Origin of the sequence: Enterococcus sp. DIV1337a (genome assembly GCF_051712285.1) — a bacterium.
GTDB classification, from domain to species: domain Bacteria; phylum Bacillota; class Bacilli; order Lactobacillales; family Enterococcaceae; genus Enterococcus; species Enterococcus faecalis.
The window spans coordinates 1-53,581 of sequence record NZ_JBIOOP010000003.1; the positions used below are offsets into that span (position 1 = coordinate 1).

Annotated in this window: 58 protein-coding genes and 3 pseudogenes; 49 read left to right on the top strand and 12 right to left on the bottom strand. The window is 35.1% G+C overall.

Annotated features, from left to right (window positions below):
• From IGL49_RS12595 to IGL49_RS12605, 3 genes are all read left to right on the top strand, one after another.
• A complete protein-coding gene (locus IGL49_RS12595) occupies positions 1 to 1,002 on the top strand; it encodes a replication initiator protein A (protein WP_011255108.1) in 1,002 nt (333 codons plus the stop codon).
• 158 nt (positions 1,003 to 1,160) lie between these two features.
• Positions 1,161 to 2,798, top strand: a complete 1,638-nt coding sequence (gene traC / locus IGL49_RS12600; RefSeq protein WP_002395064.1) for a peptide pheromone-binding protein TraC — start codon at positions 1,161 to 1,163, stop codon at positions 2,796 to 2,798.
• A 10-nt stretch (positions 2,799 to 2,808) separates the two neighbouring features.
• A complete protein-coding gene (locus IGL49_RS12605) occupies positions 2,809 to 3,963 on the top strand; it encodes a TraB/GumN family protein (protein WP_002366016.1) in 1,155 nt (384 codons plus the stop codon).
• A 32-nt stretch (positions 3,964 to 3,995) separates the two neighbouring features.
• Here IGL49_RS12605 and prgX read toward each other — a convergent pair whose 3' ends face one another.
• Positions 3,996 to 4,949, bottom strand: a complete 954-nt coding sequence (gene prgX / locus IGL49_RS12610) for a transcriptional regulator PrgX (protein ID WP_002366018.1) — start codon at positions 4,947 to 4,949, stop codon at positions 3,996 to 3,998.
• A gap of 761 nt (positions 4,950 to 5,710) precedes the next feature.
• Between prgX and IGL49_RS12615 the strand changes: the two genes are divergently transcribed.
• The 25 genes and pseudogenes from IGL49_RS12615 (at position 5,711) to IGL49_RS12735 (ending at position 32,322) form a co-directional block, all read left to right on the top strand.
• Entirely contained in the window at positions 5,711 to 6,091 is a 381-nt protein-coding gene (locus IGL49_RS12615; RefSeq protein WP_002395063.1) for a hypothetical protein, read from the top strand.
• A 50-nt stretch (positions 6,092 to 6,141) separates the two neighbouring features.
• The gene (locus tag IGL49_RS12620) at positions 6,142 to 6,363 is read left to right on the top strand and encodes a hypothetical protein (protein WP_002385566.1); all 222 of its coding nucleotides are present in this window, start codon (positions 6,142 to 6,144) and stop codon (positions 6,361 to 6,363) included.
• Positions 6,364 to 6,664: 301 nt separating this feature from the next.
• Positions 6,665 to 6,970 (top strand): annotated as a pseudogene (locus IGL49_RS12625) (hypothetical protein).
• A 10-nt stretch (positions 6,971 to 6,980) separates the two neighbouring features.
• A complete protein-coding gene (sea1, locus tag IGL49_RS12630; RefSeq protein ID WP_011109619.1) occupies positions 6,981 to 9,656 on the top strand; it encodes a surface exclusion protein SEA1/PrgA in 2,676 nt (891 codons plus the stop codon).
• 192 nt (positions 9,657 to 9,848) lie between these two features.
• Positions 9,849 to 13,766 (top strand): LPXTG-anchored aggregation substance PrgB/Asc10, encoded by a 3,918-nt coding sequence (gene prgB, locus IGL49_RS12635; protein ID WP_002395058.1) that lies wholly within the window; start codon positions 9,849 to 9,851, stop codon positions 13,764 to 13,766.
• 61 nt (positions 13,767 to 13,827) lie between these two features.
• Positions 13,828 to 14,184 (top strand): pheromone response system RNA-binding regulator PrgU, encoded by a 357-nt coding sequence (gene prgU, locus IGL49_RS12640; protein ID WP_002367672.1) that lies wholly within the window; start codon positions 13,828 to 13,830, stop codon positions 14,182 to 14,184.
• Positions 14,185 to 14,211: 27 nt separating this feature from the next.
• Complete coding sequence (prgC, locus tag IGL49_RS12645) at positions 14,212 to 15,069, top strand: pheromone response LPXTG-anchored adhesin PrgC (RefSeq protein ID WP_002367914.1); 858 nt, start codon at positions 14,212 to 14,214, stop codon at positions 15,067 to 15,069.
• Positions 15,070 to 15,110: 41 nt separating this feature from the next.
• A complete protein-coding gene (locus IGL49_RS12650) occupies positions 15,111 to 16,010 on the top strand; it encodes a hypothetical protein (RefSeq protein ID WP_002395057.1) in 900 nt (299 codons plus the stop codon).
• A 19-nt stretch (positions 16,011 to 16,029) separates the two neighbouring features.
• Positions 16,030 to 16,464, top strand: a complete 435-nt coding sequence (locus tag IGL49_RS12655) for a hypothetical protein (RefSeq protein ID WP_002365857.1) — start codon at positions 16,030 to 16,032, stop codon at positions 16,462 to 16,464.
• 46 nt (positions 16,465 to 16,510) lie between these two features.
• Positions 16,511 to 16,738, top strand: a complete 228-nt coding sequence (locus IGL49_RS12660; RefSeq protein WP_002365858.1) for a hypothetical protein — start codon at positions 16,511 to 16,513, stop codon at positions 16,736 to 16,738.
• 13 nt (positions 16,739 to 16,751) lie between these two features.
• Positions 16,752 to 17,048 (top strand): hypothetical protein, encoded by a 297-nt coding sequence (locus tag IGL49_RS12665; RefSeq protein ID WP_002387740.1) that lies wholly within the window; start codon positions 16,752 to 16,754, stop codon positions 17,046 to 17,048.
• 14 nt (positions 17,049 to 17,062) lie between these two features.
• Positions 17,063 to 17,863 (top strand): type IV secretion system protein, encoded by an 801-nt coding sequence (locus IGL49_RS12670; RefSeq protein WP_002393746.1) that lies wholly within the window; start codon positions 17,063 to 17,065, stop codon positions 17,861 to 17,863.
• A gap of 1 nt (position 17,864) precedes the next feature.
• A complete protein-coding gene (locus tag IGL49_RS12675; RefSeq protein WP_002367919.1) occupies positions 17,865 to 18,218 on the top strand; it encodes a PrgI family mobile element protein in 354 nt (117 codons plus the stop codon).
• Positions 18,172 to 20,562 (top strand): VirB4-like conjugal transfer ATPase, CD1110 family, encoded by a 2,391-nt coding sequence (locus IGL49_RS12680; RefSeq protein WP_002386486.1) that lies wholly within the window; start codon positions 18,172 to 18,174, stop codon positions 20,560 to 20,562. The genes IGL49_RS12675 and IGL49_RS12680 overlap by 47 nt, the downstream gene beginning before the upstream one ends.
• A gap of 11 nt (positions 20,563 to 20,573) precedes the next feature.
• Positions 20,574 to 23,189, top strand: coding sequence for a phage tail tip lysozyme (locus IGL49_RS12685; RefSeq protein ID WP_011255113.1), 2,616 nt, complete (start codon positions 20,574 to 20,576; stop codon positions 23,187 to 23,189).
• A gap of 23 nt (positions 23,190 to 23,212) precedes the next feature.
• Positions 23,213 to 23,839 (top strand): hypothetical protein, encoded by a 627-nt coding sequence (locus IGL49_RS12690; protein ID WP_011255114.1) that lies wholly within the window; start codon positions 23,213 to 23,215, stop codon positions 23,837 to 23,839.
• Positions 23,826 to 24,071, top strand: coding sequence for a hypothetical protein (locus tag IGL49_RS12695; protein ID WP_002410289.1), 246 nt, complete (start codon positions 23,826 to 23,828; stop codon positions 24,069 to 24,071). The genes IGL49_RS12690 and IGL49_RS12695 overlap by 14 nt, the downstream gene beginning before the upstream one ends.
• The gene (locus tag IGL49_RS12700) at positions 24,055 to 24,663 is read left to right on the top strand and encodes a hypothetical protein (protein WP_002367924.1); all 609 of its coding nucleotides are present in this window, start codon (positions 24,055 to 24,057) and stop codon (positions 24,661 to 24,663) included. The genes IGL49_RS12695 and IGL49_RS12700 overlap by 17 nt, the downstream gene beginning before the upstream one ends.
• Positions 24,664 to 24,821: 158 nt before the next feature.
• On the top strand, positions 24,822 to 25,307 hold the full coding sequence (locus IGL49_RS12705; RefSeq protein ID WP_002386493.1) for a PcfB family protein: 486 nt from the start codon (positions 24,822 to 24,824) through the stop codon (positions 25,305 to 25,307).
• Positions 25,307 to 27,136 (top strand): VirD4-like conjugal transfer protein, CD1115 family, encoded by a 1,830-nt coding sequence (locus IGL49_RS12710; RefSeq protein WP_010827906.1) that lies wholly within the window; start codon positions 25,307 to 25,309, stop codon positions 27,134 to 27,136. The genes IGL49_RS12705 and IGL49_RS12710 overlap by 1 nt, the downstream gene beginning before the upstream one ends.
• Before the next feature lie 50 nt (positions 27,137 to 27,186).
• Positions 27,187 to 29,346 carry an ArdC-like ssDNA-binding domain-containing protein gene (locus tag IGL49_RS12715; protein WP_010784825.1) on the top strand — a complete coding sequence of 720 codons (2,160 nt, stop codon included), beginning with the start codon at positions 27,187 to 27,189 and terminating at the stop codon, positions 29,344 to 29,346.
• Between the two features lie 32 nt (positions 29,347 to 29,378).
• Positions 29,379 to 29,651 carry an LtrD gene (locus IGL49_RS12720; RefSeq protein WP_002362409.1) on the top strand — a complete coding sequence of 91 codons (273 nt, stop codon included), beginning with the start codon at positions 29,379 to 29,381 and terminating at the stop codon, positions 29,649 to 29,651.
• A 245-nt stretch (positions 29,652 to 29,896) separates the two neighbouring features.
• Entirely contained in the window at positions 29,897 to 30,253 is a 357-nt protein-coding gene (mobC, locus tag IGL49_RS12725; RefSeq protein WP_002393737.1) for a plasmid mobilization relaxosome protein MobC, read from the top strand.
• Positions 30,254 to 31,939 carry a relaxase/mobilization nuclease domain-containing protein gene (locus IGL49_RS12730; RefSeq protein ID WP_002415208.1) on the top strand — a complete coding sequence of 562 codons (1,686 nt, stop codon included), beginning with the start codon at positions 30,254 to 30,256 and terminating at the stop codon, positions 31,937 to 31,939.
• Between the two features lie 32 nt (positions 31,940 to 31,971).
• The gene (locus IGL49_RS12735; RefSeq protein ID WP_010717225.1) at positions 31,972 to 32,322 is read left to right on the top strand and encodes a hypothetical protein; all 351 of its coding nucleotides are present in this window, start codon (positions 31,972 to 31,974) and stop codon (positions 32,320 to 32,322) included.
• A gap of 516 nt (positions 32,323 to 32,838) precedes the next feature.
• On the opposite strand, the gene IGL49_RS12740 is transcribed toward IGL49_RS12735, so the two are convergent.
• The 7 genes from IGL49_RS12740 to IGL49_RS12770 form a co-directional block, all read right to left on the bottom strand.
• The gene (locus tag IGL49_RS12740) at positions 32,839 to 34,176 is read right to left on the bottom strand and encodes a PcfJ domain-containing protein (protein WP_011255115.1); all 1,338 of its coding nucleotides are present in this window, start codon (positions 34,174 to 34,176) and stop codon (positions 32,839 to 32,841) included.
• Positions 34,173 to 34,949 carry a Cas9 inhibitor AcrIIA9 family protein gene (locus tag IGL49_RS12745; protein WP_002401695.1) on the bottom strand — a complete coding sequence of 259 codons (777 nt, stop codon included), beginning with the start codon at positions 34,947 to 34,949 and terminating at the stop codon, positions 34,173 to 34,175. The genes IGL49_RS12740 and IGL49_RS12745 overlap by 4 nt, the downstream gene beginning before the upstream one ends.
• A 142-nt stretch (positions 34,950 to 35,091) precedes the next feature.
• Positions 35,092 to 35,640: a hypothetical protein gene (locus IGL49_RS12750; protein ID WP_002395037.1), complete on the bottom strand. Its 549-nt coding sequence runs from the start codon at positions 35,638 to 35,640 to the stop codon at positions 35,092 to 35,094.
• 23 nt (positions 35,641 to 35,663) lie between these two features.
• The gene (locus tag IGL49_RS12755; protein WP_002393732.1) at positions 35,664 to 35,855 is read right to left on the bottom strand and encodes a DpnD/PcfM family protein; all 192 of its coding nucleotides are present in this window, start codon (positions 35,853 to 35,855) and stop codon (positions 35,664 to 35,666) included.
• On the bottom strand, positions 35,840 to 36,025 hold the full coding sequence (locus IGL49_RS12760) for a hypothetical protein (protein ID WP_002360847.1): 186 nt from the start codon (positions 36,023 to 36,025) through the stop codon (positions 35,840 to 35,842). Before IGL49_RS12760 ends, IGL49_RS12755 begins: the two co-directional genes overlap by 16 nt.
• A gap of 5 nt (positions 36,026 to 36,030) precedes the next feature.
• Positions 36,031 to 36,480 carry a hypothetical protein gene (locus IGL49_RS12765; protein WP_002367705.1) on the bottom strand — a complete coding sequence of 150 codons (450 nt, stop codon included), beginning with the start codon at positions 36,478 to 36,480 and terminating at the stop codon, positions 36,031 to 36,033.
• A gap of 588 nt (positions 36,481 to 37,068) precedes the next feature.
• Entirely contained in the window at positions 37,069 to 37,299 is a 231-nt protein-coding gene (locus IGL49_RS12770; RefSeq protein WP_002360849.1) for a hypothetical protein, read from the bottom strand.
• A 54-nt stretch (positions 37,300 to 37,353) separates the two neighbouring features.
• Here IGL49_RS12770 and IGL49_RS12775 point away from each other — a divergent pair, with 54 nt between their 5' ends.
• The 7 genes from IGL49_RS12775 to IGL49_RS12805 all read left to right on the top strand — a co-directional run bounded on the left by IGL49_RS12775 (position 37,354) and on the right by IGL49_RS12805 (position 41,974).
• A complete protein-coding gene (locus IGL49_RS12775; RefSeq protein ID WP_002395036.1) occupies positions 37,354 to 37,848 on the top strand; it encodes a hypothetical protein in 495 nt (164 codons plus the stop codon).
• 65 nt (positions 37,849 to 37,913) lie between these two features.
• Positions 37,914 to 38,366: a single-stranded DNA-binding protein gene (gene ssb / locus IGL49_RS12780; RefSeq protein ID WP_002393727.1), complete on the top strand. Its 453-nt coding sequence runs from the start codon at positions 37,914 to 37,916 to the stop codon at positions 38,364 to 38,366.
• Positions 38,367 to 38,379: 13 nt separating this feature from the next.
• On the top strand, positions 38,380 to 38,532 hold the full coding sequence (locus tag IGL49_RS12785; RefSeq protein WP_002395035.1) for a hypothetical protein: 153 nt from the start codon (positions 38,380 to 38,382) through the stop codon (positions 38,530 to 38,532).
• An 11-nt stretch (positions 38,533 to 38,543) separates the two neighbouring features.
• Positions 38,544 to 39,122 carry a thermonuclease family protein gene (locus IGL49_RS12790; RefSeq protein WP_002395034.1) on the top strand — a complete coding sequence of 193 codons (579 nt, stop codon included), beginning with the start codon at positions 38,544 to 38,546 and terminating at the stop codon, positions 39,120 to 39,122.
• Positions 39,123 to 39,212: 90 nt separating this feature from the next.
• Complete coding sequence (locus IGL49_RS12795) at positions 39,213 to 39,533, top strand: hypothetical protein (protein ID WP_002395033.1); 321 nt, start codon at positions 39,213 to 39,215, stop codon at positions 39,531 to 39,533.
• Positions 39,534 to 39,755: 222 nt separating this feature from the next.
• Positions 39,756 to 41,216 carry a glucosyltransferase domain-containing protein gene (locus IGL49_RS12800; protein WP_002386510.1) on the top strand — a complete coding sequence of 487 codons (1,461 nt, stop codon included), beginning with the start codon at positions 39,756 to 39,758 and terminating at the stop codon, positions 41,214 to 41,216.
• Between the two features lie 383 nt (positions 41,217 to 41,599).
• Positions 41,600 to 41,974, top strand: a complete 375-nt coding sequence (locus IGL49_RS12805) for a DUF805 domain-containing protein (protein WP_033592571.1) — start codon at positions 41,600 to 41,602, stop codon at positions 41,972 to 41,974.
• A gap of 19 nt (positions 41,975 to 41,993) precedes the next feature.
• On the opposite strand, the gene IGL49_RS12810 is transcribed toward IGL49_RS12805, so the two are convergent.
• Positions 41,994 to 42,332, bottom strand: coding sequence for a hypothetical protein (locus tag IGL49_RS12810; protein ID WP_010711850.1), 339 nt, complete (start codon positions 42,330 to 42,332; stop codon positions 41,994 to 41,996).
• Between the two features lie 303 nt (positions 42,333 to 42,635).
• On the opposite strand from IGL49_RS12810, the gene IGL49_RS12815 reads away from it, so the two are divergent.
• The 12 genes and pseudogenes from IGL49_RS12815 to IGL49_RS12870 all read left to right on the top strand — a co-directional run.
• On the top strand, positions 42,636 to 43,295 hold the full coding sequence (locus tag IGL49_RS12815; protein ID WP_002386513.1) for a hypothetical protein: 660 nt from the start codon (positions 42,636 to 42,638) through the stop codon (positions 43,293 to 43,295).
• An 81-nt stretch (positions 43,296 to 43,376) separates the two neighbouring features.
• On the top strand, positions 43,377 to 43,997 hold the full coding sequence (locus tag IGL49_RS12820; RefSeq protein ID WP_029656234.1) for a recombinase family protein: 621 nt from the start codon (positions 43,377 to 43,379) through the stop codon (positions 43,995 to 43,997).
• Positions 43,987 to 44,301, top strand: coding sequence for a hypothetical protein (locus IGL49_RS12825; protein WP_002395937.1), 315 nt, complete (start codon positions 43,987 to 43,989; stop codon positions 44,299 to 44,301). Before IGL49_RS12820 ends, IGL49_RS12825 begins: the two co-directional genes overlap by 11 nt.
• Positions 44,295 to 44,519 carry an ultraviolet resistance protein UvrA repressor UvrC gene (gene uvrC / locus IGL49_RS12830; protein WP_002395938.1) on the top strand — a complete coding sequence of 75 codons (225 nt, stop codon included), beginning with the start codon at positions 44,295 to 44,297 and terminating at the stop codon, positions 44,517 to 44,519. The genes IGL49_RS12825 and uvrC overlap by 7 nt, the downstream gene beginning before the upstream one ends.
• Before the next feature lie 60 nt (positions 44,520 to 44,579).
• The gene (locus IGL49_RS12835; protein WP_011255119.1) at positions 44,580 to 44,789 is read left to right on the top strand and encodes a hypothetical protein; all 210 of its coding nucleotides are present in this window, start codon (positions 44,580 to 44,582) and stop codon (positions 44,787 to 44,789) included.
• Positions 44,790 to 44,800: 11 nt separating this feature from the next.
• A complete protein-coding gene (locus IGL49_RS12840) occupies positions 44,801 to 44,974 on the top strand; it encodes a hypothetical protein (RefSeq protein WP_002395320.1) in 174 nt (57 codons plus the stop codon).
• 17 nt (positions 44,975 to 44,991) lie between these two features.
• Complete coding sequence (locus tag IGL49_RS12845; protein ID WP_229235047.1) at positions 44,992 to 45,102, top strand: DUF6440 family protein; 111 nt, start codon at positions 44,992 to 44,994, stop codon at positions 45,100 to 45,102.
• 426 nt (positions 45,103 to 45,528) lie between these two features.
• The gene (gene uvrA, locus IGL49_RS12850; RefSeq protein WP_002395321.1) at positions 45,529 to 46,857 is read left to right on the top strand and encodes an ultraviolet resistance protein UvrA; all 1,329 of its coding nucleotides are present in this window, start codon (positions 45,529 to 45,531) and stop codon (positions 46,855 to 46,857) included.
• Positions 46,854 to 47,204: a hypothetical protein gene (locus IGL49_RS12855; protein ID WP_002395322.1), complete on the top strand. Its 351-nt coding sequence runs from the start codon at positions 46,854 to 46,856 to the stop codon at positions 47,202 to 47,204. Before uvrA ends, IGL49_RS12855 begins: the two co-directional genes overlap by 4 nt.
• Positions 47,161 to 47,373: a hypothetical protein gene (locus IGL49_RS12860; RefSeq protein WP_002395323.1), complete on the top strand. Its 213-nt coding sequence runs from the start codon at positions 47,161 to 47,163 to the stop codon at positions 47,371 to 47,373. The genes IGL49_RS12855 and IGL49_RS12860 overlap by 44 nt, the downstream gene beginning before the upstream one ends.
• 90 nt (positions 47,374 to 47,463) lie before the next feature.
• Entirely contained in the window at positions 47,464 to 47,565 is a 102-nt protein-coding gene (locus IGL49_RS12865; RefSeq protein WP_002387930.1) for a type I toxin-antitoxin system Fst family toxin, read from the top strand.
• Positions 47,566 to 47,805: 240 nt separating this feature from the next.
• Positions 47,806 to 47,934: pseudogene (locus tag IGL49_RS12870) on the top strand (type III secretion system protein PrgN); the annotation flags it as partial.
• 61 nt (positions 47,935 to 47,995) lie between these two features.
• Here the strand turns inward: IGL49_RS12870 and IGL49_RS12875 are convergent.
• On the bottom strand, positions 47,996 to 48,601 hold the full coding sequence (locus IGL49_RS12875; protein WP_002321606.1) for a recombinase family protein: 606 nt from the start codon (positions 48,599 to 48,601) through the stop codon (positions 47,996 to 47,998).
• 124 nt (positions 48,602 to 48,725) lie between these two features.
• On the opposite strand from IGL49_RS12875, the gene IGL49_RS12880 reads away from it, so the two are divergent.
• Both IGL49_RS12880 and IGL49_RS12885 read left to right on the top strand, forming a co-directional pair.
• Positions 48,726 to 51,713, top strand: coding sequence for a Tn3 family transposase (locus tag IGL49_RS12880; RefSeq protein ID WP_073340469.1), 2,988 nt, complete (start codon positions 48,726 to 48,728; stop codon positions 51,711 to 51,713).
• Positions 51,714 to 51,877: 164 nt separating this feature from the next.
• A pseudogene (locus IGL49_RS12885) lies at positions 51,878 to 52,051 on the top strand (type III secretion system protein PrgN); the annotation flags it as partial.
• Between the two features lie 101 nt (positions 52,052 to 52,152).
• Here IGL49_RS12885 and prgO read toward each other — a convergent pair.
• Entirely contained in the window at positions 52,153 to 52,428 is a 276-nt protein-coding gene (gene prgO, locus IGL49_RS12890; RefSeq protein ID WP_002369783.1) for a DNA segregation protein PrgO, read from the bottom strand.
• A complete protein-coding gene (locus IGL49_RS12895; protein WP_002366009.1) occupies positions 52,406 to 53,335 on the bottom strand; it encodes a ParA family protein in 930 nt (309 codons plus the stop codon). The genes prgO and IGL49_RS12895 overlap by 23 nt, the downstream gene beginning before the upstream one ends.
• Between the last annotated feature and the right edge of the window lie 246 nt (positions 53,336 to 53,581).

Here is a 53,581-nt window from a genome sequence, read left to right on the forward strand (position 1 = left end):
ATGGAAAATTTTCAATTTTATAAATCTAAAGAGATTTACAGAGAAAAATACTATCAAATGCCAAAAGTATTTTTCACAAATGAAATGTACAAATCTTTATCCAACGACGCAAAAATTGCATACATGCTTTTAAAAGATCGGTTTGATAATTCCGTTAAAAATAATTGGGTAGATAGTGAAGACAATATTTATTTTATCTACACAGTTGCTGAATTAATGACTCTGCTAAATTGCAGAGAAGGAAAAGTATCAAAAATAAAAAAAGAGCTTGAAGCAGTTAATCTTCTTAAACAAAAAAAAGGTAGAGTAAAGAAAATGAATGGAAAAATAGAAACTACACCTAACCTGCTATATCTCGGAAAACCTAACGTTACTTCAGAAGATGTTTTCAAAATCAATGAGGAACAAAACAATGTTAACCCTGTAATTGCGAAAATCGCAAATACAGAAAAAGTCAATGATATCAACGAAAATCCTGTAATTGCGAAAATCGCAAATACAGAAAAAGTCAATGATATCAACGAAAATCCTGTAATTGCGAAAATCGCAGACAATCTATTCTATACTTCTTATTTAGATACATTAGATACATTAGATACTAAAAAAGAAGCCCTGCAACAACAGTTATTGCTCGATCAATTTTCAGAAGTTCAAGAGAACACTTTCCTAAGCAAAGATAGCTTAAAATTTATTGCTGCCTTTTCCGATACTATTAAAGAAGCTCATGAAATGGTTGGAACAATTATACGTGCTAAAACTAAAGTTGAAAAAGAATACAATGTTGTTTTAATTGGGGAAGATTATCAAGAAGAAATAGACAAATGTTTGCGTCGTGTGATGCATAAAATTAAGACAGATTCTACTGTAAAAAGTCCAAAAGGCCTATTCTACAAGTCGTTTTATAATTTATTTGTTGAATGTGCGTTAGAAAAAGAAAATGTAAAAAATAGGGATAATTCTAAAGGTTCTGAAATCACTTTGCATAATTGGCTTGAAAAATAAGTAATTGATTCTTTTGTTTGGATAAATTTCATTCTGTGTTTTGTATCCCTTTTAAAGTTTATTTGATAAAATTGTAAATATAATAGCTATTAATTGGTTATTTTATTTGTATATCGCTAGAATTAGTTAGCAAATTTAACCTACGGAGGTTGATAAAAATGAAGAAGTACAAGAAGTTTTGTTTTTTAGGTATTGGGTTATTACCTTTGGTATTAGCTAGTTGTGGGACAAATACTGCCACAAAAGATTCACAAGATGCAACAGAAAAAAAAGTAGAACAGGTAGCGACTTTGACTGCAGGGACACCTGTCCAAAGTTTAGACCCAGCAACTGCTGTAGATCAAACGAGTATAACTTTATTAGCCAATGTGATGGAGGGGTTGTATCGATTAGATGAAAAAAATCAACCGCAACCAGCCATTGCAGCTGGTCAACCAAAAGTATCGAATAATGGCAAAACTTATACCATTGTGATTAGAGATGGCGCTAAGTGGTCTGATGGTACACAAATAACTGCTAGTGATTTTGTGGCCGCGTGGCAAAGAGTTGTAGATCCTAAAACAGTTTCTCCAAATGTGGAACTGTTTTCTGCTATAAAAAATGCCAAAGAAATTGCTTCAGGAAAACAAGCAAAAGATACTTTAGCAGTGAAAAGTATTGGTGAGAAAACATTAGAAATCGAATTAGTTGAACCAACACCTTATTTTACTGATCTGTTATCCTTAACCGCTTACTATCCAGTACAGCAGAAAGCAATTAAAGAGTATGGGAAAGACTATGGGGTTTCTCAAAAAGCAATTGTAACAAATGGAGCATTTAACTTAACAAACTTAGAGGGAGTAGGAACTTCTGATAAGTGGACGATTTCTAAAAATAAAGAGTACTGGGATCAAAAAGATGTTTCTATGGATAAAATTAATTTTCAAGTCGTCAAAGAAATTAATACAGGAATAAATTTGTATAATGATGGGCAATTAGATGAGGCGCCTTTAGCTGGTGAATATGCAAAACAATACAAGAAAGATAAAGAATATTCAACAACATTAATGGCTAATACAATGTTTTTAGAAATGAACCAAACTGGGGAAAATAAGCTTTTACAAAACAAAAATGTCCGAAAAGCGATTAACTATGCAATTGATCGGGAAAGTCTAGTTAAAAAATTACTAGATAATGGGTCCGTTGCTTCTGTTGGCGTAGTACCAAAAGAAATGGCCTTTAATCCGGTAAATAAAAAAGATTTTGCTAATGAAAAATTAGTTGAATTTAACAAAAAACAAGCAGAAGAGTATTGGGATAAGGCTAAAAAAGAAATTGATTTATCCAAAAATACTTCTTTAGATTTACTTGTAAGTGATGGAGAGTTTGAAAAAAAGGCAGGAGAATTTCTGCAAGGACAGTTGCAAGATAGCTTAGAAGGATTGAAGGTTACTGTGACGCCAATTCCTGCAAATGTCTTTATGGAACGCCTAACAAAAAAGGATTTTACTTTGAGCCTAAGTGGATGGCAAGCTGATTATGCAGACCCTATTAGCTTTTTAGCAAACTTTGAAACAAATAGTCCAATGAATCATGGTGGATATTCAAATAAAAATTATGATGAATTGCTAAAGGATTCTTCTTCTAAACGTTGGCAAGAATTGAAAAAAGCTGAAAAATTGTTGATCAATGATATGGGGGTCGTTCCAATTTTTCAAGTTGGAACAGCAAAATTAGAAAAAAGTAAAATAAAAAATGTTTTAATGCATTCAATAGGAGCAAAATATGACTACAAAAAAATGAGAATAGAGAAGTAATGGAGGGTATATGGAATTAGTTCGTCGCGTTTTTATAAAGGATAAGGAAATTATTTTAGTCGGGACTGCACATATTTCCAGTGAAAGTGCTGAATTAGTTAAAAATATAATCGAAGAAGAAAATCCAGATGTAGTTTGCCTTGAATGGGATCAAAGCCGATATGACAAGTACCTGAACCCTGATGAATGGTCGGATACAGATATTGTTCAAGTAATTAAACAAAAAAGACTAACTGTATTAATTTCTAGCGTTATTTACAAATTAATTCAAAAACATTTGGCTAAGATTAATGATTCTGTAGCTGGTGCTGAATTTTTTGAGGCTGTTAGTAGTGCAGAAAAAGTTGGTGCTAAAATAGCGTTAGTAGACAGAGACTCACAAGTAACTTTTAAACGATTTTGGCGCTTAATACCACTAAGAAAAAAAGCGTTACTTCCTTATGCTTTTGGTAGTGTTTTGGAAGGTGCGGAAGAATCTGAAGAAGAAATGCTAAAATTGTTGAATTCTGAGAATTTTGAGCCTATTTTTGAACAGCTACAAGAAGCATATCCAGAACTGTGGAAAGTTCTGTTAGTAGAACGAGATCAATATTTAGCTCAGAAAATTTCAGATCAGGAAGCTGGTAAAATCGTAGTTGTTATTGGGCAGGCGCATTTACGTGGTGTGGAGAAAAACTTAAAAAGTAATCAACAAATCAATATAAAAGAATTAGAAACTTTACCGCCAAAGCTTTGGTCAACTAAAGTTTTAGAGAGTATCATACCTTTGATTATCATAGGTTTGTTAATTTATTCCTTTTTCTTAGGTGTAGATGTAGGTAAAGACCAAATAATGAGATGGGGTATTTGGAACGGTGGTTTATCAGCACTATTTACTTTATTAGCGTTGGCTCACCCCTTAACAATTGTCACTTCCCTAGTGTTTGCCCCCCTTGCTACCTTGCTACCAATGGTGTCTGTAGGAGTGTTTTCTGCTATTGTAGAGGCTACTTTAAGGAAACCAAAAGTACGTGATTTTCAAACGATGGATGAAGATATAAAATCTTTGAAAAAGATATATAAAAACCGTGTTTTGAGAGTATTTTTAGTGTTCGTGTTAGCTAGTTTGGGAGGAATGATTGGTAATTTTGTTGGTGGCTTGGAAATGTTTAGGCACCTTATATAATAAAAAATAAAAGAGCAGTCATGAAAATATTTTCATGACTGCTCTTTTATTTCAGGAATAGGATTATTTTCTATTGCAACGTAATTTTCATAATACATGGTTACTTCTTTAGGGGGCGTAAATTTTTCTTTTGCAGATATTTTTGTAAGTTCCTCAACTAAAGATCTGTGAATATCTTCTTTTCCAATGATTTTAAAGATGTTGATAATATTTACCGCATTTAAATAAGAATCAATATTTTTGTCAGTTAAAAATTGATATATTTGTTTTAAATAGTTTATTTCTAAGTCGTAATATCCATTTATGCTAATATTTTTAATTGTTTTTAAGTGTTCAAATTGATTAATATAATACTGCGCTTCTTTTAGATTTCTATTCATAATTGATATTGTTAAAGCATTTTTTAGAACAGTCTGAATAGTTAAATCGTAATCTTTACCAAAGGAATCCACGATTGGATACATAGGCTTAATGATACTTGAAACTTCTTCATACGGTAAGACATTTAAAAGATTTGAAACAATTTCATAATCAATTCCAAAAAATGTTGTTCTTTTATCATATAAATGTTTTAAATCTGAAGTAATTGTTTTATTAAAAGTAGGAACTTCAATGTTATAATGATGTGCAATAGAAATATATCCAAGATAAATACTAAAGTACTGAAGACTAGTTAAGCGCTTTGGCTCAATCCTTTGAAAATTTTTGTCAAATAAGTCAGGGTTTGTAAATATTTTTGAAATAAGAAGTTTTTCTTTTCCTGTTTCATTTACGCTTTTTGTATTCATGCCAGCTCTATTTAAAATTTCAAAAAAATTTACACCTAAACGTTCTGAGAACTTGCTTAACTCTTCTACAGAAATCGGTCGAGAGTCAGCTTCAACTTTTATGTAAACAGATTTGGACATTATTCCAGAATATAAATCAATCTGATGGTAATTTAACTCTTGCCTTATTTGTTTCAGGACAGAACCTATCTTAAACATTTTCTTCCTCCTAATATGTAAAGTATCAAAAAGTAGACCTAAAATTCGATAAACTACAAAAATTTGTTAATATTTTAATTTTAGGTATTGAATACGACACTCGAAGATGTGTTTATTAAGCTATATCCCTTTTTTTTAAAAAAAAATACATATTTTAGTTGAAAATATAATACTTAGATGTTAAGATGTTTTTATAGGAGGGGTGTAAATGAAAACCACTCTAAAAAAACTATCAAGATATATAGCTGTTGTAATTGCAATAACCTTAATATTTATCTGATAGAAAAAATCATAGTAACAATTAAACAAATTAAGAACCGACTGCCATAGGACGGCAATCCTAGGGGGCAGTTAAACAATTCATGGTATGACATGAACTCTACTCGGTTCTCGTTTGTTGCAACATTAGTTACAACGTATAGTATAACAATTTTTTATGTAAAATTCTAGACTTTTTTAAACTCCTTTATTTGTCTAGGAAAAGTTTTTACAGTGAATTGTTTTTATTAGTTGTATAAATGTTGGAGCAGCGGGGAATGTATACAGTTCATGTATATGTTCCCCGCTTTTTTTGTTGTCTGTTAACTTGTTGAAAAAATAAAAAAACCAAGTAACAAGCACGCTCATTTTCTAAAAATGACCCGCTTGTGGAATAATTCAATGCTTTCACGCATTGTTTGTACTGGAACTACTCGTAAGAGCCGTGCAAACAACGTGTTGCATGGCTCTTTTTCTACTTGGTTCAGAAAGTAGGTGAATCAATGATTGAACTGAAAGCAACTGATTTGCAACGTATTACGTGTCAATTGACCTTGTTTAATCGACAAAGATTTAAATTATACAACGGCACAACAGAACGCATTGTATATGATTTTTCAGGAAGAAATCTGTTGATCAATCCTGTGAGTTTTGAAACGGAACAAGACATGGAACGTTTATTCAGACAAGTAAAACTGATTTATTTTGATGGAAAAGTGGTCGGTTATCGTGGCTGCTCGGAACTTCCGTTAAAACTTGAATGTAGAACGTTCAAAAAAATGGTTAAACGACAAAAGATGTTACTTAATGCACCATTCAACTATAAGGTTTTTGAAGAAAATGAATTTAGGGAATGGTGTGAAAAAATGAGAAGCTATAAGTAGTGAATTTGTTTTTTTATACTTGGTCTTTTTGTTTGTTAGTTTTAACTAACATGCGCAATTTACCAATAGCTAGGTTAGCTATCGAAAAAGGATGCAGAAAAGCACACGGACACGAAGGTGCAAACTGGCTACACGTCAACTTTTTTGCAAAATTTGGGAGATCCTTAAAAAATGAATACTACAGGACTTATCTAGTCAATCAGCGTGTCTTTAAAGGGCTAGGTAAGGATAAACTACCTAAAGAGTACGGTCAGAACAAAGGCGGTACGTGATTATGGGTGTGACACAGTAACTAAAAAGATTTCGTGCGATGATCTTTTGTTTTAAAGGGAGCCAGATACTTTTTTAGAGTTTGGGGTTGCTACCGCTACAAACCCTGCGATCAGTAAAATCTGTAGAAAAATTGCTAAAAAGCTAGCAAACAAAAGGATCAAGTAAAACGAGGATATTTACCATAAAACCAATAGGAGGAAAGTGAACATGAAGACATAGGAGTGTTTTTCTAAGGGTTCCAAGGATAGTATTTTTTTAATAATGAAGGCTTTGTTACTATTAATTTGAGGTGAGAGGGGTATGACAAAAAAAGAGCAAAGTATTTGGCGTAAAGAGATGTTGGCATTGATGAATGAAGACGCAGACTGGTATAGGAATGAAGATACCGAGCGTTTTAAACGAATACAAGAACTTGCAAAAAAGATAGAAACAGCAAGCACCAGACAATTTTCTTCTCATATTAGCAAGGAAAGATTTGAAGCCTATTAAAGAATGGGCTTACAGTTTAAAGAGATAGCGGAAGAGTTCCATATAACAACTACAGCGTTACAACAATGGCATAAAGACAATGGGTATCCCATTTACAACAAAAATAATCGGAAGTGAGGAAAATAAAATGAAAAAGATTGCAAGTACAGGGTTAAGTATTTTAGTCGCAACAGGGGTAGCAGGTATTGGGGGAAATGAAGTACAGGCAGCAGAACAAGCGCAACCAAAAACACCTGAAAACAGTTCTACAGAACAACCAACAGTGAAAGCTACACAAACAACGGAGCAAGCTATTACTGAAAAACAGCAACAAGTAACAGAGAAACAAGCAATTGTCGATCAAAAACAACAAGTCGCTGACACTGCGAAAAAAGAAAAAGACGCCATTGATCAATCTGTTAAAGACCAACAAGCAGTGGTCGATCAAAACAAAGACGCATTGGATCAAAGTCAACAAGCAGTGACTGACCAACAAGCAGTTGTAGACGAAGCTAAAAAAGTCGTGGATGAAGCAACACCTTCAGCCATTGAAAAAGCTAAAGAGCAAGTGGCTACGGATACACAGGCTGTTGATGAACAACAAAAAGTAGTGGATCAAGCTCAAACAGACGTTAACCAACAACAAGCTGTTGTCGATGAAAAAGCAAAAGAAACGAATGCTGCTAAAGTGCAAAATGAAAAAGATCAACAAGCAGTAACAGCTGCAAAACAAGAACAAGCCAAGCTTGAAGAATTAGCGAAAAATGCGGAAGCGGAAAAAGTAAAGGCAGAAAAAGAACAAGCAGCAAAAGAAGCTGAACTGGCTAACAAACAGAAAGAAGAAGCAAAAGCTAAAGATCAAAAGACGAAGGACGATCAAGCAGTTGCAGACCAACAAACCGTTGTGACAACTAGTCAAGAGAAAGTAACAGACGCAAAAGCAGATACAGCTGCGAAACAGGCAGATTTAACTGCGAAAGAAAATGCTTTGAAAGACAAGCAAGCAGCAACAAAGCAAGCGCAAAATACTTTAGATAACTCAAAAGAAGAGTTGAAAGGGCATAAAGGGATTAACTTGCCACCTAAGTTTAGTGCAGATTACGATACAAAATTAAGTGCTGAAGAAATAGCTACTCTTGAAAAAACGGCACTAGAAATGAACAAGAATTTTCCAACGAGCAAAGAAGATGAAAAAAATAAAGACGTGATGTGGGATATTCAACATTTAAGTGCAGATCAGAAAAAAGAATTAAGTGTATACACAACAGAATTATTAAATGATGTGCGAAAAAAATTGGGTCTTTCTCAATTAAGTGTATCGGACCAATCAATCAAATTTGCTTGGGATATTGCGAAATATTCTGATACCGGAGAATACATGCATGATGTGATAGCCATTAATAAAGCAGCTAAGGAAAATGGCTTTAAAGAATATCCTGGAATGAATTACTATGAAAACCTAGGTGGGGGGTATTACGAAACTGAAAATGGTAAAGTTTCTAAATATACTCTCCAAGAAAGTATCCGCAAAATGCTTGTCAATATGTTGTTTGATGATGGCCGCTTAGGTTATAGCCATTTACATTCTTTATTACAAGACGGAAAAACAGCATTAGGCGTTTCACTATCTGGTGAAAAAAATTCTATTTCTCCTAAGATTCATATTATTTCTTATGGTAAAGAAAAACTGGAGGATAGTAGTCAATACCAAAACGGCGAAGTGGCAAGCATGAAATCTAAAGAAGAATTACAACAAGAGATAGCTAGCAACCAAGAAAAATTAGCTACCGCACAACAAGCAGAATCAGACGCACAACAAGCAAGAAGTGCAAGTCAGCAAGCCTTAAATACAGCCAAAACAACACAAGCAACAGCAGAAAAAGAACTATCTGTTCATAAAGCGACATTGGCTAATCTTCAAGCAGTTGCGACTAAAAGTACGACAAACTATGAAGAAAAAGTACGACAAACTGCAACGGCAGAAAAAAGCCTTCAACAAACAAAAGATCAATTGGCAACAATCAATGAGTTAATTCAGAATCGAGCTGCTGTTTTAGAAAAAGCGAAAACAAACGTTGCGGAAGCACAAGCGATTGAACAAACGTCTGCTAAAGTGCTGAAAGAAAAACAAGAAGCACAAAAAGCAGAAGAAAACACATTGAATAGCTTGAAGGAAGTATTGGATTTAGCAAAAGAAAACTTAAATCAAAAACAAGTAGCGCTTAAAACAAGTACACGTTCATTGTCTCGTTTAGAAAATGCTCAACCAACATACGAAAAAGCATTAAACGAGTTAAACAAAGCAGAAGCGGCAGTGGTTCAAGCACAAGAAGCCTATGAAAATTCTATGAAATCATTGGAGGAACTTAAAGAACAACAAGCCGTTGCTACACTTGCTTATGCACAAGCACAAGAAGACCTTTCTAATGCGAAGTTAGAGCTACAGCAGTACCAAGGTGTATTAAGAGACTTAGAGGCACAACAAGCCGAACAGCGCCGACAAGAAGCGTTGCAAGAGCAAGTAGCAAAAGAGCAACAACGCCTTGAACGAGAAGCAAAACAAAACCAAACGTTAGTAGCAAGTGCTACTTCAGCAGACAAAACACCTGGTCTCCAACAGTTATCTTTTTCTAAACAAAAAGAACAACCAAAAGCACAAGCATTAACACATTCAGAACCTCGTAAGACGAAACAAGTAGCAAAAGCACCAGAATCCTTACCACAAACGGGAGAACAACAAAGTATTTGGTTGACTATTATTGGATTATTGATGGCAGCAGGTACGATCAATTTCAAGAACAAAAAACGTAAAAAAAATAGTTAATAATTGTTTGATATAGCAAAACAAAGATATATATCGTGTTTTATAAGAATATAAAATAACTAAGAGAATCGAAGATACTTTCGGTTCTCTTTTTTTAGTAAGGAGGGAAATGACAATGAAAAAGCAACGAGCGCCTTGTGTTGCGTGAGTTATTTTACAAACAAAAAAATAAAAAATCGAGGAGAATGATACATGAATCAACAGACTGAAGTAAAAAAACGTTTTAAAATGTATAAGGCAAAGAAGCATTGGATCGTAGCTCCTATTCTTTTTCTAGGCGTGTTAGGAGTTGTAGGATTAGCTACTGATAATGTACAAGCAGCGGAATTAGATACGCAACCAGGATCAACGACAGTGCACCCCGATAACCCCGATCCGCAGTTAGGTAGTGCAACGCCTAATACGGCAGTATCTGAAGAATCTGCAGTACAAAAAGACACTACTTCTCAACCGACCAAAGCAGAAGAAGTAGCGTCTGAAAAAAATGGAGCTGAACAGAGTTCAGCTACCCCAAATGATACCACAAACGTCCAACAACCAACAGTAGGAGCTGAAAAATCAGCACAAGAACAACCAGTAGTAAGCCCTGAAACAACCAATGAACCTCTAGGGCAGCCAACAGAAGTTGCACCAGCTGAAAATGAAGCGAATAAATCAACGTCCATTCTTAAAGAATTTGAAACACCAGACGTTGATAAAGCAGTTGATGAAGCAAAAAAAGATCCAAACATTACCGTTGTTGAAAAACCAGCAGAAGACTTAGGCAACGTTTCTTCTAAAGATTTAGCTGCAAAAGAAAAAGAAGTAGACCAACTACAAAAAGAACAAGCGAAAAAGATTGCCCAACAAGCAGCTGAATTAAAAGCCAAAAATGAAAAAATTGCCAAAGAAAATGCAGAAATTGCGGCAAAAAACAAAGCGGAAAAAGAGCGCTACGAGAAAGAAGTCGCGGAATACAACAAGCATAAGAACGAAAACAGCTATGTCAATGAAGCGATTAGTAAAAACCTAGTGTTCGATCAATCTGTCGTGACGAAAGACACTAAAATTTCGTCGATTAAAGGCGGAAAATTTATCAAAGCAACTGATTTTAATAAAGTAAATGCAGGGGATTCAAAAGATATCTTTACAAAATTACGGAAAGATATGGGTGGGAAAGCTACTGGCAACTTCCAGAATTCCTTTGTAAAAGAGGCAAATCTTGGGTCTAATGGTGGGTATGCGGTTCTTTTAGAAAAAAATAAACCAGTGACAGTGACCTATACAGGACTAAACGCTAGTTATTTAGGACGTAAAATTACAAAAGCAGAATTTGTTTATGAACTACAATCCTCACCAAGCCAAAGTGGAACGTTAAATGCAGTATTTTCAAACGATCCGATTATCACAGCTTTTATTGGTACAAACAGAGTCAATGGTAAGGATGTTAAAACACGCTTAACGATTAAGTTCTTTGATGCGTCAGGTAAAGAAGTACTACCAGATAAAGATAGTCCATTTGCGTATGCGCTGTCTTCTTTAAATTCAAGTTTAACGAATAAAGGTGGCCATGCGGAATTTGTTTCTGATTTTGGGGCCAACAATGCGTTCAAATACATTAATGGCTCATATGTGAAAAAACAAGCGGATGGAAAATTTTACTCACCGGAAGATATTGACTATGGCACAGGACCTTCTGGATTGAAAAATAGTGATTGGGACGCTGTAGGGCACAAGAATGCGTACTTTGGTTCAGGTGTAGGTCTAGCTAATGGACGTATTTCCTTTTCTTTTGGTATGACAACAAAAGGAAAAAGTAATGTGCCTGTATCTAGTGCGCAATGGTTTGCCTTTAGCACTAACTTAAATGCGCAATCAGTGAAGCCTATTTTCAATTATGGGAATCCAAAAGAACCAGAAAAAGCAACGATTGAATTTAATGGATACAAAGCCAATGTCGTTCCTGTTCTTGTTCCGAACAAAGAAGTCACTGATGGTCAGAAAAATATCAATGATTTAAATGTGAAACGTGGCGACTCTTTACAATACATTGTGACAGGGGATACAACAGAACTTGCTAAAGTAGATCCAAAAACAGTAACAAAACAAGGGATTCGAGATACATTTGATGCAGAAAAAGTGACGATTGATTTATCCAAAGTGAAAGTTTATCAAGCAGACGCAAGTCTGAACGAAAAAGACTTAAAAGCAGTTGCTGCAGCGATTAATTCAGGAAAAGCGAAAGACGTGACTGCTTCTTATGACCTCAATTTAGATCAAAACACCGTCACAGCAATGATGAAAACCAACGCGGACGGCTCTGTTGTTTTAGCAATGGGGTATAAATATTTACTTGTCTTGCCGTTTGTAGTGAAAAATGTAGAAGGCGATTTTGAAAATACAGCTGTTCAGCTGACAAATGATGGGGAAACGGTAACAAACACAGTTATCAATCATGTGCCAAGTAGCAACCCTTCCAAAGACGTAAAAGCAGATAAAAACGGTACAGTTGGCAGTGTCTCTCTACATGATAAAGATATTCCGTTACAAACAAAAATTTATTATGAAGTGAAATCTTCCGAACGTCCAGCCAACTATGGCGGAATCACAGAAGAATGGGGCATGAATGATGTGTTGGACACGACCCATGATCGTTTCACAGGGAAATGGCACGCTATTACGAATTATGACCTTAAAGTAGGGGACAAAACGCTAAAAGCAGGAACAGATATTTCTGCCTACATTCTTTTAGAAAATAAAGACAATAAAGACTTGACGTTTACGATGAATCAAGCATTATTGGCCGCCTTAAATGAAGGAAGCAATAAAGTAGGCAAACAAGCTTGGTCTGTGTATCTGGAAGTCGAACGGATTAAAACAGGTGACGTAGAAAACACGCAAACAGAAAACTACAACAAAGAGCTTGTTCGTTCTAATACGGTGGTGACGCATACACCTGATGATCCAAAACCAACCAAAGCCGTTCATAACAAGAAAGGGGAAGACATTAATCATGGAAAAGTGGCTCGTGGTGATGTTCTTTCTTATGAAATGACTTGGGACTTAAAAGGGTACGATAAAGACTTTGCCTTTGATACAGTCGATCTTGCGACAGGCGTTTCTTTCTTCGATGATTACGATGAAACGAAAGTGACACCAATTAAAGACTTACTTCGTGTCAAAGATTCTAAAGGGGTAGACATTACGAACCAGTTCACGATCTCATGGGACGATGCCAAAGGCACGGTGACGATTTCTGCCAAAGACCCACAAGCCTTTATTCTAGCGTATGGTGGGCAAGAATTGCGTGTAACACTCCCTACAAAAGTCAAAGCTGATGTTTCTGGGGATGTTTATAATTCAGCGGAACAAAATACATTTGGCCAACGAATTAAAACCAATACTGTTGTCAACCATATTCCAAAAGTGAATCCTAAAAAGGATGTGGTCATTAAAGTTGGTGACAAACAAAGTCAAAATGGTGCCACAATCAAATTAGGGGAGAAGTTCTTCTATGAATTTACAAGTAGTGACATTCCTGCAGAATACGCTGGAGTTGTGGAAGAATGGTCGATTAGCGATAAACTAGACGTCAAACATGACAAATTTAGTGGACAATGGTCTGTGTTTGCCAATTCTAATTTTGTTTTAGCAGATGGAACCAAAGTGAATAAAGGGGACGACATTTCGAAACTATTCACGATGACCTTTGACAAAGGGGTAGTGAAAATCACGGCCAGTCAAGCCTTTTTGGATGCGATGAATCTAAAAGAAAACAAAAACGTTGCACACTCATGGAAAGCGTTCATTGGTGTAGAACGAATTGCGGCAGGAGACGTTTACAACACAATCGAAGAATCTTTCAACAATGAGAAGATTAAAACGAATACGGTAGTGACACATACGCCAGAAAAACCACAAACACCACCAGAAAAAACAGTGATTGTACCACCAACACCAAAAACACCGCAAGCACCAGTAGAGCCATTAGTGGTAGAAAAGGCAAGTGTAGTGCCAGAATTGCCGAAAACAGGCGAAAAACAAAATGTCTTATTAACGGTAGTTGGTAGTTTAGCCGCAATGCTTGGCTTAGCAGGCTTAGGCTTTAAACGTAGAAAAGAAACAAAATAATTGAAGACGAAAAGAAGGACGAATTGCTTGTCCTTCTTTTTTTAGTTATGGAGGGGAAAAATTGGAAGCAGTAGTAGCAGAAAGAGAGGCAAAGGGGATGAAAGAAATTGCCATCCAAGAAAAAGATTTGACCTTACAGTGGAGAGGAAACACAGGTAAGTTAGTTAAAGTTCGATTAAAGAATACACGTGCAATGGAAATGTGGTACAACAAACAAATTACCGAAGAAAACATTCAAGAGATCACCACGTTGAATATCATTAAAAACGGAAAATCTCTGGCATTAGAAGTATATCCAGAAAAAAGTATCTATGTGAAACCAAATTTAGGCAGAATCAATGTGCCTGTCTTTTTTATCAAAACACCTATTAATAGAGGGATTTTTGAAGAGATCTTCGGCGAAACTTTAAAATCATAAATAAAAAATTATTTGGAGGAAATTACAATGAAAAAAATTATTTTATCAAGCTTGTTTAGTGCAGTACTAGTATTCGGTGGCGGAAGTATAACAGCATTCGCTGACGATTTAGGACCAACAGATCCAGCAACTCCACCAATTACCGAACCAACTGATTCTAGTGAACCTACGAATCCTACTGAGCCGGTGGATCCTGCAGAACCGCCAGTAATACCAACTGATCCAACAGAACCAAGCAAGCCAACCGAGCCTACAACACCGAGTGAGCCAGAAAAGCCAACAGAACCAACAACGCCAATTGATCCTGGAACGCCGGTTGAACCGACTGAACCAAGCGAGCCAACAGAACCTAGTCAACCAACCGAGCCTACAACACCAAGCGAACCAGAAAAACCTGTTACTCCAGAACCACCGAAAGAACCAACTCAACCAGTGATTCCAGAAAAACCAGCAGAACCAGAAACACCAAAAACTCCTGAACAGCCCACTAAACCAATAGACGTAGTCGTTACACCTAGTGGAGAAATTGATAAAACGAATCAATCGGCAGGAACACAACCAAGTATTCCTATTGAAACAAGCAACTTAGCGGAGGTAACACATGTACCAAGTGAAACTACTCCAATTACAACAGAAGCTGGGGAAGAAATTGTAGCAGTAGATAAAGGTGTTCCGTTAACCAAAACACCAGAAGGATTAAAACCAATTAGCAGCTCGTATAAGGTTTTACCTAGCGGAAACGTTGAGGTAAAAGCAAGTGATGGAAAAATGAAAGTATTGCCACATACAGGAGAGAAATTCACACTCCTTTTCTCTGTATTGGGAAGCTTCTTTGTATTAATTTCAGGATTCTTTTTCTTTAAAAAGAATAAGAAAAAAGCTTAATCAGAAAGAGTAATTTCGATAAATTTCTGTGAGGAAAGGAGGTGCTTTGCTTGTTTATTTTATTTACTACAAAGCAAAGTCATGTATTACTAAATGAATTAGGGTTTAATAGAAAAATTGACCTGGTACAAGGTATTGAACAGTTAACAAAAATCAATGCGGATTTAAAAAAATCGACGGATCGAATTCTAATTACGTATGAGATTTATTACAACGTGACAGACGAGAAAGCTTTTGTAAGAGAAACAATGACTTTGCCGGTAGTTGAGGAAACTGTCCTCCAAAACATGGTACAGACTGTAGAAACCAATGAAGAAGTAAGACAAGAAGATTTAGAAGCGTTTCTTTACCTGTTCAAAAGAAATGTGAGTAATAAGTCGAAGAGAATAGGCCGTTCAACAGGTTCTTTAAAAAAGAAAGCAGAAAAGCAACAAAAATCAACTGTGTTTACAACAATTTCTCGCTATAGCTATTTCTCAGTGGCTTTACTTATATTTTTAGCAGTAGGTGTTTTTACAGGTGCGTCATTTGGTTCTCAAAGTAAACCAACGAGCCAAAATGATTCTAAGTTAGAGGAACGATTAACACATTTACAAGAACAAGTGTATGAGCAACCACAAGTTGATGTTGTTGCTCGGTTTTTCTTATCCAGTCTGTACTCTGGTGAAGAGAGTGACAAAGCCACGCAAAAGCAAGTTAAAAAGTATGTTTCTGAAGGTGTACTCAAAGAGATTAAGGGGTCTAAAGAACAAATAAGAACGTTATTTCTTTGGGAATCAAAAAAAGAAGGCAACCAATGGCTCCTTACGTACGTTGTTACCTTGAAAGTGGCTAAAGAAGAAACTGAAATTCGTCAAATGAAAGTAGCTATGGAAAAGAAAAACAATAATTATCAAGTAACAGAACTTCCAGAAGAAAAAGAATTTACTATTAATGAATAATAATTGAGGAGGCAATTCTATGAAATATGAACGTCCATTAAAAAGAGAGTCACAAATCAAGGAGTTTGAGTTAGGCACGCACGCGGCAGTAATTGAAAAAGTTCAAAAGAAACGGTCTCAAAAAGGGAATGATATGTTTTTACTCTCTCTTTTGGGAAAAAGTAACGAAAAAGGGGTTTATTTTCTTACCTTCGGGAATGATTATACTGAAGATAATTTACGCTATATTTTAGCCAGTATCCAAGACAACGGTGTAGAGATTCCAGACGTTGACTTTGGCTATAATCGAGAAACTTTTGAATTTCTGAAAGGTAAAGATGTCTATATTCAGGTTGAAGAACAAGAGTATAAAGGGAAAGTTAAACATGCGGTAACAAATTTTTTAACTCAGGATGAATTTGAAGAAAGCGAAGAAATGGAGTTTTCAGAAAGCAATACTGAAGAAGATTGGTAAAATAAGCCATTTCTTAGAATATAAAAACTGAAGGAGAGACAAAACTATGGATATAGTCACAAAAATTATTACACTAATTGGAGGAATCATTGGACTTGTTTCAGCAGTTAGTATTATGTTTGGCGTGAAAGAAATTCGTTCAGGTATGTCGAATGATGATCCACGTACGCTTGATAAAGGAATAGAAAAAGTAGTTGTTGGTGGGGCTGTTATTTTAGCAATTGGTGGGGTAGTCGCCTATGTTATTACACAGGTAGGAGCTATTCGTTTTTAAAAGGAGGAAAAAAATGAAGCTATTAGTAGAAATGATAGTCAACGGTCAAACTGAATGGGAAGTTGTAGAAGAAGAAAATGCGCCACAGGCAATTATTCAGAGTCGAGGAGGCTTTTCATTTGATGAGAATGGAGAGCTCATTGTCAATGATGATGAAATAAGTTATACAGGCGTGTTTGAGGTTTGCGAGACTAACTTATTGGATTTCACTGTTAAGGAAGCAGAAATCCATAGATTTTATCACAAAAAATTAGAAAAGCTAGGGATAGATCCTCTAACGTTTGAAAACTCGCAAGAAATAGCTAACTGAGCGGAGGGGAAGCAATGAGAAATCCAAAAGGAACGACCGATCAGCTATTTAAAAGTTTAGCTGAATACAATCCAACAACGAATGAAGCCATGTCTAAAATAGCGAAAGTCCTAGTCCCTTTAGGAATCGCTATTTTAGGCATTCTTTTTATGATTGAATTGGCGAATACCCAAAAGAAATTTCAATCAGAAGACGGTGGTTTGACAATCGAGCTATTAACTAACATTGCATTGAAGTATGTAATCGCGTACGTCTGTATTATGGGTTCTGGCTACATTATTGATGGCATTGTTTGGTTTACAATTCAAGCAGCCAAATGGATTAATTCCATTGTAACAGCGACAGGAACAAGTGAAGCGATCCCACAAATGGAAAAAGTTTCTTGGTGGGCAAAACCAATTGTATTTTTCTTTCAAATATTTGCATATATTGCGTTAGTATTATCCAGTATTATTGCAAATATTCTTATTTTCTTACGAGGGATACAATTGTATATGATTAAAGCTCTTGCACCGTTGTTTGTGGCGTTTTTTGTTCATGATGAATTACGTTCGATTGCCATGGGGTACATGAAACAAATCATGGCCTATGCGCTTCAAGGCGTTCTGTTGGTTCTATTACTTGGGTTAATTCCGATATTAACAGCAAACGATTATCTATCCTTTGAATCTCTTGAAGGTGGCATTTTGGCAGGTGCTGGAGCGATCATCATTAATGTTATGACGTACTTTAATTTAATTTTAAAATATGTGGCAGTGATTATTCTTCTGGTTGGTTCACAAGGATTTGCCAAACGATTAGTAGGAGCGATGTAAAATGGCGATTAGTTCAGAATTCTATAAAGATTTGTCAAAAGTAGAGAAAAAAATCTGGGGAATTACAGTCAGAGAATTTAAAGCGTATGTTTGCTTTGTTTTTATAGGGATACTTCTTCTGTTAGAAGTATTTTTTTTGCCGGATCTTTTATTTATGGTTTGTGCGTTAGTCACCTCGTTTGCGTTAGGATGGTATCCCGTTTTATTAATGATGAATAAGTGGAAAGAAGTAAAAAGAGCTTTTTACTTACGCTTTTATTATGAGGAGCGAACCTTTCAGGCTGGAAAAATAAGGAGGTATCAAAAGGATGAATTTGTTCAAAAAGAAACAATCAAAGAAACAGACGTTATCTAGTAACGTTGAAAAAGTAGATAAAAAAGTAAAAAAACGTGTACAGCAACAAGCAAATCCTACCGTACAAGATAGTATCTTTTATACGAGTCAGTTTGAAGAAGGGCTCATGCACATTGTAGAGGATGAGTTTTCTAAGTGCTATAAACTTGGAGAAGTGGACTACGAAATTGCTGTAGAAGAAGATCAATTAAACACGGTAATGGGGTATGCAGAAGGGTTAAATACACTAGATAAAAACTCTCGGTATCAGCTGCTGGTTGTTAATAAAAGAGAAGAAGAGTCGTTGATGGAAGACGTTTTATTGGCGTATCAGGGAGATCACTTAGATAACTACCGTCAAGAAATCAATGAAATTATTACGAAGCAGTATGAACAAGACGAGCGAAACTTTAAGATTGAAAAATATGCTATTTTCACCACAAAAAGTTCGTCCATGAAACAAGCTAACAAAGAGTTAGAAGGAATCATGCAGAACTTTGCTAATCGTTTTGAAGCCAACCAAATTAAATTAGAGGTAACCCCAATGACTGGCTTAGAGCGATTGTCTTTGTTCAGCTATTTTTTGCGCCACGGACAATATTTCGGCACAAGCTATCAAGATATTGCCGTATCAGGGCTAACGTCTAAAGCGTTTATTGTTCCAAGTAAAATCAAGTTTCCAAACAATAAAGCTTATTTTCGGTTAGGAGAAAACTACGCAGCTGTTTTAACCATTCAACAATACCCAAAATACCTAGAAGATAAGTTAATCAAAGAATTATGCGCTACAGGAAGAGAGCTAGCGATTAGCATTCATGCCAGACCTTATGACATGATGGAAGCCAGAAAGGCAATACAGGGAACCAAGACATTAAATGATGTTGCCATTCAAAAGCAACAGAAGCAAAACTTCAGAAGTGGTGTTTCAGAGGATGCGATTTCAGGAGAAGCAAAGGAAATCCAAGAAACAACGAATGCGTTAATGGATGAAATAAAAAATAATGGCCAAAAGTTATTTAATGGCCTATTTTCAGTTTTCTTAATTGCAGAAACAGAAAAGGAACTTTTAGAAGCTGTTGAATCGGTGAAAAACGTAGGAGCAACCTGGCAAGTTGTGTTTGATACAGTAGACAATTACAAAGAAGAAGCACTCAATACAATCTTACCGATTGGAAAACCTTACTTAGACGTTGAAATGAGTTATATGCGTGATCTAACAACAACAAATATTGCTACACAAGTACCTTTTACCAATGTGGAATTACAAAGCCCAACAGGTCAGTTTTATGGCCGGAATCAGTTGACGAAGAACATGATTACTATTGACCGAAAAAAAGATTTAATTACACCAAGTGGGCTTATTTTCGGAACGTCTGGTTCTGGTAAAGGAATGGCGACCAAATGGGAAATTCTTTCAACGCGTTTAAAATTTCCGAAGGACCGCTTTTTAATTGTTGATCCAGAAAGTGAATACTTACCGATTGGGAAAGAATTGGATGCAGAAATACTCGATATCTCAACTGGTACAAAAAACCACTTGAATATTTTAGGAATGGTAGACAAGCAGTTATTGGATGAAGAGGACCAGGAACTTGATTTAGTTAAAGAAAAATCTAATTTGTTATCCACTATGTTTGAATCGCTACTAAAAAGCTATACGGACGTGGATGCGGGACTTGTTGACCGTGTGACGTTGTTGACGTATGAACGCTTTGAAAACAAAGAGACAGAGCCAACATTAGTCGATTGGTTTAGAATCTTAAAAGAACAAACGGATGAAGGTGCCAAAGAATTAGCGAATAAAGTGGAAACCTATTGTGTGGGTTCACAAGATATCTTTGCGCACCAAACGAATATCGACTTAACGGCACCCTTTATTGTCTTTAATACAAAAAAATTAGATGATCGCTTGAAAAAGTTTGCCATGAAAGTGATTTTAGATCAGTTGTGGAAACAAGTAGTATCCGGACAAGGAAAAGTAACGTCACGTTTGTATTTTGATGAATTACAAGTCAATTTCACAACGGAAGAAGAAGCAGAGTGGTTCTTAAATTTATGGGCGCGTATTCGTAAGTATGGCGCCGTGACAACAGGTATCACGCAAAACCCTACGACGTTATTAGACAGTAAAGCGGGGCAAAAAATGATTGCCAATAGTGAATTTTTGATTTTATTACGGCAAAAACCAATTGATTCACAACGATTAGTAGAAATTTTAAGTCTGACACCTGCATTGAAGAAGTATATCAATGATCGAGCCCCACAAGGAACGGGGCTAATTTCTGCAGGTGGGGTAGTTGTTCCGTTTGAAAATCCTATTCCAAAAGAAACACATCTATTTGAAATTATGAACACCGACGCTTAGGATGTGAGGATATGGTAGAAAATAAGCGTACTTGGAAAGAAAAAGTACATGTTGAAACTCAAGTAGAAGAGCGTCTTAGAAAAAATTTGACCTTAAAATCAAGAGAAGCGACGAAGTTGCAAAAAAAAGCGTTAAAGACGACTAAAAAGGAGTTTAAACTTTCTAAGAAAAATTACAAGCAATCCCTAAAAAAACATAAACTTACCTTGAAAACAGGGAAGGAACCCTTAAGTATTAACCATTTACTGGATAAAAAGAAATTTGTAGAGCAAAAGAAACGCAAAAAAGCACAGAAAATTGCTTACAAACGAACGAAAAAAGTAGATGAAACGCGTGTCGTTAACCAAGTGAAAAGGGAAACCAAGGAAGGGTTGAAAAGAGAAGCGACGCAAAAAGTACGAACCACGTTAACGCAGGAAGATACACTGAATGAAGCAATGACCCTTTATGAAAAAACACAACAAGCTAAATTTAACATGCGTACAGCTTTGAAAACAGGAAAAACGGTTAAGAATCTTTCGGTGAAAACTGCAAAAGATACGTATGGATTGGGGAATCGCTTATTTAACTTTTCAAGAGGACGTGGGTTTCAGCGCACACCAAAAGACTTTACGTTAAAAAAACAACTTATGAAACAACTACGGAATCGTGCTATGCGCTTTAAAGCAGCAAAAGAAGCGAAGAAAGCCGAACAAGGTATTGGCTTGATTCGTTCTTTTTTTAATGGTCAGAAGACATTAGGGAAAGTCGCTGCATTGATTCTAAAAAATCCGATTTCTTGGGTTGTTTTATTGGTTCTTTTTCTTGTTTTTTTATTGAGTGGCGTTGCAAGTAGTACACAAAAACCAGCGATTGTTCAAGAAGAGGAAGATTTAACCGCTTCATGGACGTATTTTACTAAATTAGATGCGCAACATACAGACGATAACAACTTGTTTTATAGCAATATCGATGAAGTTCTTTTCTACATGAATTATCGGTACGATGATTTTAAATTATTAGATATGGATTCCACTGGTACAAAGAATTTTGAAACGATTCTATCTGAGCTATGGACGGCACTAAACGGAAAGAAACCTGATTATCAGTTGAAAACAATGCAAAGTTTAGAGACAGATAAGAAATCGAGTTATTTTATCGAAGAGGAACAAGCAAAGCATTATCAAGAGATAAAAAAAGAGTTAGGCTACCAAACATTGGATGATCTCCTTTCTTTTCCAGTAAAAACTGACGCTTTAATTGTCAATAAGCGCTATGGCTATGACAAATCAAAAGAGAAGCTCACCTTATATCAAGGCATTGATGTATTGATTGAAGATAATCAGCCGTTTCATTCACCAATGAACGGCCAAATCGTTTCGGTGCCTGATACAGAAACGCTGGTTATCGAAAAAGAGAAAGTAGCTAGGTTAACGATTCGTGGTGTGAATACCCTTCGACTAACAAAAGGTATGGATGTTGAAGAGGGAACATTTCTTGGGAATACAAAGAATTCAACAGTTACATTCCAGTATGAAAAATATAAAAAAGAAACGAAAGACTGGTTTTTTGTAAATCCAGCCTTTTATTTTCCACGTGTAACCTACACGCAAACGACTCTTTTAGGAAGTGCAGATTTTTCTCCTGGAGCAAGTGTCGAAAAAAGAGCGCAAGCTGTTTATGATTATTTATCAAAAAAGGGATACACCAAAGAGGGAATTAGCGCGATTTTAGGCAATTTTTCGGTAGAAAGTGGCATTAATCCAAAACGTGCAGAAGGGGATTATTTGAACCCGCCTGTAGGTGCGCATGGGAATTCGTGGGACGAACCGAGTTGGCTTTCTATGGGAGGTCCGCAAATTTATGGGGGACGTTTTCCAAATATTCTCCATCGAGGACTAGGTTTAGGTCAGTGGACGGATACAGCTGATGGTGGTCGTAGGCATACGTTGTTATTAGACTATGCCAAAGGTAAAAATAAAAAATGGTATGATCTGCAATTGCAACTGGACTTTATTTTTGACGGCGATGCACCAGGCTCACGAACAGCAGCAGATAATGTAGCAAGAAGTAAGGTTGCTGCAACTATTCCAGAACTTACTACTTATTTTCTAACTGTTTGGGAAGGAAATCCCGGAGACAAGTTAGGAGAACGAATTCAAGCTGCACAAAATTGGTTTACATTCTTTTCTCGATCGGGTACACCAATCGGTGGTTCTGGGAGTGAGGTCTTTGCGCAGTATAAAGAAAAAATGCAACCATTACCCACAGACAGAGAAACAAAAGCAGGACAAGGCTGGCCAGGCAATGCGTATGCGCCAGGGAATTGTACTTGGTATGTGTTTAATCGTTTTGCACAGTTAGGAAAAAGCATTCACCCTACTATGGGAAACGCCAATCAATGGGTGCATAACTACAGTCAAACGCCCGGAGCGACACTTGAATCGGCCCCTAAAAAAGGGGATGCTGTTATTTTTACAAATGGTGTAGCTGGTTCTAGTACGCAATATGGACACGTGGCTTATGTGGAGCATGTAAACTCTGATGGTAGTTTTGTCATTTCTGAAATGAATGTCAGTGGTGAGTATTCTATGAATTGGCGTGTCTTAAAAAAAGAAGCAGGCGAATACTTTATGCGCCTAAACTAAAAAGAAAGGAACCAATAAGAACAATGTATAATATGGAAAAATTAAGTAGATACAAGAAAATTGGCTTTATTGGTGGCAGCTTACTGCTTATTATGCTTATTTTTTTGATTGGGCTTAGTGTTGGGCAAAGAAAACAAGTAAACACCAATGAAAAACAAGTAAAAGTCGAGAAAAAAGAGGAATTAACAACAAGTACGGTAAAAAAATTTTTGATTGCGTATTATACAAAAAAAGATCTTGGCGAAAATAGAAATCGCTATGAACCTTTGGTGACAAGCGCCATGTATAACGAATTAGTGAATGTAGAAAAACAGCCTGTTAATCAAGCGTATAAAGGCTATGTAGTCAATCAAGTACTTGATACGTATAAAATCTATATTGATACTGAAAACAACGAAGTCATTGTGGACGTCACGTATAAGAATACACAACGAACCAAACGAAATAATGATGAAGGAGCGTTGAAAAATCAGAGCAATCAAGAAGCGCTGAAATTAACCTTTGTAAAACAAGGCGCTAATTTTTTAGTGGATAAAATGGCACCAGTAACACTTACCAATGAATTACAAGAGGAGCCAAATTCATATAATACACATGTAGTAACGACAGAAGAATCAGCAAAGGAGAGTGCAAACAGTGGGGAAAAGTAAAGTAAGTGAATTAGAAAAAAAGAAGGATCGAGTGGAGAAAGAGCTTAATAAAGCCAATGAACGTCTCGATACATTGAAACAGTCGATTGCTAAAAAAGAGAATGAATTGAAACAAATAGAAGCGGAAATTGTCAGTGCTCTATTAACAGAAAATAATTTATCTTTTAGTGAATTGACTGCGTTGTTGAGTGAAAAAGAAGCAGGTGGTGAAGCAAGTGTTTATAGGGAATAAAACAACCTATCGCTATGAACTTCTTCATTCAAAAAATATCAAAGGCGAGGTGATCGACTCAACCGCTACACTTGTTCGTTATGTGATTGGCGTAAACAACGATCTTATTAAAAAGGAAGAAGAAGGGTGGCTTTATGTCGAAAAAATAAAAGAAGGAAAACAAGAGGACCAAATCCTTTATGGCAAGCGTATAGATTTACCAATTTTAGAAGACAATCCTTATTTTCATGATCTTTTAGATCCGTTTGATACAAAAAAAGTGATTCCTTTTGTAGAACTATTGCCTTCAGCTGTAGAAAATCAGGTAAAGCTAGAAGAAAAAAATAAAGAAACACAGGATATTGTAGAGTTAGAGAAAAACAACAAAACCACTATTACTACTGAAGAAAAGGAAACAACTGAATTAAAAGAGCAACCAGATGAAATAGCCGATAAAGAAACACAGAAGAAAATTCTGGAACAAAAGATTCAGTTTAAAAAAGACGAGTTAGCCACATTGACCGAGGAGATTGCGACTAAGCAGGAAGAAATCAATGACTTAGAACAAAAATTAAGTACATTTTCAAAGAAGCCAGAGGGACTTTATTTATAAAAAAGAGCTTTTTCTTAGCTAGTAAAAAGCCTCTTTTAGCTAAGAAATAAGGATTATCACTTTCCCTTACAATTGTTTACGGCATATCAAAAAAGTAGAACCATAAAAAAAGACTAGCAAAAATTGCTAGTTTTTTTTTGTAAAGGAGGAGATTTTTGGTGGAACAAAGAGAAATTGTACACCGCTATTATGTTTTAGGTACTAGTACTTTAGATAAAGTATTAAAAGTGCTGCTTAATTTATCCAGTGATGGTGTATTGGCGTTAAAAGACAAGTTTCTTCCTTTAAAAGGGGAAAATAATTTGTATAAGCTAATGAATCGTGAGGATCCACTGACTTCGGCGCAACTTCATGAAAAAGTGAATTTAAATAAGTTAAAAGAACAGTTGGAAGCCCAAGGGCTTCCTTTTGCGTTTAAAGAAACCAAAGAAGGGACTAACTTCTATTTTCGAGTAAAAGATACGGAACTTGCAAAGAAAGCCTTAGAACGCGTGTTAACGGATATTAAGAAGAACCCACAAATGATTTTGCGTAAGCCAAATACCATGACTTTTGATGAACGGTTAGCCTACACTGCAGCCAATAAAAAATACGTGGGTAAAATTGATCAAACAAAAACAATCACAAAAGGAAGGAAACTGTAATGCAGACGTACAAAAAAGAACTGAAACCGTATCTCTACCTTGGTGTTTTTCTATTTGTGATTGGCTTTGGAATAGGAAATTTCTTTTGGCTGTTACCAGGGACAGACTATTTTTCAAAAACGAATTATCTCTTTACAAAAGACATTCTGACGTATATCGAACAAACTTTTTATCGTTTTTTTATAACACCAAGTCTATTAGGATTTAGTGTAGGAGTACTTGGTTTTCTTTTAGGGCTATTAATGTATGTGCGAGATAATGATCGTGGAATCTACCGTCATGGAGAAGAATACGGTTCGGCTCGTTTTGCTACACCTGCTGAAATGAAAAAATATGAAGATCCAATTCCTGAAAACAATATTATTGTTAGTAAGCATGTAAAAATTTCTCTTTTTAATAAACGTTTACCAATCAAGCTACAAAAAAATAAGAATATCGCCATTCTAGGTGATTCTGGAGCGGCCAAAACGTTAGCTTTTATCAAAACCAATCTTATGCAACGACATGCCAGCTTTATCACAACAGACCCAGACGGTGGGATATTGCCAGAGATTGGACTTTTATTGAAAAAAGGCAAGTACAAGATTAAGGTCTTAGACTTAAACACGTTGTCAAATAGTGATACGTTCAATGTTTTTGAGTATATGCACTCCGAATTAGACGTGGACCGAGTTTTAGAAGCTGTCACTGAAGCAACAAAAGAAGTGGAAAAAACGACCGGGGACGATTTTTGGATAAAAGCCGAAGGCTTATTGGTTCGCTCTCTTATTGCGTATTTATGGTTTGACGGTCGTAGAAATGATTATACGCCACATTTAGGAATGATTGCGGACATGTTACGCCACCTAAAACGAAAAGATAAAAATGTACCTAGCCCAGTGGAAGAATGGTTTGAGGAGTTAAACGAGGCCATTCCTGACAACTACGCTTACCGACAATGGACTTTGTTTAACAATTTGTATGAGAGTGAAACGAGAGCCAGCGTTCTAGGGATAGCTGCTGCACGTTACTCTGTTTTTGACCATGAAGAAGTGGTCAATATGATTCGTACAGACACGATGGATATTGACTCCTGGAATGAAGAAAAAACAGCAGTGTTTATTGCGATACCTGAAACTAATACGTCGTTTAATTTTATTGCAGCGTTGATGTTTGCGACAGTCGGAGAAGTGTTGCGAAATAAATCAGACCAAGTACGTTTAGGAAAACGAGTACTAGAAGAAGGAAAAGAACTCCTACATGTCCGCTTCTTAATTGACGAATTTGCAAATATTGGCCGAATTCCTCACTTTGAGAAAATGTTGACCACGTTTCGTAAGCGAGAAATGTCGTTTACCATTGTTTTACAATCCTTGAACCAACTACAAACGCTTTATCGCAATGGGTGGCAAAACATTCTAAACGGATGTGCGTGTTTACTATACCTTGGTGGGGACGAAGAAGAAACCACCAAGTATCTGTCTGCACGTGCAGGGAAACAAACGTTATCCATTCGGAAACATAGCATGAATAAAGGAAATCAAGGTGGAGGATCCGAAAATCGCGATAAATACGGGCGCGATTTGATTGACAGGAGTGAAGTTGCGCTTATTGGAGGAGACGAGTGTCTGGTTTTTATATCAAAAGAGCATGTTTTTAAAGATAAAAAATTCTATGCTTTTCAGCATGACCGAGCAGATGAACTAGCAACAGGACCGACTGATGATAAGTGGTATACGTGGCGCCGATATATGACTGATGAAGAAGCTATTTTGGATAAAATCTCGGCAACAGATATTATTGACCATGGAGAAATTACAAGTGAACTGAAAGAAGAAACACACGTTTAAAAAGACGTGCGTTTTTTTCTTTCAGAAAATAGAAAAAGGAGGAACAGAAAATGCCAATGACACATGCACAACGACAAAAAGTGTTAGAAGAAATTGAACGAAAAAGTATTGTGGATGTCGCAGAAAGTTTAGGAATAACACTTGTACGACAGGGACAAAGTTATACCTGGTCAGAGCACGATAGTTTTGTTTTAACCCCTAAGAAGAATGCTTTTTATTGGAACTCTCGCCAAGTTGGTGGTGGGAGTATCAAGCTTGTTCAAGTGATAAAAGAGTGTACACACGCTGAAGCATTGCAGTATTTACAGACCGTAGAAGCAGGGGCTGTTGAAACGTTGAAAGAACCTACTCCGACGAACTTTCATTATTATATGAAAGAACATACACAACAAAATGCCACCATTGATTACTTGCTTCAGGAACGTAAGTTATCAAGAGAAACAATTGATTTCTTTTTTGAACAAAACCTCATGGCACAATCCACGTATACAGATAAAGAGACCGGACAAAGTGAACCAGTAATAGTCTTCAAGCACGTTGGTCTTGAAGAAAAAATTAAAGGCGTTGCCTTACAAGGTATTTGGGAAAATAAGAAGCTACATGGCGAACGAGGACGGTTAAAGCGTGTCTGGGGAAATGGCTATTATGGGTTGACTGTTCGTGTAGGGTATCCACCAAAAATTGCAGAAGCTACGTCAGAAAAGCCAATCAAAATCATTGTTTTTGAAGCACCTATAGATCTCATGAGTTATTACGAATTAAAAAAAGAAACGATTGGAGATGCGGTATTATTTTGTGCGAATGGACTTAAAAAGGGCGCAGTATCTACGCTTATTGCCAATGAAATTGGCTCTTATGTCAAAGAAGAAGAAAAGCCAACCGTCCTTGAACAATTAGAAAAGTCGAAACTAACAACGGAAAAAGTCCAACTCGTTTTGGCTGTAGATAATGACGAAGCAGGGAAGAAATTTATTCAACAATTTTCAAATAGCTGGTGTCCAATTACTCTTGACCAACCTAAACTAATTGAAGGAAAAAGTAAAACGGATTGGAACGATATTTTAAAGCAAACAAAGAATGAAATAAAGAAAAAAGAAGCAAAATTAAAGCGTCAAGAAGCAAAAAAACGATCCAGAGAAAGGAATAAAGAAATGTCTGAAAAAACACAAATGAAGCAAAAAAGCCAACCAGAACTAACATTGGAAGAGATAATTAAAAAGAAAGATTATCAAAAATTATCGCAACATTTGAACGACGGAATCAAAGAGTATTTAACAAGTGATACGTTTAAAAACTATTTAGATTTTGCTTCAAAATTTCATAAATATTCGTCAAAAAATATTCGTTTGTTGTTGGCACAAAATCCAAACATACGTCGTGTAGCTGGTTACAATGCGTGGAAAAAGTTAGATCGTCAAGTAAAAAAAGGCAGCAAAGCACTGTATGTGTATGCCCCTTATTTTAAAGATAAAGTCGATAAGAATGGAAAAAAAGTTACGGATGAAAATGGAGAAATTGTCAAAGAAACGCGCTATTTTTTAACGCCTGTCTTTGATGTAGAACAAACGACAGGCGCAGAGTTGCCACAGCTTGTTTATAATCTGGAAGAGAATCTTAGCGACGGTAAAACATTCACCAGAACTTACAATGCGTTAGTTGAGATTTGCCCAGTTCCAGTAACTGTCACGTCTATTGCAAGTGGTGCGAATGGGTATTATGATCCAACGAAAAAAGAAATTGTCCTCCAACAACATTTAGGAGAAGTGATGACTTTAAAAGTCTTACTTCATGAAATGACGCATGCCATGCTTCACCCAGATTCGCAAGCGATATTTGGAGATGATGTTTATTCTCGACAAGAATTTGAAGCGGAATCAGTTGCCTATATTGTCTCCCGTCACTTAGGGCTGGATACGTCCTCGTATTCTTTTGGTTATCTTTCTTCTTGGACGAGGCAAGGAGAAAAGTTAGAAGAATTTACGCAATCGTTAGAAACAATCACGAAAGAGGCGCGCACTCTAATTGAAAAAGCCGACCATGCTTTATCCATAGAAAAAGGCATTCAACTTCCCCAAAATAAATTTGAAGAACGTTTATTGAACGTGAAGAAAAAAGAAACTGAAGTGGGAAAGTCCCAAGCTAACGAGCAAAAAAGGCAACAAAATGAACCAAAAATTTCTGCTCAAATAGCAAATCCTACTCGATTTTAAAAACAAATAATAAGAGAAAAGGAGAAAACAAAATGGACCAATTAACGGACGAAAGTAAATTTATTTTGACACAATTTTTTTTGGCAGACCCGCTTAGTGAACAACCAAGAGTCCACCAGAAAAAGAAAGAAAAATCAAAAGGAACGGTGCTAAAAGAACTGGATACGTTGATTCATGATTTTAAAGAAAAAGAATTAGAAATTGATTTATTTCCTTACGAAGAAGCAGCCACTTATTTACGAAAGTTGAAAGGCAATGACGCGTATTTGGTCTTTCTGGATGAGTTATTAGCTCCTTATCAATAAAAAAGAAAAAATAAAGGTCAAAAATGGTAAGTCGAAACGTCAATAAATGTCAAAGTGTAGCGATGGGGATTGGGGGAACCCCAAAAATTTGAACGACTCCTACCAGTATTTTTGGTAGGGGTCATTCAAAATATCGCAACATGCTAGCATGTTGCTCCGCTTGCAAAAAGAAAGCCTACCCTTGGGTATAACCAATTGTCAAACTAAGGAGACTACTTATTATGTAAAAGAAAGAAGAAATAATTATGGAGAATAAACAAAAACTAAAACGTCCTATTCAAAGAATAGTTAGACTATCAGAAGAAGAAAATAACTTAATCAAACGAAAAATTGAGGAAAGTTTTTTTCCAAACTTTCAAAATTTTGCCTTGCACCTTTTGATTCAAGGAGAAATTCGCCACGTTGACTATTCCGAACTCAACAGACTAACTACCGAAATTCATAAAATTGGCATTAATATTAATCAAATGGCCCGTCTGGCCAATCAGTTTCACGAAATTTCGTCTGAAGATATTAAAGATTTAACCGATAAAGTTCAAAGTTTAAATGCGCTGGTTCAGAGCGAATTAAATAAATTAATAAAGAGAAAGGATCAATCGTAAATGGTGTATACAAAACATTTTGTTATTCATACATTTGATAAATTAAACAATGCCTGCTCGTATATTGAGAATGCAGAAAAAACTGAAGTCACGAATGATAATCCGTCTGAACACTTGGAACATTTATTTCAATATATTGTGAATGACGATAAGACATACATGAAAAAATTAGTTTCTGGTCATGGCATTGTGGATCCAACAAATCCTTATGAAGAATTTAAATTAACAAAATTACAAGCAGCAATTCAACGAAAAATCGGGTACACATTCGATCCAAAATCAGAACGATTGCTTCCGCCAACGTTAACAGAATTAGAAAAAGGCAACGCCGTTTTAGCACACCATTTAATCCAATCATTTTCTCCAGAAGATGATTTAACGCCAGAAAAAATACATGAAATAGGGTACAACACGGTGATGGAATTGACAGGTGGAAAGTATGAATTTGTGATCGCCACACATGTCGACAAAGAACATTTACACAATCATATTATTTTTAGTTCAACCAACTTAAAAACAGGTAAAGCCTTTCGCTGGCAAAAAGGAACCAAAAGAGTCTTTGAACAAATTTCGGATAAGATTGCAGCGAAGGAAGGCGCAAAAATTATTGAAAAATCACCGAAGCAAACTCATACAAAATATACAAAATGGCAAACAGAGTCCATTTATAAACAAAAAATAAAAAGTCGTTTAGACTTTTTATTAGAACAAAGTTCTTCAATTAATGACTTCCTAGAAAAAGCAGAAGCTTTGAATTTATCGGCAGACTTTTCTAATAAGTGGACGACCTATCGATTGCTTGACGAACCACAAATAAAAAATACTCGTAGTCGAAGCTTGTCAAAAAGTGACCCCACTAGATATAATTATGAAAAGATTATTGAACGATTAAAAGAAAATAAAAACGTTCTAACAGTGGAAGAATGTGTCAAAAGATACGAAGAAAAAAATGAACAAGAAAAAAATAATTTTGACTATCAATTTACAATAGAACCATGGCAACTGTCTCACAAAACAGAAAGAGGATATTATATAAATATCGATTATGGCTATGGCAATTCTGGAAAGCTCTTTGTAGGAGGGTATAAGGTTGATCCATTAGACAACGGTAATTACAATATCTATATTAAAAGAAATGAGTATTTTTATTTTATGAGCGACAAGGATGCTACTAAAAGTAAATACTTAACAGGGGCTTCGTTGATTAAACAATTACGACTGTATAATGGACAAACACCACTGAAAAGAGAACCTGTGATGCAAACCATTGATGAATTAGTTAGTGCCATTAACTTTTTAGCGGCGAATGAAATCGAGGACACAAGACAACTAAAATTATTAGAAGAAAAATTAGAAGTTGCTTTTCTTGAAGCAGAAAAAACTTTAGAGACTCTTGACGAGAAGATGTTAGAGCTGCACCAATTAAGTAACCTCTTATTAGAAAATGAACTGCAGGGAGATCCAGAGTTAATTCAGAAAAAATTGAAAACATTGTTACCGGACGCAACGCTTGCGGAATTTTCTTATGAAGATGTTCGAGGAGAAATAGAAGCAATTAAAACCAGTCAAACTTTGTTAGAGAGTAAACTGGAACGAACTCGAAATGAAATTAATCAGCTTCATGAAATTCAAGCCGTACAGGAAAAAGAGCCAGAGAAGCAAACCGACATTAAGCCCAAACTATAAACTATCTATTGGTGAACGGAGAGGAGAATTTTATGTTAGTTTTTAAACGTATTTTGTCTGTAATACTATTTTTACCTTTTTTTATTCTTCATTTACTTTTCCGATATATTGGAATTTTAACATTGCTTACTAGTGGATTTACCACCACTTTATTATTGATTATTGCCCGAGTTTTGGCTTTTCTTTTTTTAATAACACCAATTGTGATCTTAGCAACAGAAGAACTTAGAATCGAATGGGCAAGTTGGGTTGGTTGGCTTTTATTTGGATTACTTGTTCTGCTTTTTCATTATCTAGCTGCCTTGAATGAAGAATTAGGAGGCTGGTTTTTAGATTTTTCTGATTGGTTAAGCAAGGTTCCTAGCAAACTGTGGGCTGAATAATTGCTCCTATGCTAAAACGCCTTAACTTAAAAAAGCCAAGGCGTTTTATGGTATAATATACGAGATAGTAAAGGTTTATGACGGTGGCTAATCTCTGAAAAAGGGGTGATTGCCTATGTTGATTTTTGGCTATACTCCTAGAAAGGACTAGCTTTGACTATTTTTGAAGCGTTAATGTTTGCGATTACTTTTGCGACATTAATTCTAAAAATTAGTGATAAAAACAACAAAAAATAACCGTCAACTTTAGCCGAGTTTGGTTATTTTTTGTAAAAATATTTAACTATCGGTCACCGTCTTAAACGGTGCTATCATGAGGGCGTATGACTAGTACGTCCTCTTTACATGTTTATTATAACACATTCTCTACAAGAAGAAAGGCGGAAGCCTTTCTTTTTTTTCAGCGCGCCTTAACGGCGGTGGCGGTGGGAGTTTGGCGCGCTGAAAAAAACGCTCTTTTCTTGATTTCTAATCAAGAAGATACTCGCTAAAAGCGAGTATCAGGTTTGTCTTATATTATGATGATAAGGCGTGCTGTAAATTCTCTTGCCATTGTCTGACTGCTTGTTTTATCTTTTCTGGTACTTCCTGACGGTTACATTTTCCTTGTATTTGTATAACCTGTTGATTTCGATATTCTAATGTGAAGTAAGGCATATCTGGCTTTTCTTTTCTTCGGATAAAAACAATCGTTGTTTTTCCTTGCGTATGCCGTTCGATATAGTGTTGACTGCCCACACAATGGCGTAGAATACTTCCTTCTTGAATGATTTCTTGTAATGAATGTGGTGTGAGAAAAAGCAAATCGTCAATTTCAGCTTCTAACGCTTTAATTTGGTTTTTCCGTTCTTGATACTGCTTTTCTTCAATCTCACTTTTCAAAAGGTTTAGCGTGTTCATAGCGTTATCGTGAGCTACTTGTAAGTTTTCAGGATACAATACACTATCGTTATTAAGTGGGGTGTTCAACTCTTCTAACATGTGTAAATAGTCCATATAATAGTCAAAACGCTCCCCTTTTCGTATAAACCATTTTTGAAACTTTGTTAAGTTCACTTCTTTCGGTAGTTGCTTAATTTGCGAATAATGCACGTACTTTTCTATTTCGTTTATCATAGGCGCATTTCGCTCTTTTAACGTTTTTTCTAACATGAATTCATGAAAGGTTGGATTTCTTGTTTTTAATTTTTGTTTATTCGCTTTTAGCCATTTCTTAGTAATTACTCTCATATCTACTTTATGAAAATACAGTCCAAAAACGTTGCGATAGTCGTCAAAAATGATTTCATTCGCTAAGGTTGTGGCACCTATCTTTTGTAAAAACTCAATTTCGTTTCGGTATTTGTAAATATGAGCTAGTTCTTGACGTTCTATTTCAGGTAACTGTAAGTACTTTAATTCCGATACAGTGGTTAGTTTTTCTTGCCAGTTATTTGGATAGAATACTGTATTTGTATAAGCACTACTCATAAAACCATAATTTGCTAACAAGCCCTCATGCCAATGTCCGTTCTCATAATGGGCTTTAACATGGGTATCGTTTGAAAACCGTTCAAGGTTTGACGGCTCATAGATAAGGTTTTCTATTCCATCTGTAATCGTCTGCCAATAACTATGGGTTTGAATTTCAATTCGTTTTGCACGAACGAGAATGATTCCAAAGGAGTAAAATTTCGTTGGAAACGATAATCGTGAGTATTTTGTTAATCGTTTTTTTATGATAGGGCAATTCTTGCGAGAACTCGCAAGAATTGTCTCCTTTTTGTTTTGCCATTCATACGTGGGTATTTGTGCAGTACACCAGTTAAAAAAGGCTTTGGGTGGGGTTAATGGTTTTGGTGTTTTTTTATTCATACGCACTCGAACAAATCAATTTGTTCGTCCACCTCTTTTCTTTCTGATTTTGTTTCTGATTTTTTGGTTGGTTTCTTTTTTGTTGTGGTCGTTACTTTACCAACTGCTTTGGTTTCTGGTAATTTCTCTAATAAGAAATACTCTTTTATCCAACTGAAAACCACTTCGTCCGCCACCATGGCGCTTGATTGGTTTTTGGCTTGTTCTTGGGCTTTTCCTATGCAGTAAGTCATAGCACCTTTTAACGTTCTATCTTTTTTGAGAATACCTAGAAAAAGCGCTTCGTCTGTTTGTTGGCATAACCAATTATGAACAACTTCTAGTGTGCTGTCGTGGTCGGTTTCTAGTTCTTTTAGCATTTTCTCAAAGGCTTTTTCTTGTATGCTTTCTTGGGCAGTAAAGAAAAATCGTTCGTAAGAAAGTTTGTCGCTAATCACTAGCCACTTATATTTATTTCCTTGGTCTATTGTTTCGTCAATCGTTAGAAACAGTGATGAATAGTGTCCGTTGGGGTCTTTTATCGCAACAATCGCTTGTTCTGGTAATTTTTCAAGGTAAGTCAATAACGTTTCGACTGGATAAAGAGCGACCTCATAATTAGGATAAAAACATAAAAACTGAACGTTTTTTCCGTCTTTTTCAATGTGTTCTTTTCTGAAAGCGACACTGATATAGCCTTGTATGTCGTCAAAAATTGTCGTTGCTAGTGTTGGTTTGTATTGTTTGAGTGCGTGTGTTAATTCATTTACAGTTTGTATATTTTGAAAGTCCATAACGTTCCCTCGTTTCTTTTAAGCTTCCCCTCTTACATATGTAAGAGGGGAGCAAATTTTCGCTTGTCAAAGGTCAGTCGGTACGTTATACTTGAACTACGGTTAGTAATTCAAGTAAAGTCCTATTAGAAATCTTTTGTCGTTAGCAAAAGGTTTCTTTTTTTGTCTTTTTTTCGTGGAAATACTTTGATAATGGTTCAAAATCTTTCATATCTCCATTGCAATTCATAGTACTTACTAGCCACTCTCCAGACTGACGTTGTGCATATAAATAGCCGTTGTTATCAGAGCCACGATAAGGTGTAAAGGTTACTTTCCCTTCAACGAGTTCCGTCCAACCGTCAATTCGGTCAAGGTCAGTTAGCGTGAGGTATTGTTGTTCTCTTATTTCTTCTAATGATTGTGCAAGATACATTTCTGTTTCTGGTCGAACATATAGACAAAACTCGTGCCAACCACAACAAGTTAGTTCCCGACAGCCGACATTGTCGTATTCGTAAAGTACGTTTTCTTTCACACCTAAACAGGACAGGCCTTTTTTCTGATTGATAACTTTTTGAATTTTTTCAGGGTCTTGGTAATGTTCATATAAAACAGCACCTACTCCCTCTATATAACCGTCCCAGTGACAATATATGCCTTGATACGTTCCGTCTGCTTGTTCTTTAAAAATTGCTGTTCGTGTTCCCATAAAAGCTCTCCTCTTTCGTTGTTTTAAATGATAAACTCTGTTGCTTCGTGATTATCTTCTGTCAAGATAATTTCTTGGTCGTAATACATGTTAGAAACCAATTCATGTGCCTGTTCTTCGCTTTCAGCAAATACAGAAACAGCTACCTCTAAGGTTTCAACAATTGTTACACAGTATTTTTTCTTTTTTTCTGCCATATTTATACGTCCTTCCATTCAATGTGATTTAAAAAGAATGCTAACTGATTCAAACGATTATTGGCATTTTTCAGACAACCATAGTTTAGTAACAATGTAGGCGTATCATTTTCAAGAATGGCTTTATTTAACTTCTGATATTCTTTACGTGCTTGCTCTAGCTGATTTTTTAGCTGTGGGTCGTTCATTTTTACTACTTCCTTTCTGGTATTCTATTATTTTTGGTAATCTCTATCAGTGTTTTTTGCGCCTCTAACGCAGTTAAAATTGGTAAGCAATCTCCTAAAGTCATACCGTTACCGACAATTACAAAAGGTTGAAGTAACTGCCCTACCGTCATTTTTTCGTCTGAATGAAAAAGAGTAAATTCTTTTTCTAAAATATTTTCGCCTTGTAACAAACATTCAATATACACTTTGCTAAAGTCGTAAAAACTTTCTATTGAAAATAATTTTTGAAGATAATATTCTACAGTTTCAAAATCAATGCAATCAAAATACAAATTATTTTCATCAATCAAAAAACATTGAGAGCGTAATGTGTTAAATAAATCTAAACATTCTTCTAAATCTAGCGATTTTAAATCGTTATTTAAATAACGATTAATGGATAAGCTATTAATGAAATTTTCTTTTTTGTTCATTGGTTCTCTCCTTTATTTTTTTGTTTTTGAGCAACCATTTTTGTCTGGCGTGAGGGAGGGAAGCTGTTCGCTTCTTTGGCTCATGCTAGGACGTGGGACACTATCCTCCTTTCGTTTTTAGATTTGATTGTTCATTTTCGCCAGTATGTTTCGGTCGGTTGCTGTGCCGAGAAAGAATCATAGACACCAAGAAAAGACAAGGGCGAACGGAGTGAGTTCATATACCCTTGTCTTTTCGACTGGCTATGATACTGTAACAAACAGCGACTGACCGGGACATACGACAATGAGCGGTCATAAAACGATTGAGAGGACACACGTCCGTAAAAGCATGAGCCAAAGAGGCGAAATTTTAATGCACTTAAAAGAACTAGACGCAAAGCGGCTAGTTCTTTCTTTTGTTTTGCCTTGCTTTAGCAAGGCATTTCTTTCGAGCGGCGGTGGCGGTTGGAGCGAGATAGAAATAAACACTAAACAAAGTAATTAGGTATGAAAAAATGGAAAGACGATTTTTCAGTGAATAGTCATAAAATAAACTAAGGATTTTATATAAAAAAATAAACGAGAATAAAAGAAGGGAGTTCTCTTTTATCTTCGTTTATTTTTTGCGTATTCCTTTAAATCGTCTACGTGATACAAGCGTACAGTAGGTCGTTCACCGTTTACATGTTTAATTTCAAAGTAAGGCTTAATTGCATTCAATTTTACGGATTGTGTGAAGGCATTTAATGATTGGCCTGTAATTTTTGCAGCACCTTGTTTATCTACCACATTGTTTTCTAAATAAGTTAAAACTTCTTCACGAGAAAGATCTTTCATTGAATTACCCTCCTATATATACTATACAAAATATAGTATATAAAAAACCAAAATTTGTCAATATTCCTCATTATTATACTATGCATTGTATACAATGTATGGTATAATAATTATAAAGATAAACAGAAACGAGGGATTCAATTGAATTTAGAAAAAATGAAAATGGAAGCAAGAAAAAGAATGAAGATTTTAGGTATTCATGAACCAACAATTGCACAATTTATTGAGGAAGGAAAAATTAGTTTTTCGGGAAAATCATATCTAGGCGCCAACTATTGGATCAACGAAGAACGAAAAAAAGCAATCGAAATTATCGAGAAAGAAAACAATATACTTGTATACTATGCGATTGAACAAAAGTATATGGGGGATATAACAATGTTGTACTTGTTTTATATATCTCCGTATGAAGAGGACTGGGAAATGGATTATCAAAGTATTGTAGAGAATTACCAATACACTTACGGCTTAAACGAAACGGATCCGTTCCTTTCAGAGTTTGGTGAAATCAAGTTTAAAAATATGTTTGGTGGTTTAGTAAAACAGTAAATATTTAGAAGTGATAGTACCAGTTGCTATCACTTCTAAAAAAATAATAGAAAGAGGTTTTTTAAATGATTAATAATGTGACTTTAGTAGGAAGACTTACAAAAGATTGTGATTTACGTTATACGTCAAGTGGTGTAGCTGTTGCGGCTTTTACACTAGCAGTTAACCGGAATTTTACGAATCAAAATGGTGAACGTGAAGCAGACTATATTCAGTGTGTGATTTGGCGTAAACCTGCAGAAACTTTAGCAAACTATACACGAAAAGGAACATTGGTTGGTCTTGTGGGTAGACTTCAAACACGTAACTATGAGAATCAACAAGGACAACGTATTTATGTGACAGAAGTGGTTGTAGAAAGCTTCCAATTGTTAGAGTCAAAAGAAGTTAGTCAACAACGTGGTGTTAACGCTTCTAATCCTACACCAGTTGGGCAGCAGGAAAGCAATACGCAACAACCCTTTCCAGATTTAGAAGGTAGTTCTATTGAGATTTCAGATCATGACTTACCGTTTTAAGGAGGAGTGACTCATGGTTAATGGAGATTTACAAAAAATATATGCAGACAGTACAAAGAAACGTACAGAACAACAAACAAAATGGGAACGAGCTGTTGAAGGATTAACGTTTGATAGGTTAGAAAAAAAGAAAATTGAGTATTCTTTAAAACGGAAAAAAAGTTAGGGAGTTAGGAAATGAAACTATTTATTGGAAAAAAGTGGCTACTGCTAACAGCAGCCACTTTGCTATTATCAGGATGCGCAAGTCTTGAACAAAAAGCACAAGATATTTCGAATGATGGTACTGGTAATTTTACTCAAACTATTTCGAACGATAATCGTATACCAGCTGAATTTGTCCGTCATGTTGATGGAGATACCACCGTGTTAAGAATAGACGGAAAAGAACAAAAGGTTCGCTTTTTATTAGTAGATACACCCGAGACTGTAAAGCCGAAAACAAAAGTACAGCCATTTGGTTTGGAAGCCAGCAACCGTACAAAAGAGCTTTTGTCTACTGCTTCAGAAATTACTTTTGAATACGATAAGGGCGATAGAACTGATCGCTATGGCCGTACATTGGGCTATATATTTGTGGATGGGATGCTACTTCAGGAAACACTCGTGAGAGATGGATTAGCACGTGTGGCTTATGTCAAAGAGCCTAACACAAAGTATCTACTAGAATTAGAGGAAGCACAAGAAAAGGCTAAAAATGAGTCACTCAGAATCTGGAGCATACCAGGATACGTAACTGAAAGAGGGTTTAAATAAAGAACTTGAAAAGCTGTAAGAACAAAATTTGAACTATAAAAAAGAGCATGTATCGGAGTTTGCGAAGAATAAAGAAAGTGAGTGGAAAAGATGAACGAGCAAATAAATTTGTTTGATTCAGACATTGATAAACGGTATCAATTTTATGGACATTATTGTAATGACGATTGGTCTACTAAAACAGCAATGGTGAATGGTGTTTCTGATATAGTGATGAGTTTTAGCATTGAACTTACCAAAGTTGAACTGAAAAAAATATGCAGAGATGCAATCAAAATAGTCAGGTTTAAGTATGGATATTCCATTAAGTTTTTAAAAAATAATGTAAAGAAAGAGTTGTTTATCAGGTTTGATAACTACACAACGAGCAAAAAACGAGATGTCTTTGAACATATAAATTTATATTTTTAAATCGAAAGTGAGTGAAGAAGACTTATGCAGTAAATGTGTATAAAAAGAGAAAAAAGCAGAAAAAAATTATTTGCTTTTTTTTACTTATATATTTTATACGATAAAAAACGTGGTTTTTAGTTTGAAAACCCTGTAAGATTATTATATGGACCCGTTTAGTGTAAATATAAAAGGTGTTCGTTTTCTTAGGGGGTATTTTAATAAAAATTGAGGAGTGAAAAAATGAATAAGTTTCAAAGTTGGCTTATGGCCAATAAAAATCTGTTAATTACAAGTGTAGTAATGTGTCAAGTGTTAGTTTTAAGCATAGGGATAATCAATTTTCCTTATATTGATGACACAGGCAGGCAAATTGATGGCAATACGGACTTTGCTAGAAGTTATTCTCGTTGGGGTAGCGAAATTGGTTCTTGGTTAGTTCAAGGGAGTAGACACCTTACGGATATGGGGTTATGGACGCATATTCTTTCTGGATTCATTGTATCAGTAACAGGGATTATCATTGTTTACTCTTTTCATAAGAAGCTATCTCTTTTAGCTTTAACAGCAGCCATGTTGGTTGGCTTTAATCCTTGGTTTTTACAAAATTTAAGTTTCAGGTTCGACAGTCCTTACATGTCTTTGAGCCTTTTATTTTCAGTTCTTCCATTTCTATTTTGGAATAAAAATAAAGTCTTATTTTTAGTTATTTCTATTTTAAGCATTTTTTTGATGTGTAATACTTATCAGGCGTCTTCGGGGATCTATGTCGTGATGGTGTTAGCATTATCACTGAAGCAGCTGTTAGACAATCAATCGTTTATTGCTGTGCTTAAAAAAGCGATTGTAGCTATGATTAGCTATATAAGCGCCATGTTTCTTTATCTTATTGAAACAAAATTTAACCCTGAAATAGCAACGCGAGGCGGTATGACAACAATCGCGAGCGTTAAGGATATACCCAAAACAATCCTAGTAAATAGTCAAATGTATCTATCAAAAATAACTGAACAGAGTACAAAACTATGGATACTTTTGTTTTTTATTCTAGTAATTTTCTTTGTTTTAAGTACGGTTCTTAATGCGAAAGTATCTCCTGTTAAAAGCTTTTTATACGCAGTATTATTTCTATTTTTAGGCTCTATTTTGAGTTACGGCGTCTTTCTAATCTTTCCGGAAAAGCTTTTGTTAATTTCGCCTAGATACGGGTATGGATTTAGTTTTTTTGTAGTTTCAATTATCATGCTTACTTTGGCAAATACTTCTAAAAACGTGCTAGGATATGTGTCAAAAACAGCGGTTTGTCTTTTCTGTGTTTATCTTTTATCTTTTACATTTGTTTATGCTAGTGCGTTAAGTCACCAAAAGGAATCTTTTGAACGACAAAGTATGATATTAGCCGATGATTTAAAAGACCTGGTGAACCGTGACACGGTGACTGTGCATAGTACGTCTTTATTTAAGGATTCGCCAGTATTTGTCAATAGTTCGAAGAATTATCCTATATTAAAAGAACTGGTTCCACCAAATGAAGCCCTTTATTGGCCAAATCAGTTTTTATTTAGAACGTACACTGGTTTAAACGTGAACATGGAGATCTTTGATATTAACGCGTTGAATAAAGAAGAAAGTGAGTTAATGAAATCTAATTATTACCATGACATTTATGTAAAAGATTCAGAAGTATTTGTTCATGTTAAATAATCCTGAAATAAAAGTAATATCAAGGCAATTGAAAGGCAGGGGTAGATACTGTAAAATAAAAATAGCTATTTCAGATTTAACTATTTTCTTACAGACTGAATGAATTGATCGTTCAGTTCTATGAATGATTATTTGTTAGAAATGAAAGGCTAAAATAAGTTATAACCTTAGAGACTGTCTCCCCCCAAGAGACAGTCTTATATATTGTTTAATAGATAATTACTTTACTAAAATAGGATAAATTAAATCAGAAATGTATACTTTGTAAGGAAAAAATCATAGCTGTTTTAGGATATTATTTGCTATTTTATGTATTTGCCAATTACAATGGTATTGTAAATAAATACATAAAGTAGCATTAGTAGGTTTGGGGGGATATAGATTTGGAAAATATTTTTGATTTAAACAAGGGATTATCAAGAAGAAGATATTGGTATTATCAGTGTATACTGTTTGTGTTTGGATTAGGGATAGAAACTTTTTCAATGTTTGTATACAAAAAGTCTCTGATTGAAAACAATTATTTAAAATATTTCGTGATAAATGGTCCATTTGATTTTTATAATTTTCTTAGGATCGTGTTCTTTATAATGATTATTATAGGTTTTCTGTTCCAAGCAAGAAGGTTTGTTGATATTGGGTGGTCGAAATTTGTAGCTTTACTAAGTCTGTTACCGTTAGTTGGTATTATCACAACAGGGATTTGTTTATTTAAAAAGGGAAAAGATAATAAAACAGATAGCAGTCAAGTTTCTTGATTGCTATCTGTTTTATTTATTAAGAGTATTGTCTATTAAATGAATGACAAGAACTTGCATTGTAAGCAGCTTGAATCGCAGCTGACCATGAAAGTTTATGGAATGCTACTGCAGACCAAATTCCTTTCATAATACAAGCACCTTGTTTTGCTTTAGCTTGTTGATATTTATTCCATAAATGTTTAGGGACCTTACTTTTTGCAAAGTTGTCCCAATAACCATCGTCACTTTGGGCATATGCAGTAGTAGAGTTTACTCCTACGACACTAGAAAAAGGGATATTGACACCAGATACAACAACTGTACTTAGAAGCAGAGCACTAATAGCTTTGAAAATATTTCTTTTTAAAACTTTCAAACGAACTCCTCCTTTTGTGTTTAGTATCACATAAAAAGTAGCATGATATGAAAACGTTGTCAACTGATAATACATGATGAATTTAAAAAGTAGGGTACTTTTTCGTATAAGAATGATTTTGTAAGTATGAAATAAGCTAGTTATATTTCACTAGCTATTCAATGAAATAAGTTTTTAAAGTAGATTGTTGATAGATATATTAAAAATTTTTTTTCATGTAAGATTATGCTAAAATTGATGTTAAGAATGGTTTCCCCTAGTAATAGGTAACAACAAAATAAAGGAAGGTGTAATTCTATACCTATGGAAGAAAATAATATAGAAAGCAAAGACAATCTGTTTAAAGAGATTGGCGAAAAAATGTATCCGCTTTTTTTTAATCGTAATTTTGGATTAGCAACAAAAAGTGAAATTGAAAGCATTCTCTTTTACTCGTATCTAAAGCATAAGATAAATAGTAATGGTGATTACTCAGATAGAACCTTGTCTAGAGAGCTAGGAATATCAGAAGTTAAAGTAAGGAATCTTAAGAGAACATGTTATGCAAGATATGAAGATGTAATTGATTTTCCTAAATTACTAACCTCGCTGTCCAAAGAAGGCTCAAATCTAATGTTTTTTAAAATTTATACTGACAATAATGATGTATTATGTAGGATATCTATTTCCGAGGTAGTTTATTATGATGAACTTCGAACACAATTAAACAATAGTGGTATTCTTTTTAAAAAAAACCCAGGATCAAATTATGTAGAGTTATCAATGGAAGATGCAATAATTTTCTTTGATCAGGATCCTATCAGCAAAGAAAGCTTAGATTTGAAAAGTTTAATAGATAAGATGAAGCAGTTGAATTTTGAAACTAATACTAAAATGGATATTGATAAAATATTAGAAGGAACTAAAGCTGGTAGAATGAAAAATGTCGTTGAGGCTATTATGAAGCTTTCCAACTCAATATAAACAAAGAGGTCAGAAACTTTTAATTTTTTGACCTCTTTGTTTTTTCGTGTTATACTTGGATTTATCTAGTGTCAAAAACTTATGTTCAGAAAAGGTGAGGAAAAATTGGCCATTTATGGGTATTCACGAGTCAGTACCAGCAATCAAGATTACAAAACCCAAATTCGAAAATTAGAAGAAGCTGGAGCAGAAAAAATTTTTAGTGAGAAATATACAGGTACAAAAAAAGAAGGAAGAAAAGAATTAGAAGAGCTGCTTTCAATTGTAAAAGCTGGCGATAAAGTTTTGGTGACAAAAATTGATCGATTGGCCAGAAGTATCGTTGACTTAAATTCAATTATTTCTACATTAAATCATGAAGGTGTGACTATCACCTTCTTAGATAATGCCCTAACCTTTGAGCCAAATAAAAGTGATTCTATGCAAACGTTAATGATGAATATGCTGGGTAGCTTTGCACAATTTGAAAGAGATTTAATCGTGACGCGAACCCAAGAAGGAAAACAGTGGCACAGAGCAAATAATAAGAACTATAGAGAAGGTCGCCCGAAAAGAGTTCTGAATGATAAATACAAACATGCACTCGAGTTAATGGAAACAAACAGTATGCGGGAAGTAGAAAAGAAAACAGGAATTTCTTTATCTACACTCAAACGAATCAAGAAACAAGCAAAGGAAGAACAGTTACTTAGTGAGAAATAATTCAGGAGTGGTTAACATAGAGAATAGAGAAAAGATTATTCAGTTGTTGAAAAATCCTTTAGTAACAGGTTATGGGATTGAGATAATGTCAAACGGGCGACTTTATTCAGCAAACTTCCAAAGATATAAGAATCGAGTAAAGAAAGAAGAGAACCCGTTGATTATTTTTGAGAGCATGACAGAAAAAGTTGAGCAGGTATTTTTAGAATTAGCTGAAGAAGTCATACGAACGAACCTTAAAACAAAACAAGAATTCAAGGAAATGATTAAAGAATATAGTTATAAGGAGGATAACAAATGGTAGTTCGAAAAACATATGATCATTGGGGGATCGAAATCAGCACATGGAACAAAAGTAATATAGTTACTTTTATTGATTGTGACTGCGGGCAATTAGCTAAAAGAGAACTAGGAAAGTATAATCAGTTTAAATGTGATAGCTGCAATAAAGAATACAAATTGTATCAAGGCAACTATATCCCAATGGATGAAAAAATAAATGAAGTAGCTCAAAACGATTGAAAAAGTAAAAAAGATTTTTGATTGTGTGCTTTCAATAATTTAAAAAAGGTGGAGAGTTTAATGAATTTTGGGTATTTGAACTTTGGAACAAAAGACGCTGTTTTAGTGATCGCAATATTTATTATCTTAATTTTAACGGTACTGTTTCGTTGGTCAGCTTTAGAATTTGTCTTTTCTTCAGGTGCAGTAGGAATTGCTTTTTTTGCTGGAAATATGAAACAAGAAAAAAGGATAGCAGAGAGGGAAAACAAAAAAAGTGAGAAGAAGTAAGGAGAATATTTATGCCAGTTAATAAAAATGGTTTACCTTTTTATCTCGATAGAAAATTAGATGTAATACGCTTTGGAGTTGATCCAGATAATCATGTGAAAGAACAACAACTTTTTAAATATCCGGTTAAAACGGATAAGCCAAATAAAAAAGAACGTTTCTTGAAAAAGAAAGTGAATCTTTAATTCAATTAGGATATAAAATTGTAGTTGATACAGTTACTGGTGTTAATTATTTAGAGAGCCCTAGAGGAGGAATTACACCTTTGCTTGATGAAATTGGGAAAGTTTGCATCGATAAAATTAGTAAGTAAATAAAACCCACCCCTGAAAATCTTTTTTTTGGGGTTATTCTATATTCAATTATTAATGATAATTATAGTGATGAGAGAGCAATTCTAAGCCATTTTCACAAATATTGATCGGTAGTTATGCAATGAAGAGATTTTAACGTTCGCTCTTACAGGATTAAATATGATATGTAGATGAAAATAAAAAAATTTCTATTTAAATACGAATAATTGTTCATACCAGGCATGTGGCCAACCATCAAAAGACGAATAACTGGTTTCGCTTTGCTCAACTGGCCTTCAACGTTTTGTATAGTTTCCCTCTCTGCGTTCAGTCCAACTATGCCAAAAGTTTACAGGTGTATAAAAAAATACGGAAAACTGAATTTTACTAGTTGCAAAAGAGAACATTCGTTCGTATAATGGGTTAGTAGAAAGAAGGGATTTTGGATGAATTTGACGTTCGATTATACGAAAGAACCCAGTCGTGATGTGCTTTGTATCGACGTAAAAAGTTTTTATGCTAGCGTGGAATGCGTAGAACGTGGACTTGATCCATTGAAGACAATGCTTGTGGTCATGAGCAATTCTGAAAATTCAGGTGGCCTGGTACTCGCTGCTTCCCCTATGGCAAAAAAAGTATTAGGTATTTCCAATGTTACAAGGAAAAATGAAGTTCCGGACCACCCAAACTTAATTATTGTATCTCCACGCATGAAATTGTACATGAAGAAAAATCAAGAAATTAACAATTTATATAAACGCTTTGTTTCTGATGAAGATCATTCTGTATTCAGTGTCGATGAATCGTTTCTTGATGTGACTGCTTCGCTGACCTATTTTAAGTGTGACACCGCCTATAAACTGGCCAAGATTATACAACGTGTGATTTATAACCATATGGGATTGTATGTGACAATCGGAATTGGGGAAAATCCGTTGCTGGCCAAGTTAGCATTGGATAATGAAGCAAAGAATGCACCAGGATTTGTAGCTGAATGGCGCTATGAAGATGTGTCAAAAAAAGTTTGGCCAATCTCCCCTCTTACAGAATTTTGTGGGATAGGAAATCGCATGGCTGCTCGCTTAAAAAAGCTAGGTATTCGGTCCATTTATGACCTAGCGCACATTGAACCCTACATGTTAGAAGAGCGTTTTGGTATCATGGGACTACAGCTGTACGCGCACTCATGGGGCATAGATCGTAGTTTTTTAGGGCAAAAAGCGGGACGACCAACAGAAAAATCATTTGGTAATAGTCAGGTCTTACCCAAAGATTATGCAAATAAAGAACAAATAAAATTGGTTTTGAAGGAATTGTCGGACCAGGTTGCTAGTCGCTTACGCATGGCATCGTGTCAGACAACCTGTGTCTCTTTGTTTGTTGGCTACTCAAAAGGTCAGACAGACAAATACGGCCAAACCGGCTGGCGTAGACAAATGAAAGTAGAACCAAGTAATAACACAAAAGTCTTGACTGAACATGTACTGCGTCTTTTTGAAGAGAATTACGCACCAGGGGTCGACGTACGAAATTTAGGAGTATCTTATGGCCGTCTTGTATGGAACAAAAATTTACAGCTGGATTTATTTTCTGTTCCGGAGGAGCAAATTCATGAAACGGATATGTATTTTCTTATTGATAAAATTCGTCAGAAATTTGGGTTTAAAGCACTGATACATGCTTCTTCACTGATGGAAGGCGCCACAGCAATTTCACGAGCAAGCCTTGTTGGTGGCCATGCAGGTGGAACTGTTGGCTTAGGTACAACCAAATGAAGCAAAATAGAAAAGAATTTTCTTCTTATTTTTCTCGCTCAATCAAACAAAATAAGCCATTATATTTATTACTTATGTCTTCAGAAACCAATCCTTTTCCTAGACCAGTTATAGGAACTTTTCGAGGATATGTGGAAGAAAACAAAATAATAATTGGTGAAGAGTCCTATAGTATAGAAGAAATTGACTCCGTGTGTATGTATTGTCATTCTAGCAGAATAAAACAAGAAGAAAGAGTAAATTCAAACCCTTTTCAAGGTTTGGTCTCCCCTACTTTGTCAAAAAAAGAGCAAAAAAAGTTAGATGAGTATTTTAGCGATTGGGGGTTTCGTAATGAAGGTATATGATTATAATGGTACCATTATTCCTCTAGGAGATAGCGTCCGCCAAGTGGCTTATGTAGAATGCAGCTGTGGCTGTCTAGCAAGCAGAGTTACGAATGACTCAAGCAAGTATAAATGTTCCTGGTGTAAACGAGTTTACACGCTTAGAAAAGATCATAGAACAGCTAGATAAATTGTTGAAGGTTTTATTATTGAATTGGCAGAATTTCAATCTATGATATAATTAATACGGCAGCTCGCCTCGATTGGAGGTGTGTTATTTGTGAAAGATTTAATGTCGTTGGTTATCGCACCGATCTTTGTAGGATTGGTTCTGGAAATGATTTCTCGTGTGTTGGACGAGGAAGACGATAGCCGAAAGTAAGCTGCTATCAACACACACGCTAGGAGTCGCAACTAGTGTAAAAAAAAAGCAATCCTATTCGCCGTAGGATTGCTTTTTGTGTTATTTGTACGATTTAATGTCGTTTCGCACCTTTAGTATAACATATTTTTAAAGGAGGTCAACCAAAAAGAAGCAGATACGCCCTTCCCTTATTGCATGTTTTTTAGTACAATATTACTGCGAACGCATTAATAACCTAAGAAAGGAAACTTACCCACCATGCCTAGAAAAACCTTTGTATATCCACACCCTATCAACGCATACATTATCAAGCAACTAGGGATTACTGTAGAAGAATTTTGTGAATTACATGCTTTCTCTCAAGGAACTGTTTCTTCTTGGGTTACGGGGTACATGGAACATAGAAACGAAATAGTGCGGTAGAAAAGCGAATGAATGTAGTATATTTCTACAAATCATTCGCTTTCTTTATTTTATAAATAGTTGGTCGAGAGATCCCGTTTTCTTTTGCAATCTCTGCAACTGGAATGCCTTGCTTTAACATGTCCACCACGGTTTTAAAAACTAAGCGTTTTTGCGGATCTGTTGAGTTAATAGAATACTCGATTGGTCGTCCCTTATATCGGCCGGCTTTTTGAGCCAATAATACTCCTTGCCGCTGACGTTCACGAATTTTCTCACGCTCGTTTTGTGCAATATAACTTAGCAGTGATAAAAACATATCGAACATAGCGGTATCCAGGAGTTCATTTCCAGTATTAAAATCTAAAAACTGTGCATCTAATATTTTTAACGCTACTTTTTTCTGTTTCATAAAAGCAACTGTATTTTTTATATCTTCATAATCTCTTCCTAAACGATCTAGTGATGTAACGATGACGCAATCACCTTCACGGATATAATTTAGTAATTTTTGAAACTCAGGACGCTCAGTATCTTTACCACTGGCTTTTTCTTGGAATAATTTATCAATGTTAAGTCCTTCCATCATTGCCAATTGTCGATCCAAATTTTGATCTTGTGAAGATACTCGAATATAGCCAATTTTTCCCATAAAAAACTCCTTTTTAAAAGTGATATAATTTACATGTAAAATTTACTTGTAGTTTTACTGCTATCATAGCATTTTTAAAAATAAATTTTAAGTAGACTTAAAATTTACTTCATGGAGGGTTTAAATGGATGAAATCAAAAGTAACAAAAAAGCATTTGGCATTTATTTAGGAGAACCTAGTACAGAACAATTAAACCAATTTTTTTATTTGCATGAAAAAGATTTAGAATTGATGGAGACTATACGACGACCAGCTACTAGATTAGGTTTTGCACTACAGTTAGTCTCACTACGTTTTTTAGGAACTTTTATATTAGATCTTACCAATATTCCCCAAAATGTATTGAGTTATGTAGCAACTCAACTAAATATTGATCCTGGAGAAATTATCTACTATAGCAGGAGACAGACCAGGTATCAGCACACAAAATTGATAAAATCACATTATGGATATCAAGATTTCAACCAACCGGAAATAGAAACATACCTAGCTAACTGGCTTTTAAATAGAGCGCTGTATACAACAGAATCTTCAGATATGTTGTTTGATATGCTTCTAAAAAAATGTCTGGATGAAAAGATTGTTTTACCTGGAATTACTACTTTTTCTCGTTTTGTTGCTAGTGCAATTGAAAAAGCTGAAGAGCATTTATACCGACAATTGTCTTTGGTTCCAACTGAAGATGAGAGAAAGCGGCTTCTCAATCTTTTAGAATTAATTGGAACTCCAGTTTATGGGGCAATAATCAAAATGGACATTTTGAGAACCCCGTTAGCTGACGATAGTCATAAAGAAATAGCCAGAGGTTTTGACCGACTAAAGCAATTTCAAGCTTTCTCTACTGAAAAATGGAAGATGGAATCTATTCCTGAAGGGAAAATAAAAGTTCTTGCAAATTATGCATTTAAAGCTAAAGCTCAATTAATTCAACGAATGAGTGAACAGAAAAAACTGGCGTTGTTAGTGGCATTTATTTTCATATACAAACGTAAGGCTATGGATGAACAAATTTTAGCACTATCTAATTTTTTTGAAACTGTTTTTAGACGCGCCAAAAATAAGGAATCTAAAGAACGTCTTCGTACCATAAAAGATCTAGATCGAGCCGCATCGACACTTTCAGATATTGTAGATTTAGTAATGTCCAGTCATTCTGATACTAATGAACTATCCCTTCGCGATCGTATCTTAGAAAAATATTCTGAGGAAAATGTTACCGAAGCTGTATCGCAAGTTCGGCTATTGGTTAAAAATGATCGTGAACCAATAGCCATTTCTGAACTTCTGAACACTTATCGAAAGTTCAGAAAATTTATTCCGGATATTTTAACTACACTAACATTTGACAGCAATGACTACGGTAACAACTGTAAGGAACTCTGGACCTTCATTAATAATAGATTTCCTAAGCCGATTACTTACAAAATGTTTGGAGCTATTAAACATACTCTTCCAAAGAAATGGATTTATTACATTCATGAATACCCTGAACAAACTAATAAATGTGTATTGATTGCAGCTGTCGAATTGTTAATTCAATCTTTAAAACGCCATGATATTTATATTCCTCAGAGTGTCTTATATAACAATCCTATGGATTGCTTGATTGATGAGAAAGCTTGGGTTCAACAAAAATACGTTTTATTAGAACAACTAGATCTTCCTTCTTCAGCAAATGAAATGTCTTTATGGTTAAAGAACGATTTGGAACTGTCTTATAAAGAAGCGCTAAATCGTTGGCCTACTTCTAAAATGGCCAGAATAGAAAATGCAGATCGCCTGGTTGTCTCTAGACTTAAAAAGACATATGAAAAAAAGGAAGATAAGTCTTTTAGACGTCGCATTCAGCAGTTACTTCCTAAAATTGATTTGTCAGATTTGTTATTGGAAGTAAACCAACAGTTAAATCTTACTCAATCATTTAACCACTTAAGTGACAAGGACACCAAAATGAAAGACTTGGATATTAGTTTATTAGCAGTTCTTTTATCAGAGTCCTGCAATATTGGTTTTTCCCCGGTTTCAAAAGAAGGATTTGATTCTTTAAAGTATGATCGTCTTGTCTATGTCAATCATCATTATATTCGAGTGGATACACTTTCAGGAGCTAATCAAAAAATAATACATGCACACAGGAAACTTGCCACCTCTAAGATATGGGGTGATGGGCATATGGCTTCAGCTGACGGTATTCGTTATATCACACCACAACGTTCCCTATATTCTAGAAGTAATCCAAAATATTTTGGCCGTGGTCGTGGGATCACATTCTACAATTTTGTCTCTGATCAATATATAGGGTTCCACGGAATGGTCGTTTCAGGGACACTGCGAGATTCGCTTTACCTTCTAGAAGGATTCCTCAATCAACCCAGCGAATTAACTCCTAATCAGATCATGACTGATACAGCTGGTTATAGCGATATGATTTTTGGTCTCTTTGGCTTATTAGGGTTTCAATTTAGTCCAAGAATTGCCAATGATAAAGGAACCAAACTTTGGCGAATCGACGCTAACGCTCACTACGGGGAACTTGATACGTTGTCTCAAAATTCAATTAATATGGAACTGATTTATACCCATTGGGAGGACATTCTTAGGGTTGCAGGTTCGTTGAAATCTGGAAAAGTGAATGCAACAGAATTAACGAAATCTCTTCAACGGAATGGGCAACCCACGCCTTTAGGAAAAGCAATAACTGAGTATGGAAAAGTTTATAAGACGAAACATCAGCTTCGTTATATTTCTGACGAAATATATGCACGGCAAATTTTAGAACAATTGAATAAGGGGGAAGCTCGGCATGCCTTATGCCGTAATATTTTTTATGGACGAAAAGGAAAACTCTACCAGACTTATTATGATGGGATGGAAGAGCAGCTCAATGCATTAGGATTAGTTACTAATGCCATCATATATTGGAACTCACTGTATTTAGAAAAAGTATTTGAACAAATGAAAGCTGAAGGATTCGACTGTTCCGAAGAAATGATACGCAGGCAATCTCCACTAATTAGTGATCACATCAATTTTGTTGGTAAGTATACGTTTAGATACGAAGCTGAATTATCCAACGGTAAGTTACGTCCATTGAATGTAGAAGAATTCTAGCAATGTTCGGGTTTTGCATGCTACCGCACTATTTCGTATGACTGTTCCAGCGAATCACTTCGAATAGAAAAAGAGAAAAACACGAGAACAGCGTTAAATCAACGTTTCTTGTGTTTTTACTTTTGTGCTACCGCACTATTTCGTTTCTATGTTCCATGTACCCCGTTACTCGTAACAAAAAAATTGAAACACTTCCTATCTCATTTATTTATTCTCTTTCTTTGTCAGCCAGCAAGACTATGGATCAGGTATATTCAGACCTTCTAAAACTGCAAGACGATTATTTGCTGCACTTAGAACGTCACAGACGAACTAAAAAAATTATTGATGAAAATTAAAAAAATCATTTTAAACGAATATACCGGATATATTAAATATACTTAATATATCCGGTATATTATATATATTAAATATATTCGATATATTTAATATATTTCAGTTAATCTTTGATTCGTCTATTATAAATATTTCTTTCCTCTTCGCTTAGGGTATCTATTAAAGCGTCCATTGCTAGTGCGACTATGTCGTACATGGGTTTATCTTTTGCATAGCTTAAATCTCTTATAGTTTTTAACACAGGAGGATCAACTTGTACCGGTCTCCTATCCTTAGCAGTATATTTGCTTTTTCCTAACTCTACATTAATATCATCGGCTATTTCTATATCTGCAGCGCCAATCTTTTTTTTCTCTTTATTCGTTGGTAACAATGCCATTGATCTCAATCTCCTTTCCTTTAGATAATATCTTATTAGCCATTGAATCAGCATATTTTAAAGTATAATCAAAACCGACTATATCTCCATGTGATTCATAGTATTCAATTCGTTCTTCAAGCTCGGTAAATATATCTGCAAATATTGCCCACCAACGGCGATCAACATAATCATTAAGTTGGACACCAGTTTCTCCATAAGTTTCCAGCCTATCAGAGCCTTTAACAATAGTTTTAAAAATATTTTCTTTACCATATTTATCTACAGTTTTTTGATAATTCGCACGTTGTGACTCTCGACGTGCCGAAAACATTACAGGAAGGATACCGATTATTTGTAAATTTGTTTCTTCGAAGTTACTTACAATAGGAATCAGTACTTTTTCAATAAAATCTTCCGTACCTTCCATCGCGTACCGTTTAAGCTCTTGCATCGGTATAACATAATCAGCAGCTGTTAAAAATGCTCTAACAACATTATCAGTAGATGGTGGACAATCGACAAAAATATAGTCAAATTTCTTTCTTAACTCTTTTAAAGGTTGTATAAAAGCTAAATGTCTATCATGTTTGTTTGGATATTTTTGCGACAAATGTTCATTTAATTCTTCTGATCCTGGTGAACCAGCCATAACATACAAATGGGGACTTATTTTTGTTATTCCAGATTCCCAATCATTATTAGTTATCGCTGAAGCTAAAGAGCGTTCAAATTTCGATATTTGATAGGTAGAACTAATATTAGAAGTAGTATTTCGTTGTTGGTCATAATCTATTAAACATATATCTTTGTTGAAAATTTGACTACCAACAATTGAAAGTAACTCATTATCGATACTCTTTCCTATACCACCCTTACGCCCTGTTAGCATTATTACTTTACCTGAAACACCCTTATCGACTAACATAAAATCCCTCCAAAATATATTTAATATATCCGATATAGCAAGTATACTAAATATATTCGCTATATTCTATATATTTAGTATATCACATATATTCAAATTGTCAAAATATATTTTGACAATTTGTATTGACAACACTATATAAATAATCGTAAACTACCAGTGAGTAATTAGAATTTTTTTCTGTGCGTTGTTACAAATCTAATCATAAATATATTTTTTATTCACAAAAGAAGGAGCTTTATCAAA

Coding starts and splice junctions, on each gene's coding strand:
- IGL49_RS12735 (WP_010717225.1), top strand. CDS start 31,972: ATGTTAGTTTTTAAACGTATTTTGTCTGTAATACTATTTTTACCTTTT.
- IGL49_RS12665 (WP_002387740.1), top strand. CDS start 16,752: ATGAAGCTATTAGTAGAAATGATAGTCAACGGTCAAACTGAATGGGAA.
- IGL49_RS12755 (WP_002393732.1), bottom strand. CDS start 35,855: ATGGAAGGACGTATAAATATGGCAGAAAAAAAGAAAAAATACTGTGTA.
- IGL49_RS12795 (WP_002395033.1), top strand. CDS start 39,213: ATGAACGAGCAAATAAATTTGTTTGATTCAGACATTGATAAACGGTAT.
- IGL49_RS12875 (WP_002321606.1), bottom strand. CDS start 48,601: ATGGGAAAAATTGGCTATATTCGAGTATCTTCACAAGATCAAAATTTG.
- IGL49_RS12605 (WP_002366016.1), top strand. CDS start 2,809: ATGGAATTAGTTCGTCGCGTTTTTATAAAGGATAAGGAAATTATTTTA.
- IGL49_RS12860 (WP_002395323.1), top strand. CDS start 47,161: ATGAGTATTTTAGCGATTGGGGGTTTCGTAATGAAGGTATATGATTAT.
- mobC (WP_002393737.1), top strand. CDS start 29,897: ATGGAGAATAAACAAAAACTAAAACGTCCTATTCAAAGAATAGTTAGA.
- traC (WP_002395064.1), top strand. CDS start 1,161: ATGAAGAAGTACAAGAAGTTTTGTTTTTTAGGTATTGGGTTATTACCT.
- IGL49_RS12880 (WP_073340469.1), top strand. CDS start 48,726: ATGGATGAAATCAAAAGTAACAAAAAAGCATTTGGCATTTATTTAGGA.
- IGL49_RS12655 (WP_002365857.1), top strand. CDS start 16,030: ATGAAATATGAACGTCCATTAAAAAGAGAGTCACAAATCAAGGAGTTT.
- IGL49_RS12740 (WP_011255115.1), bottom strand. CDS start 34,176: ATGAATAAAAAAACACCAAAACCATTAACCCCACCCAAAGCCTTTTTT.
- IGL49_RS12855 (WP_002395322.1), top strand. CDS start 46,854: ATGAAGCAAAATAGAAAAGAATTTTCTTCTTATTTTTCTCGCTCAATC.
- IGL49_RS12595 (WP_011255108.1), top strand. CDS start 1: ATGGAAAATTTTCAATTTTATAAATCTAAAGAGATTTACAGAGAAAAA.
- IGL49_RS12785 (WP_002395035.1), top strand. CDS start 38,380: ATGGTTAATGGAGATTTACAAAAAATATATGCAGACAGTACAAAGAAA.
- prgO (WP_002369783.1), bottom strand. CDS start 52,428: ATGGCATTGTTACCAACGAATAAAGAGAAAAAAAAGATTGGCGCTGCA.
- sea1 (WP_011109619.1), top strand. CDS start 6,981: ATGAAAAAGATTGCAAGTACAGGGTTAAGTATTTTAGTCGCAACAGGG.
- uvrC (WP_002395938.1), top strand. CDS start 44,295: ATGGTAGTTCGAAAAACATATGATCATTGGGGGATCGAAATCAGCACA.
- IGL49_RS12690 (WP_011255114.1), top strand. CDS start 23,213: ATGTATAATATGGAAAAATTAAGTAGATACAAGAAAATTGGCTTTATT.
- prgB (WP_002395058.1), top strand. CDS start 9,849: ATGAATCAACAGACTGAAGTAAAAAAACGTTTTAAAATGTATAAGGCA.
- IGL49_RS12800 (WP_002386510.1), top strand. CDS start 39,756: ATGAATAAGTTTCAAAGTTGGCTTATGGCCAATAAAAATCTGTTAATT.
- IGL49_RS12770 (WP_002360849.1), bottom strand. CDS start 37,299: ATGAAAGATCTTTCTCGTGAAGAAGTTTTAACTTATTTAGAAAACAAT.
- ssb (WP_002393727.1), top strand. CDS start 37,914: ATGATTAATAATGTGACTTTAGTAGGAAGACTTACAAAAGATTGTGAT.
- prgC (WP_002367914.1), top strand. CDS start 14,212: ATGAAAAAAATTATTTTATCAAGCTTGTTTAGTGCAGTACTAGTATTC.
- IGL49_RS12715 (WP_010784825.1), top strand. CDS start 27,187: ATGCCAATGACACATGCACAACGACAAAAAGTGTTAGAAGAAATTGAA.
- IGL49_RS12765 (WP_002367705.1), bottom strand. CDS start 36,480: ATGAACAAAAAAGAAAATTTCATTAATAGCTTATCCATTAATCGTTAT.
- IGL49_RS12670 (WP_002393746.1), top strand. CDS start 17,063: ATGAGAAATCCAAAAGGAACGACCGATCAGCTATTTAAAAGTTTAGCT.
- IGL49_RS12710 (WP_010827906.1), top strand. CDS start 25,307: ATGCAGACGTACAAAAAAGAACTGAAACCGTATCTCTACCTTGGTGTT.
- IGL49_RS12895 (WP_002366009.1), bottom strand. CDS start 53,335: ATGTTAGTCGATAAGGGTGTTTCAGGTAAAGTAATAATGCTAACAGGG.
- IGL49_RS12840 (WP_002395320.1), top strand. CDS start 44,801: ATGCCAGTTAATAAAAATGGTTTACCTTTTTATCTCGATAGAAAATTA.
- IGL49_RS12750 (WP_002395037.1), bottom strand. CDS start 35,640: ATGGGAACACGAACAGCAATTTTTAAAGAACAAGCAGACGGAACGTAT.
- IGL49_RS12680 (WP_002386486.1), top strand. CDS start 18,172: ATGAATTTGTTCAAAAAGAAACAATCAAAGAAACAGACGTTATCTAGT.
- IGL49_RS12660 (WP_002365858.1), top strand. CDS start 16,511: ATGGATATAGTCACAAAAATTATTACACTAATTGGAGGAATCATTGGA.
- IGL49_RS12790 (WP_002395034.1), top strand. CDS start 38,544: ATGAAACTATTTATTGGAAAAAAGTGGCTACTGCTAACAGCAGCCACT.
- IGL49_RS12820 (WP_029656234.1), top strand. CDS start 43,377: ATGTTCAGAAAAGGTGAGGAAAAATTGGCCATTTATGGGTATTCACGA.
- IGL49_RS12615 (WP_002395063.1), top strand. CDS start 5,711: ATGATTGAACTGAAAGCAACTGATTTGCAACGTATTACGTGTCAATTG.
- IGL49_RS12720 (WP_002362409.1), top strand. CDS start 29,379: ATGGACCAATTAACGGACGAAAGTAAATTTATTTTGACACAATTTTTT.
- IGL49_RS12730 (WP_002415208.1), top strand. CDS start 30,254: ATGGTGTATACAAAACATTTTGTTATTCATACATTTGATAAATTAAAC.
- IGL49_RS12620 (WP_002385566.1), top strand. CDS start 6,142: ATGCGCAATTTACCAATAGCTAGGTTAGCTATCGAAAAAGGATGCAGA.
- prgX (WP_002366018.1), bottom strand. CDS start 4,949: ATGTTTAAGATAGGTTCTGTCCTGAAACAAATAAGGCAAGAGTTAAAT.
- IGL49_RS12835 (WP_011255119.1), top strand. CDS start 44,580: ATGAATTTTGGGTATTTGAACTTTGGAACAAAAGACGCTGTTTTAGTG.
- IGL49_RS12745 (WP_002401695.1), bottom strand. CDS start 34,949: ATGGACTTTCAAAATATACAAACTGTAAATGAATTAACACACGCACTC.
- IGL49_RS12685 (WP_011255113.1), top strand. CDS start 20,574: ATGGTAGAAAATAAGCGTACTTGGAAAGAAAAAGTACATGTTGAAACT.
- uvrA (WP_002395321.1), top strand. CDS start 45,529: ATGAATTTGACGTTCGATTATACGAAAGAACCCAGTCGTGATGTGCTT.
- IGL49_RS12675 (WP_002367919.1), top strand. CDS start 17,865: ATGGCGATTAGTTCAGAATTCTATAAAGATTTGTCAAAAGTAGAGAAA.
- IGL49_RS12760 (WP_002360847.1), bottom strand. CDS start 36,025: ATGAACGACCCACAGCTAAAAAATCAGCTAGAGCAAGCACGTAAAGAA.
- IGL49_RS12815 (WP_002386513.1), top strand. CDS start 42,636: ATGGAAGAAAATAATATAGAAAGCAAAGACAATCTGTTTAAAGAGATT.